Genomic DNA, 55,688 nt, shown 5'->3' on the forward strand with positions numbered 1-55,688 from the left:
GGTCGATCCGAAACAGTCGGGTGTCGGCGGTTCCACCGGCGACATCGGCACCCATGCCTACAATCTCGCGCGCTTCGTTTCCGGGCTGGAACTCGACAGCCTCGCCGCCGATCTCGATTCCTTCGTGCCGGGCCGCCTGCTCGACGACAACGCGCACATCATGCTGCGTTTCAAGGCCAAGGACGGCGAACATCCGGCCAAAGGCATGATCTGGGCGAGCCAGGTCGCGCCCGGCCACGAGAACGGGCTGAAATTGCGCGTCTACGGCACCAAGGGCGGGCTGGAATGGGTCCAGGCCGATCCGAACTATCTCTGGTACTCGCCCTTCGGTCAGCCGAAGCAGCTCATCACCCGCGGCGGCGCCGGCTCCGGTCCAGCGTCGGCGCGCGTCACCCGCGTGCCGCCCGGCCATCCCGAAGGTTATCTCGAAGGTTTCGCCAACATCTATGCCGAGGCGGCCCGCGCCATCCGCGCGGCGCGCAAGGGCGGAGGCAAGCTGCCCAAGGATGTCGTCTTCCCGACGGTGCAGGACGGCGTCGAGGGTGTGGCCTTCGTCGAGGCCTGCGTAAGATCGTCGAAGAAAAACGGCGCCTGGACAAAGCTTTAACCGCTTCCCGACGGCGCGTTTCCAGCTTTCATTGGCGTTGCGCGCAAAAACATTAACGCGTATGCCTGACCTTGGTTCGGTAACGAAGCGTTGCAGAAAAACACGACTCGTTACCATCTGCCCCGGAATCGCCCGAAACGCGCCGCATTCGCCGCCTTATTCGTCTCAATGAGTCGCCCGTTAACGTTTTACGGAGCGATCCCCACCGATGAAATCCAGCTACGGAAGAGCCGCGGCAATACTGTTTGCCGCGGGCGCGATGCTTGTGTCCTCGAATCTCGCGGCGTCGGCCCAATGCGGCAAAGCCTCGTGGTATGCCCTCACCTCTCGCACCGCGTCGGGCGAACGCATGAATCCTTCCGCCATGACGGCGGCCCACCGCAGCCTGCCCTTCGGCACAAAGGTCCGCGTCACCAACAAACGTACCGGCAGAAGCGTGGTGGTGCGCATCAACGACCGCGGCCCGTTCATTCGCGGCCGCATCATCGACCTGTCGCGCGGCGCGGCGCAGAAGATCGGCATGATCAGTTCCGGCCATGCGTCAGTCTGCATGATCCGCACCTGATCCCGCCGGCATTTCCGCCGCTTTGCCTTTTGCCCGAAAGCGATTATGGAGACGGGCATAGGTCTGACGGGAAACAGGTCGGAGCCAACCATTTACGGGCGGCCATGGCCTGGATATCGGCAGACCGATAGCCAGCGGAGCCAGCCATGACCGAAATCCTCCAGACCCCGAAGCTCATCACGGTTTTCGGCGGGTCGGGTTTCGTCGGCCGGCACGTGGTGCGGGCGCTGGCCAAACGTGGCTATCAGGTGCGTGTCGCCTGCCGCCGGCCGGACCTCGCCGGCCATCTCCAGCCGCTCGGCAATGTCGGCCAGATCCAGGCGGTGCAGGCCAATGTCAGGGTGCGCTGGTCGGTCGATCGCGCGGTGCAGGACGCCGACCATGTGGTGAACCTCGTCGGCATCCTCTATGAAGCCGGCCGCCAGAAGTTCGCCGCGGTGCAGGACTTTGGGGCGCGCGCTGTCGCAGAAGCAGCCCGCTCCGTGGGCGCCGGCCTTACCCACGGCTCGGCGATCGGAGCCGATGCGGCTTCCCAATCCGTCTATGCAAAGACCAAGGCCCGCGGCGAGGCCGCCGTGCTGAAAACCGTCCCGGACGCCGTGATCTTCCGCCCGTCCATCGTCTTCGGGCCAGAAGACGGTTTCTTCAACCGTTTCGCCAACATGGCGCGTTTCTCGCCGGTGCTGCCGCTGATCGGCGGCGGCGAGACGAAATTCCAGCCGGTTTTCGTCGGCGACGTGGCCGAGGCCATCGCACGCTCGGTCGACGGCAAGGTCGAGGGCGGAAAGGTCTATGAACTCGGCGGGCCCCAGGTCCTCTCCTTCCGCCAATGCATGGAAGAGATGCTGGAGATCATCGACCGCAAGCGCCTGCTGGTGCCGGTGCCGTGGGGCGTCGCCTACATGCAGGCCTCGATCCTCGGCATGCTGCCCAACCCGCTGCTCACCTCCGACCAGGTGACCTTGCTGAAAAGCCACAACGTCGTCTCCGAGGCGGCGGAAAAAGCCGGCCGCAGCTTTGCCGGGATTGGCATCCAGCCGCAGTCGATCGCCTCCGTGCTGCCCTCTTATCTGTGGCGTTACCGCCCCGCCGGCCAGTTCACGCGCCGGACGGAAGCGTGAGGCATTTTCCCTCCCACTTGAGGGCAGGTAAGCGCCGCGCCGCTCACCCTACGATGTAGAGCGCGATCAGCCCTAGCGAACCGACGATCAGCCGCCACCAGGCGAACAGCGAAAAGCCTCGGCGCGAGACGTAGCCGAGCAGGCCGCGCACGACGATGACGGCCATGACAAACGCCGCCACGAAACCCGCGGCGATGATGCCCCAGTCGCCGGACGACAGCGCGTCGTGGTTCTTCAACAGGTCGTAGGCGAAGGCGCCGGCCATGGTCGGCATGGCGAGGAAGAACGAGAATTCCGCCGCCGAGCGCTTGTCGGTTCCCATCAGCAGCGCGCCGACGATCGTGGCGCCCGAGCGCGAGGTGCCGGGGATCATGGCCAGGCACTGGAAGATACCGATCTTGAGGCAGAGCGACAGGGGAAAATCCATCACGTCGTGGTAGCGCGGCTTGAGGCGCATGCGGTCGACCGCCAGAAGCACGAAGCCGCCGAAGATCAGCATGATGCAGATCAGCTTCGGCGTCTCGAACAGCACGGTCTTGATGAAGCTGTGGGCCAAGGCGCCAATCACCGCCGCCGGCAGGAAGGCGATGAGGATGCCCAGCACGAAGCGGCGCGTGCGCGGGTCGCGCGGCAGGTCGGCCAGGATTTTCATGAGCCGCGCCGAATAGACCGAGAGGATGGCAAGGATCGCGCCCAACTGGATCAGTACCTCGAACGCCTTGCCCGTCGACTGGAACCCTAGGAAATGCCCGGCGAGCAGGATGTGGCCGGTCGAGGAGACCGGAATGAACTCCGTCAGCCCCTCGAGCAGGCCGAGCAGCAGGGCTTCGACGATGGTCTGGTGTTCCATGGGGATCTCGCGAGACTTTGCGTCACGCTGGAACAGCGTGGCACCGAACAATGCGAAAGGATGGCGACTCTTCCGCCACCCCTATCTGAGTCGCGCGCGCCGCTTCAAGCGAATGCCGGCTTGCTTGTCACGGCACGGGAACCCTCCTATAGGTCAAGCGCCTTAGAGCCCGTTGACGGTGGCCGGCCGTGGTTCTAGACGCGCGGCTCTGATTTCGCCGGTGCCCTTCAGTTCGCGCAGGACCATGCTGACGCTTTTCCACCATCCGCTGCTCGCCTCCTGCCGCTTCGTCCGCCTCGCCTTCGGCGAGTATGGCGAAGAACTGGCCCTCATCGAGGAAAAGCCCTGGACGCGCCGTAAGGAATTTTTGTCGCTCAATCCGGCCGGCACGCTGCCGGTGCTGCTGGCGGAGGGCGATGTGCCGATCGTCGGCGCGCAGGTCATCGGCGAATATGTCGACGAGACGCGTGGCGTGCTGAAGCGCGAGCGCCGCCTGTTCGCCGAGGACCCGATGCAGCGCGCCGAGATCCGCCGCCTGGTCGACTGGTTCCTCGTCAAGATGGAGAGCGAGGTCACCCGCCATCTGGTGCGCGAGCGCGTGCTGAAGCCGCTGATGCCGTCGGACATGGGCGGCGGCGCACCCGACTCGTCGGCCATCCGCGCCGCGCGCTCCAACATCCGCCAGCACCTCAAATACATCAACTGGCTGGCCGGCACCCGCCACTGGCTGGCCGGCGTGCGCATCAGCTATGCCGATCTCGCCGCCGCCTCGGCGATCTCCGTGCTCGACTATCTCGGCGAGATCGACTGGCGCGAACAGGCCGCGGCCCGCGAATGGTATGTGCGGGTGAAATCGCGGCCGTCCTTCCGCCCGCTGCTCAACGACCGGGTGCGCGGCCTGTCGCCGGTTTCCCACTATGCGGACCTCGATTTCTGAGAATTTTTCCGCGACCCGCCCGCCGGCAGGCGGCTCCGCGGGCGCGCGTCTGCGCGCCTTCCTGAACCGCGAGGCGAAGGCCGCCGGCTTCGACGCAGTGGCCATCACCTCCCCCGATGCCATCCCGCTCGCCGGCGAAAGGCTGGCCGAATTCGTCGCCGCCGGCTTTCACGGCTCGATGGCCTGGATGCAGGAAACGCTGGCGCGGCGCGGCGACCCGCGCGCGCTGTGGCCGGAGGTGCGCTCCATAATCGTGCTCGCCATGAATTACGGCCCGGACCACGATCCGCGCACGATCCTGGAAAAGCCCGACCGGGCGGCGATCTCCGTCTATGCCCAGAACCGCGACTATCACGACATCGTCAAGGGCAAGCTCAAGGGCGTGGCCGGAAAGCTCGCGGCAAGGACGGGCTGCGACGTAAAGGTTTTCGTCGACACCGCGCCGGTCATGGAAAAGCCGCTGGCCGAGGCCGCCGGCATCGGCTGGCAGGGCAAGCACACCAATCTGGTCAGCCGCGAGCACGGCTCATGGCTGTTCCTCGGCTCGATCTTCACCACCGCCGAACTGGAGCCCGACCGGCCCGAAACCGACCATTGCGGCACCTGCCGCGCCTGCCTCGACGCCTGCCCGACGGACGCCTTCCCGGCGCCTTACCGGCTCGATGCCCGCCGCTGCGTTTCTTATCTCACCATCGAGAACAAGGGGCCGATCCCGCTCGAATTCCGTGAGGCGATAGGCAACCGCATCTATGGGTGCGACGACTGTCTTGCCGCCTGCCCGTGGAACAAGTTCGCCCGGGAAGCCTCCGAGGCGAAGCTCAGAGCCCGCGACGACCTGCGCGAGCCGCCGCTCGCCGATCTGCTGGAACTGGACGACGCGGCCTTCCGCGAAAAATTCTCCGGTTCGCCGATCAAGCGGATCGGCCGCGACCGCTTTCTGCGCAACGTGCTCGTCGCAGCCGGCAACTCCGCCGATCCGTCGCTGGCCGAGTCTTGCATCCGGCTGCTTGACGACCCCGCGCCGCTGGTGCGCGGGACGGCGGTCTGGGCCGTGTCGAAACTGCTGGACCGAAACGAGCTGAAAGGGCTTTTCGAGAAGCGCAACGAGGCTGACGACACGGTTCTGGGCGAGTGGAAGGCCGCTTTTTGAAGCGCAATTCGGTGTTTTTCGGCACGCGCCCGGGCAAGCACTTGATATTGCGGATTCTTCCGGACTTCACGGGTTTCTGGCGCCCTTGATTTTGTTTGGAAAAATGTCCTTCTTTTGAGCGAGACGCGGAACGCGGGTCGGGGATAAAACAGCTGGAGAATCGCCGGTTTGTCCCCGCGCCGAGCCCGCTACCGGAGCTTTTTGACATGCAGGTTTTCATCTTCGGCGCCGGCTATTCCGCAAAGGCCTTTGCCGCCGCCCGGCCCGACAACACCGTCCGCATCGCCGGCACGACCCGCGACGAATCGAGGTTTCCGGCCCTGCAGGCGGCCGGCATTGCTCCGTTGGCCTTTGACGGGAAAAACCTTTCTGACAACATTATCAATACCTTGGCGGACACTACCCATCTCATCGTCTCGGTCGCGCCGGACGACGCCGGCGACCCTGTTCTCGCCTTGGCGCGAAAAACGATCGCCAGTTCGATGCCGAAGCTCGCGTGGATCGGCTATCTCTCGACGATCGGCGTCTACGGCGATCACAAGGGCGCCTGGATCGACGAGACGGCCGAGTGCGGTCCCACTTCCCTGCGCTCCCGACGCCGGGTCGAGGCGGAAAATCAATGGCTTGGCCTCGGCGAGGAGATCGACGTGCCGGTCGCGGTGCTGCGGCTTTCCGGCATATACGGTCCCGGCCGCAACGCCTTCGTGAACCTGCGCGACGGCACCGCCAAGCGCCTGATCAAAAAGGACCAGGTGTTCAACCGCATCCATGTTTCCGACATAGCCGGCGCGCTCTGGCATCTTGCCGGTGCCAATCGCGGCGGCGTCTTCAACGTCACCGACGATCTTCCCGCCCCGCCGCAGGACGTGGTCGCCTACGCGGCAAGCGTGATGGGCGTCGAGCCGCCACCGGAGATACCGTTCGAGACGGCGGAGCTGTCGCCGATGGCGCGCAGTTTCTACGGCGAAAACAAGCGTGTTTCCAATGGTTTGATCCGCAGTGCCGGCTACGCCTTCCGCTATCCGGACTACCACTCCGCCTTCGACGCCATGTGGGCCGACGGCAGTTGGGCCGATGGCGATGCGCGCAGTCCGATCAGGGCTTCGTGATCGGCAGGTCGGCTCGCCACGTGCTAAATTTTGCCACGCCGCTGATTCACCCTTCGTTTACCAGCCGGCGTCAGGCTGGCCGACGGGTGGCTGCCGGGGACAAGCGCATGACTCTTTTTGCACGCGCGGCGCGCATCGCCGCCCTCTTCGCCGCAGCATTTTTTCTTGCCATCCCGACTTCCGTGCCGGCGGAGTCGGCAGAACTTGCCAAAAATCTCTTTGGTTCCAAGAAGTTACCAGCGGCGACTGCGCCGGCCTCCTACGGCTTTTATTCAAAGGGCTGTTTTTCCGGCGGCGTCGCCATCGCCACCGACGGCCCGACCTGGCAGGCGATGCGGCTGTCGCGCAACCGCCGCTGGGGCCACCCGACCATGATCAATCTGGTCGAAAAACTGTCGCGAGACGCCACCGCCGACGGCTGGCCCGGCCTGCTGATCGGCGACATTTCGCAACCGCGCGGCGGGCCGATGCTGACCGGCCATGCGTCGCACCAGATCGGCCTGGACGCCGATATCTGGTTCACACCAATGCCCGACCGCCGGCTTTCGGTCAGCGAACGCGAGAACATGAGCGCCACATCGCTGGTCAACGAGAAGACGCATCTGGTCAAGGACAGGCTTTGGACTTCGGCCCACGCGCGGCTCCTGAAGCGCGCCGCAAGCTATCCCGAGGTCGAGCGCATCCTGGTCAATCCCGGCATCAAGAAGAAGCTTTGCGAAACGGTCAAAGGCGACCGCGCCTGGCTGCAGAAGGTACGGCCGTTCTGGGGCCACGACTATCATTTTCATATCCGCATCGGCTGCCAACCAGGCTCGTCTGGCTGCAAGCGGCAGGCGGCGACCACGGCGGGTGAAGGCTGCGACGAGTCCCTCGCCTGGTGGTTCACGGAAGAGCCGTGGCGCCCCAACAAGAACCCCGATGCGCCGAAGGCCCGCGACCTGATGACCATGGCGAGCCTGCCGAAGGAATGCCGCGCCGTGCTGCAGGCGCCTGCTCCCGTCTCGGAAGCCGCCGTCACGGTCGGCCCCGGCGCCGATGCGATGGCAGTGGCGCACGCCGAGGCACCCAGCGCGGTCGTCTCCGAACCGGCGCAGGACGCCGTCGCAAAACCCGTGATTTCGCCTGGAGCCGCACCGATCAGCGCCTATGCGGCGACGCCGGAAATGGGTGCGCCGCTACCGCGCCCTCGCCCCGGCCAGTAGGCCGGTCCGGCGTTTCCCAGCCGACTTTCCCGCCTACGCCACCGGCACGGCCGGCCAGCGCAATCTGCATGTCTGCACGGGCCTCTCCCAGAAGCCAATGAAAAGCGGCCCGTTCGGCGGCGACCAGCAGCCGGCGCGCTGATTGCGGAGGGAAAGGTCGACGCACTGATTTTCTTCGTTGATCCGCTGACGCCGATGCCGCATGACGTGGATGTGAAGGCATTGACGCGGCCCGCCATCGTCCACGACATCCCGATGGCGCTCAACGTGGCGACCGCCGAAGTGCTTCGGGATCAGAGAACGGATAGAGCGAGAGGAGATGATACCCGGCCATTCTGTTTCTCGTTTGGCGAGGCGATCCGCTAGGAAGGGCGCGAAGGTCGATGTGGTTCATCGGCCGAGCGTCCTGACGAAGCGGGCGCCCGCCAAACGGAAACCCGGAGGGCCGGGCCGGTTTGGGCCAAATCCGTCGGGCTTCGTCTTGTCCGGGCCACCAGCCCGGTCTGCGACGAAGCCCTCGACCTTGGCCCAAACCGTCGCCGGCGGAATGACCGGATATCATCTCTTCTCGCTCTAATGCCGCATTCGGGGACGGATGGAATGACGCCTGAGGAAGAAGGTTTTCGGTTTCCGGTGCTGATCGGCGACGTGGGTGGCACCAATGCCCGTTTCGCGATCGTCGAATCGGCTGAAACGGAGGCGGGCGAACCGAGCATCGTGCGCACTGCCGAATTCGAGACGATCGACGACGCGATCGCCGGCTCCATCCTGCGCAACTCTTCCGTTCGCCCCAATTCGGCGGTGATCGCGGTTGCCGGTCCGGTCGACGGCGACGCCATCGCGCTCACTAATTGCCCCTGGGTGGTGCGCCCCAAAGGTATGTTCGGCAGCCTGGGACTGTCCGACGTGGTCGTGCTCAACGATTTCGAGGCGCAGGCGCTGGCCGTGGTGGCGCTCGGCGAGGAGCATATGGAAAAGATCGGCGGCGGCACACCGGAGGCCGGCGCCGCACGGGTCGTCCTCGGGCCGGGCACCGGCCTCGGCGTCGCCGGGCTGATCCATTCGCGCGGCCGTTGGATTCCGGTGCCGGGCGAAGGTGGACACATGGACATCGGTCCGCGTTCGCCGCGCGATTTCGAGATCTTTCCGCATATCGAGCCTCTGGAAGGCCGGGTCTCCGGCGAGCAGATTCTTTGCGGCCGTGGACTGGTGAACGCCTACCGGGCAGTCGCGGCAGCAGACGGCAAGGCGCCTCGCTTCACTACGCCGGCCCAGATCACCGCCGCCGCGCTGGAACGAACGGACGCGGTGGCCGAGGAGACGCTTTCTTTCTTCGTCACCTGCCTCGGCCGCACCGCCGGCGACCTGGCATTGGTGTTCAAGAGCCAGGGAGGCGTGTTCCTGACCGGCGGCATCGCCCAAAAGATCGTGCCGGCGCTGCGTGCGGAAAATTTCCGGGCTGCCTTCGAGGACAAGGCGCCGCATTCGCAGATGATGGCCGGAATGCCGGTCTACGTCATCACCCATCCGCTAGCGGCGCTGACCGGCCTTTCCGCCTATGCGCGCAAGCCGGACCAGTTCGGCGTCGAGACCAGGGGCCGGCGCTGGCGCGCGTGAGTGGTTCTCCGGCGTTCAGGCAGCGGACTTTTGCGGTGAAGCCGGCTTGCGCTTTCGCCTTGCCTGATGCGGCTTGCCAGCCGGGGCCGCCGACAAGGTAAGGCCGAGTGCGTTCAGCACGGAAAGCACAGTCGCGAATTCGGGATTGCCGGTCTCGCCGAGCGCCTTGTACAGGCTTTTCGGATTGAGGTTCGCAGCCGCCGCTATGTCTGCCATTCCACGCGCGCGAGCAACGATCCCTATCGCATCCCGCACTTCGGCGGGGTCGCCGGTTTCGAGCGCGGCCGTGATGTAGGCAGCTTGGAGTTCCGGAGTTTCGAGATATTCCGCTGCGTCGAAGCGTGTCGTTTCCATATCTCAGTCTTTCCAGTTGTCGGCGATGGCGAAGGCGCGCTTGATGTCGGTTTGCTGCCTGCTCTTGTCCCCACCGCAAAGCAGAATGATGACGGCCCCGCCGCGTTGCACGTAATAGACCCGGTAGCCGGGTCCATAGTCGATACGCATTTCCATGATCGGACCACCCACCGATTTGACATCGCCGGGATTGCCCAGCTCCATCCGGCGGATGCGTTGCAGGATGCGGGCCGCTGCGTTGGCGTCGTGCAGGGCGCGTAGCCATTGCGAAAACTCGGGTGTCTGACGGACCTCGACCATCGGAACGGTAGCCTATAGGCGACTGACGTCACAAGCAATCATTCGCTCATACGCGGCTGCTGAAAAGCATAGAGGGGCGGCGACGATACCACACCCTGCGATCATCGCGCGGCAGGCATAGGCAAGCCGCTCCGTTGACGCTATGAGGTGCCGGTCCGGTCGGCAGCCGGCATCGAGCAACACACGGATCGATCCTGGTTTGAAGATAAAAGCCGAAAAGAAACGCGCCGAACCCGGCGAGGTGATCGCCGTGATCCGGCGAATCCTCGCGGAGAACGGCCGCGAATACATCGGCAGCTATGTCGCCGCCGCGCTCTGCCTGATTGCCGCCGCCGCCACCACCGGCTTCAGCGCCTGGATCATGCGCGACGTCATCGACCAGATCTTCTACCAGCGGCGCGCCGATCTGATCGTGCTGATCAGCCTGCTGGTGTTCGGCGCCTTCGTCGTGCGCGGCCTCGCCGGCTACGGCCAGGCCGTGATCCTCTCGAAGGTCGGCAACAATCTGGTGGCGCGCTATCAGCAGCGGCTGTTCGACCATCTGATGCGGCTGGGCGTCGATTTCCACACCTCCAACCGCTCGGCCCAACTCGCAGCTCAGATCAACCAGAATGTCGGCGGCATACGCGACCTGCTCGGCACCACGCTCAAGGCCGTCGCCGGCGACATGGTCACGCTCGTGGCGCTTGTCGTCGTCATGGTCATCCAGGATCCGGTCCTGTCGATCTTCGCTTTCCTGATCGGCCCGCCGCTGATCTTCGCGGTAAACAAGCTGACGCGCCGCCTGCGCCGCATCAGCCGCGAGACGATCGAGGTCAATTCGCGCCTGATCGGCGCCATGCAGGAAGCGACGCAGGGCATTGCCGTGGTGAAGGCCTTCACCATGGAAGATCAGTTGTCGCGCCGAATCGCGAAGCTGATTTCCGACACCGAATGGCGCAGCAACAAGATCGCCCGCATTTCTGAGCGTCTCACGCCGATCTCCGAGATGCTCGCCGGGCTGGCGGTTGCCGGCGTCATCGCCTATGCCGGCTATCGCGCCGCCTATCATCAGCAACCGCCCGGCGCTGTGTTCTCCTTCATCTCGGCGCTGCTGCTGGCCTACGATCCCGTGCGCCGGCTGGCCCGCGTGCAGATCGGGCTGGAGCGCGCGCTGGTCAATGCCCGGATGATCTACGAAATCCTCGACCTGAAGCCGCGGCAGGGCGACGCTCCGGGTGCGCCACAACTCCGCGTCCCCAAAGGCGAGGTGCGTTTCAACGACGTGCATTTCGGCTACAGCGAAGAGTTGCCGGTGCTGCATGGCGTCAGCTTCGTTGCGGAAGCAGGCAAGACCACGGCGATCGTCGGCGCCTCGGGAGCCGGCAAATCCACCCTGACCGCGCTGCTGGAGCGCTTCTACGACCTCGAAAGCGGGTCGATCGAGGTGGATGGACAGGACATCGCCACCGTTACCAAGAAATCGCTGCGTGAAAAGATCGCCTTCGTGTCGCAGCAGCCCTACCTGTTCGAGGGCACCATCGCCGACAATATCCGCTACGGCCGCGAGGACGCGACCGAAGCGGAGGTGCGCGCGGCAGCAGAACTGGCGGCGGCCGACGAGTTCATCCGCGAGCAGCCGCAGGGCTACGACACCCCGGTCGGCGAAAACGGCGCGACGCTCTCCGGCGGCCAGCGGCAGCGTGTGTCGATCGCCCGCGCCATCTTGCGCCAGGCGCCGATCCTGCTGCTCGACGAGGCCACGTCCGCGCTGGACACCGAGTCCGAGGCGCGCATCCAGGACGCACTGGCCACCGCCATGAAGGGCCGCACCGTCATCGTCATCGCGCACCGCCTGTCGACCGTGGTGCATGCCGACAAGATCGTCGTGCTGGAAAGCGGCCGCGTCGTCGAAGAAGGCACGCATGAGGAACTGCTTTCCGATCCGCACGGCGTCTATGCGCGCTTCCACCGCGTGCAGAGCGCCAAGGGCCTTGGCCTGGTCGACGACACCAGGAAGAAAGTTTCGGTCAGGCGGAGCCAGCGGGCAACCGGAGGAGCGGTGGCATGAGCGACATGGGACTGGTGGTGGTCGGCGCTGCCGGCCGCATGGGCCAGACGCTGATCCGCACGATTCATGAGACACCGGGCGCCCGGCTGGCCGGCGCCGTCGAGCGTGCCGGCTCGGCCATGCTCGGCCGCGACGCCGGCGAGTTGGCGGGCGTCGGCCCGCTGGGCGTCGTCATCGGCGACGACCCGCTGCCGGTGTTCGCCAAGGCCGACGGCGTGCTGGATTTCACCGCGCCGGCCGCCACGGTCGAATTCGCCGGCTACGCCGCGCAGGCGCGCATCGTCCATGTCATCGGCACGACGGGATGCACGGCGGCGGACGATGCAAAAATCGCCGCCGCCGCCCGTCACGCCACCATCGTCAAGAGCGGCAATATGAGCCTCGGCGTGAACCTGCTGGCCGTGCTGGTGGAGCAGGCTGCGAAAGCGCTCGGCCCCGAGGATTTCGATATCGAGATCCTGGAAATGCACCACAAGCACAAGGTCGACGCGCCGTCGGGCACGGCGCTGCTGCTCGGCGAGGCGGCGGCGAAGGGCCGGGATGTTCCGCTCGCAGGCAACGACGTGCGGGTGCGCGACGGCCACACGGGTCCGCGCCGGGCCGGCTCGATCGGCTTCGCCACGCTGCGCGGCGGCTCCGTAGTCGGGGAACACACGGTCTACCTGTCCGGCCTCGGCGAGCGCGTGGCGCTGTCGCACCACGCCGAGGACCGCGGCATCTTCGCGCGCGGCGCGGTCAAGGCCGCGCTCTGGGCGCATGGCCGCAAGCCCGGGCTCTATTCGATGCGCGACGTGCTTGGCCTTTCCTGAACGTCGCGCGCACGGTTCCACAAGGGGAAATTCATGTCGGGAACACTGGTACTGGTCCGCCACGGGCAAAGCGAATGGAACCTTCAAAACCTGTTCACGGGATGGCGCGACGTCGGCCTGACCGAACAGGGACATACCGAGGCAAAGTCGGCCGGCGCCAAGCTGAAGGCCCGCGGCCTGACGTTCGACATCGCCTTCACCTCGGCGCTGAAGCGGGCGCAGAAAACCTGCCAGCACATCCTCGACGCGGTCGGCCAGAGCGATCTCGAAACGATCCGCGACCAGGCGCTCAACGAGCGCGACTACGGCGAGCTTTCCGGCCTCAACAAGGACGACGCCCGCAAGAAATGGGGCGAGGAGCAGGTCCATATCTGGCGCCGCTCCTACGACGTCCAGCCGCCCGGCGGCGAGAGCCTGAAGGACACCGGGGCGCGCGTCTGGCCCTATTACCTCCACGACATGCAGCCGCATGTGTTGCGCGGCGGCACGGTGCTGGTGGCTGCCCACGGCAACTCGCTCAGGGCCCTCATCATGGCGCTCGACGGGCTGAGCAGCGACGAGATCGTCAGGATGGAACTGGGCACAGGCGTGCCGATCGTCTATCGGCTGAACGCCGACTCGACGGTGGCATCGAAAGAGGTGCTTTGACGTTCGCCTTCGGCCGGAGGCTGTCCAAAAGACGTCGCCGCTGCAATCGAACCTCGGAATGCCTCATTTCGGGCTCGAAATCGGACGGTCACGCATCATAGCGGCCTGTCGCCGATCTTTCGGCGGCAAGAAACCCGCGCGCTGTGCCCAATTCGCCACGCCTGCCAAAACGTCCGTAAAAACAGCATGTTGATCATGAAGTTCGAATGCCGCGGCGGGGCTCGGTTAGCGAACCGTTTACGTTGCAGCTTCAATCCTAACGACCTTGGGCAGTTTGGCGTTGACGCACCCGGCGCAGTCCGTCATGAGTCCGGCTGCTGCCCCGGATGGCGCCCGCAAGGGCTGGATTCGGTGCGTCACGGGGACTTTGATTTTGCAGGTAACGCAGTAATGCGGGCATTTGAGGGTCGAGCCGGCAGTGCGTTGTGCGCGCTGCGCAAGGTGGTCGCTGTCGCCGCAATCCCGCTTTTGGTCGCGGGTTGCTTTCCGAGCACCGGTCCGGGAATCAATGCGATTGTCGCCGCCTCGTCGAACAAGGCCAACACCAGCTACCGGCAAAAGCAGAAGGCCGTCTTCGACATCGTCGACATGGACCAGAATGTGGCGTCGATCGTATCGGCCTATCGCAGCCCGTCGTTCAACAAGACGTTCGGGCTGGGCGGAGGCGGCGGCAACCCGACCATCGGCGTCGGCGACATCGTGCAGATCACCATCTTCGAGGCGGGTCCCGACGGCCTGTTCTCGACGCAGGACAACAAGGCGACCAATGTCACCGTCACCGTGCAGCCGGACGGCCGCGCGCCGGTGCCCTATATCGGCTCCGTGCAGTTCGCCGGCAACACGCTGGAATCGGTGCGAGGTTCGATCGTCGAGGCGCTGAAGACGCGCGCCGTCGAGCCGGACGTCATCGTCACGCTGTCGGAAAACGCCTCGCGCACGGTCGCCGTCAACGGCGTGGTCGGCAAGCCCTCCCTGGTCCCGCTCGGGCTTTCGGGCGAACGCCTGACCGAGGTGATCGCCAAGGCCGGCGGCCCCACCAACCCGCCTTACGACACTTTCGTGACGCTGACACGCGGCGGCAGGACCGGCAAGGCGCTGCTGCAGACGCTGATCGAGCGGCCGAAGGAGAACGTCTATGCGCGGCCGGGGGACCAGTTGTTCCTGACCCACGATCCGCAGACCTTCTCGGCTCTCGGTTCGACCGGCAAGTCGGCGCAGATCCCGCTTGGCGCGGCTTCGATCAACGTCATCGAGGCGGCCGCGCTTGCCGGCGGCGCCAATCCGGAACGCGCCAACCCCAAGGGCCTGTTCGTCTTCCGTTACGAATATGGCGAAGTGCTGCGCTCGGTGCTGGGCGAGGAACGTTTCCGGCAGCTTGCCTCGAAGGGCATGCACGCCAACGGTTCCGACATGTATCCGATCGTCTACCGCATCGACCTGTCGCAGCCCGACTCCTATCTGGTCGGACAGAATTTTCCGATCCGCAACAAGGACGTGATCTATCTGGCGCAGCATCCGACGGTCGAGATCATCCGCTTCATGACGGCGATCACGCAGACCGTTGTCGTGGCGCGAGGGATCAGTTCGTTCTGACGCCGGTGCGGCGAGCATAACGGGATAACCGATCAGAGAACGGCCGACCCTCAAAGTCGGCCCTTTTCATTTGCGGGGCGACCGTTGCGGTTGGCGTCGGGTCACAATACCAGGGGTCATTTTCCTTGACCGTCGGCGCTGCCCCTCATCGTCCTGCTGGTTACAAAAGGCTTCGCAAGTGAGGCCGCCGCCGACGTGGATGGCGGCGCGACGAGCGTGATGGCGATCGGGACGATAGTGTGCGGAACCTTCCGCACACTATCGTCCCGACCGGCGCCAGTACGACGACCCGATGAACAATGAGTACGTGGCGCGAGATGGAGCGGCGCAAGAAACCTGCAAACCAGGAGGCGGTCTCACCGGTCTTGAAAAGACACGACAGGGGTGCGTGAAGAAACGTGCCCGGCGTGGAGATTTCTTGTGCCTCTTTTTGCGCCGACGGCGGCGATGGTCGCCATTGGGCCTCTTGCGGCGAGCACGAGCACAAGCGCGTGCCTATTCCTCCAGCATGCCCTTCGAGAATGAATCGGTCAGCGGCTTGACCAGATAGTCGATCATGGTGCGCTCGCCGGTGGAGACAATGATTTCCGCGGGCATTCCCGCCTGCAGCCGACCGCGAAGGCTGACCGGGATCTCCGTCTCGGGAACGGTGATGCGCGCCGTGTAATAGGGCTCGATCTGCGGGTTCTCCGGCTGGATGATGTCGGGCGACACGACGTCGACCGTGCCGAAGATCACTGGCGTGGCGCGGGCGGAAAAGGCGGGAAAGCGCACTTCCGCGGTGCCGCCGAGCATGACGTTGTCGACGTCGACCGGGCGAATGCGGGCGTTGACGATGAACTCGTCGTCGAGCGGCACGATCTCCATCAGCGGCTCGGCCGGACGGATGACGCCGGTCTTGGTGTGGACACGCACATCCTGCACCACGCCGCGCACCGGCGCGCGGATCACCGTGCGGTTGAGAATGTCCTGCGCCTGCTTCACCCGCTCCGACACCTCGGCGATCTGGTCGCGGGTTTCGCGCAGCTCGGTGCCGGCACGTTCGACGAACTCCTGGCCGAGTTGGATGACACGTAGCTTGGTCTCGGCGATCGATTGATTGGCGCCTGCCGTATCGGCGATGACGCGGCCGAGATTGCCCTCGAGCTCCATGCGGCCGCGCATCAGTTGCGCCACCTGGTTGGTGGAGACATAGCCGTTCTTCTGGCCTTGCTCCATGCGCTCGATCTGCTCGACCAGCGAATCGCGCTGCTCCTCCAGCGACTTGCGCTGCGATTCCAGGCCACGCACCTGTTCCTCGAGCTGGCCGGCGCGAGCGGTGAGGATGCTGGTCTGGCCGTCCCGCGTCGCCCTGCGGTCGCGGAACATGGTGCGCTGGAGCTTGACGTAAGGCTCTTCCTGCGCGCCCTGCTTGGCGAGCAGTTGCGGCGGAAAATCGATCGCTTCGGCATTGACGCTTTCGGCCTGCAGCCGCGCCTCGGCGGCCTGCAGCAGCGCCAGCCGCTCGGTGAGCACGGTGTAGTTGCCGACGGCCTGCGTGCGGTCGAGCCGTATCAGTACGTCGTCCGGCTCGACGATATCGCCTTCCTTGACCAGGATCTCGGAGATGATGCCGCCTTCCAGATGCTGGACCACCTTGCGGTTGCCGGACACCACCACCACACCGTGCGCCACCACGCCGCTGGCGAGCGGCGCCGTCGCCGCCCAGGTGCCGAAGACGCCGAAGGCGAGCGCGATGGTGGCATAACCCGCCACCACATAGGGGGCGGGGGAGAAGCTCTTGGGCTTCGTCTCCTGATCCTTCTTCGCCTTCATGGCCCTGTCTAACCTTCTCCACGCCTCAGCCGGGCGATGCAATTGTCGACCGCCAACGGCGGCTAGTTCAGAGACGTCCGGCTATCCCGCCGTTGCTAGTTGACCACCCGCGCCCGCGACTGGTCGTCGACCGTCGGCAACGGCGACACCGCCTTGGGCTGCAGCACATCCTTGGTCGGCCCGAAGGCGCGCATGCGTCCGTCGGCAAGGATCAGCGACTTGTCGCTCAGCGCCAGCAGGCCAATCTTGTGGCTGACGAAGATCACGGTTCGCTTGCGCTCGCGCAGATCCTTCAGCGCCCGCAGCAGCGCTTCCTCGCCTTCCATGTCGAGATTGGAGTTGGGCTCGTCAAGGATGACGATGGCCGGGTCGTTGAACAGGGCGCGCGCCAGTCCGATGCGCTGGCGCTGGCCGCCGGAGAGCTGGCGCCCGCCGACGCCGATCTGCGTCTCGTAGCCGTCGGGAAGGCCCTGGATCATCTCATGCACGCCGGCGCGCCTGGCGGCGAGGATGATCTCCTCGGCGCTCGCTTCCTTGAAGCGCGCGATGTTCTCGGCGATCGTGCCGGCGAACAGTTCCACCGTCTGCGGCAGATAGCCCAGATAATCGCCGAGCTCGTGCCTGTTCCAGTGGCTGAGTTCGGAGCCGTCGAGGCGCACCGCGCCGGCGAGCGGCGTCCACACGCCGACCAGCGCGCGCACCAGGCTCGACTTGCCGGCGCCACTCGGGCCGACCAGCGCCATCGCCTCGCCGGGCTCGATCGAGAAAGTGACGCCGGTGACGATCGGCGTGCGCGAACCGGGAGGCGCAACGACGATCTGCTCCGCCGAAAGCGCGCCCTGAGGCCGCGGCAGTTTTGTGCGCTCCTCCTCATCGGGGAGACGCGAGAACATGTCGCGCAGCCGGCCGTAGGCCTGGCGCGCGCCGATGAACTGCTTCCACTGGCCGACGACCTGGTCAACTGGGGCAAGCGCGCGGCCCATCATGATCGAAGCGGCGATCATCATGCCGGGGGTGATCTCGCTTTCCAGCGCCAGATAAGCGCCGAGGCCGAGGATCGCCGTCTGCAGCACCATGCGCACGAATTTCGAGGTCGACATCAGCACGCCGGCGCGGTCGCTGGCGGTGGCCTGCAGCTCCAGCATCTTGCGGTGCATCGACGCCCAGCGCTCGCGCAGGCTCTGCTCCATGCCGAGCGCTCGGATAACCTCGACGTTCTGCAAGGTGGTGGTGGCGAAATGCTGCGCCGTCTGCGAGCTGGCGCTCGCCTCGTTCAGGGTCTTCTTGGTGGTGAGTTCGTTGAGCAGCGTCAGCACGAAGATCAGCGCCGCGCCACCGGTGGCGAGCCAGCCGATCCAAGGATGGAATATGAAGCAGACCACCAGGAACACCGGCACCCACGGCACGTCGCATAGCGCGATCAGGCCGGTCCCGGTCAGGAACTCGCGCAAGCGGTCGATATCGGTGAGCGCGAACTCGGACTTGGCGTTGGGCTGCACCAGCGTGGTCGTGACCACGCGCGAGAACAGCGGTTTCGCGACGATCTCGTCGAAGCGCAAGCCGGCGCGCACCAGCACCCGCGAGCGCAGCCATTCGAGCACGCCGTACACCGCCAGCATCGCCACCGCTATGCCGGTCAGCGCCAGCAGCGTCATTTCGCTGCGGCTCTGCAGCACACGATCGTAGACCTGCAGCATATACAGCGGACCGACGAACATAAGCATGTTGATCGCCGCGCTGAACACGACCACGGAAAAGAGGATGGCCCGGTAGCTCCGAAGCGCGTCATAAAAAGTATTCGTCGACTTCATCGGGTGCCTGCGGGAGAACGGGAGGATAGCCAAGTAGTATCGCAGACAATACCTTACGATTGCCTGGCGCGATACCCCGAGCCTTGGCGGCCTTATAATGGCAGCAGCGTTTCACGGCAATGTCGCGGAAGGGGTGCTCTCGTAACCATCTGTCGCCATTCCGGCGCTCCGATGCCTGGATCGGTGAAACAAAGCCGCCGGCGCGTCCGCCCGCCCCGGCAGCGATCGTTTCGCGGGATAAGGATCGGACTTCGCGAAAAAGCGCGTTGACACTCCGGCTTTGCCCGCTTACATCACCCGCGCTGCCCAGATGGCGGAATTGGTAGACGCGCACGGTTCAGGTCCGTGTTCCGCAAGGAGTGGAGGTTCGAGTCCTCTTCTGGGCACCATATTCCTGTTTCGGATCGTCCGCCATGGTCCAGAAACTCCGCAAAGAGCCCGGTTTTCCGGGCTTTTTTGTTACCTACCATCCGGTGGGCCATGCCGTCCCCAGACCGCGAGATGTGTGTTCTACCACCTCAGCGACAATATCGTCTGACAAATGGCAATGCCGCCGCGCGAGACAATTGCACGAAAATCGCAGCAGGCGACGCCGCTCCAGCAGTAGCGTGGGCCGTTTCGGCGCCGAGGCGCCGGATTACAACGGCGCGACTTTCAGCACGCGCTGATTGTCAGACCGAAAAGGACCATCGGAACTCGTGTATTGCGCCGGCTTCTCGGCCGGTCTATCGCGATTCCGACCGCTCTATGCAGGTCTGTCTGGGGGGACTATTGAATGACGGAACAAACACAACGCGGATATCTGATCGACATCACTGCGGAAATCGTTTCCGCCTACGTCTCCCACAATGCGGTGCCCATCTCGCACTTGCCCGGTCTGATCAGCGACATCCACAATACGCTCCATCGCCTTTTGCCAGTCGAAGCTCCACCGGCTCCGGAAGTGTTGACACCTGCGGTTCCAATCAAGAAGTCGATCCAGGGCGACTTCCTCATTTGCCTGGAAGACGGCAAGAAGTTCACCTCGCTGAAGCGCCACCTCTTTGCTGCCTTCGGCCTGTCGCCGGAAGACTACCGCAGGAAATGGGGCCTGCCGCCGGACTATCCGATGGTCGCGCCGAATTACGCTGCACGCCGCTCCGAACTCGCAAAGTCGATGGGTCTCGGCCGCAAGGCCACGGAAGCTCCGGCCCCGGCCCAGAAACGCGGTCGCCGCAAGGCCGCCCAGCCGGCCTAGTGTCCCGATTCCGAAATTCGCCGCATTTGATATCACGCTCAGAGCGAATTTCGGAATCTGAGGGACACTAGCAACTTATTGATTCTAGTGCCGTTTTGATTTCGAAGTTCGCCTAAGTGGCCGATATCAACAATGAAGCGAACTTCGAAATCACGACACTAGCCCGCACTTCTCACGCTCCATGCGGCCTGCCGTTTACACCGAGCGGGTGATGCCGCCGTCGACGCGGATGTTCTGGCCGGTGATGTAACTCGACTTGTCCCCGGCCAGGAACGCGATCAACTCGGATACTTCCTCCATGCGCCCGTAGCGTCCCATCGGGATGCGCTCGCGCCGTTCGCCGGTCTCCGGCAGGCTGTCGATGAAGCCCGGCAGCACGTTGTTCATGCGGACATTGTCCGGTGCATATTTGTCGGCGAACAGCTTCGTGAAAGCGGCCAGACCCGAGCGGAACACGCCCGAGGTCGGAAACAGCGCCTCCGGCTCGAAGGCGGCATAGGTCGAGATGTTGACGATCGACCCGGACTTCTGCGCCTGCATGATTGGCGTGACCAGCCGCGCCACGCGCACCGCATTGAGGAAATAGATCTCCATGCCCGTGTGCCAGTCCTCGTCGGTGAGCTCCAGCACCGGCGCGCGGGGCCCATGCGCGGCGCTGTTTACCGCCGCGTCGATCCGGCCCCATTTGTGCATCGCCATATCGACCAGCCGCTTCAGATCGTCGTTCGAGCGGTTGGACCCGGTGACGCCGATGCCTCCCAGCTTCTTGGCCAGCGCCTCGCCTTTTCCGGACGAGGACAGGACCGCCACGCTGAAGCCTTCCCCTGCGAGCTTTCGCGCCGCGTCGGCGCCCATGCCGCTGCCGCCCGCCGTGATGATCGCGACCTTTTTCTCCGCCATGCCGGCCTCCTTCTGGTTTTCTTTGCTGTAGCGCCGAAACGCCGCCAAGCCTAGCATACCGCTCGGCTGGCGCAGGCGCGGGACGGCGGCTGGCCTACGCGGCTATCTTGACGCTCAGACAGGCTTGCCCGAGAGAACGGAGCGGAGCTGCGGCGTCGCGCCGACTCAAAAAGGAGGACCGGCGTGACCTTATCGGGATTTTTGCAGCTCGCAGCCTCGACTATCGTTTTCCTACTGGCGGCCATGGTTGCCAAATCCTGGGCGCTGGCGCCAGGCCTTGGAAAACTGCTGCTGACGCTCGCCCTCTATTCCGGCGGCAATCTGATCATGCTGAGGCTGGTGCGCGAGTTCGGCATGGCATCGGCCTTCAGCCTGTCGGCGGTGATCCAGTTGGTTGCCGTCAACGTCATTGCGCTCGCCTGGTTCGGCGAGCATCTTTCCCTGCTCCAGCATGTCGGCATCGTGCTGGCGATCGTCGCTGTCGGGCTTATCACGCTGGGCCCGGCGCTGGGCAGGTAACGGTAGAAAAAGGGGCGCCGGATCGTCCGGCGCCCAGGGGCCAAAAAAATCAGACAGCGATCTTGCCGCCGCCCTGCCTGGTGATCACCACCACGGAGGGGCGCACCGGCATGTCCGGCTTGAAGTCCGGCCAGTGGGTCGAAAGGTCCTCGTAGTAGGAGAGGCGGCCGAAACCTTCCCAGTCGTCGCCGCCGTCGGCCGGATGCTGTACGGCGACGAAGGCGGTCTGGTCGTCCGGCGTGAACAGCGGGCCGCACATTTCGGCCCCCACCGGCACGCGGAAGAATAGTTTCGAGGTGGCGCGCGCCTCGCCTTCGGTGTCGACCGCCCACAGGCCGTCGGTGCGGCCGGTGGCCTTCGGACCCTGGCCGTCGGTCGACACCCACAGCCGGCCGGCCGAATCGACGGCGCAGTTGTCGGGCATGCCGAACCAGCCATTGGCCGTGGTCGAGGTCGAGAAGGTGGCTCCGACCTCGGCCACCGAGGGGTCGCCGCATTTCAGCAGCACTTCCCACTTGCCCTTGGTGGCGGTGAAATCGCCGCCGTCCTCGGCGATCTCGATGATGTGGCCGAAGGCGTTTTCCGCGCGCGGGTTGGCCGCGTCGACCTGATCCGACTTGCGCTTGGTGTTGTTGGTCAGCATCACATAGACCTTGCCGTTGACGCCGTTGGGCTGGACGTCCTCCGGGCGATCCATCTTGGTGGCTTCAAGCAGGTCGGCGGCGCGGCGGGTCTCGATCAGCACGTCGGCCTGGTTCGAAAAGCCGTTTTCGGCGGTCAGCGGCCCCTGGCCGAACACCAGCGGCAGCCATTCGACCGAGCCATCCTCGGAAAACTTCGCCACGTAGAGCGTGCCCTCGTCGAGCAGGTTCAGATTGGCGGTGCGGTCGTTGGCGTTGTAGGCGCCGGCCGTCACAAATTTGTAGACGTAGTCGAAACGCTCGTCGTCGCCGAGATAGAAGACGACGCGGCCGTCCTTGCTGACGATCGACTCGGCGCCTTCGTGCTTGAAGCGGCCGAGTGCGGTGCGTTTCTTCGGCGCAGAGGTCGGGTCCTGCACGTCGACTTCGACGATCCAGCCGAAGCGGTTGGCCTCGTTCGGCTCCTTGGAAAGGTCGAAGCGATCGTAGAACGCCGCCCATTCATAGGCGCCTTCCGGAATGCCCATGCGTTCGTAATTGGCGGCTTCCTTGTGATCGGCCGGCAGCTCGCCCGAAAAGTAGCCGTGGATGTTTTCCTCGGCCATCACATAGGTGCCCCAGGGCGTGACGCCGCCGGCGCAGTTGTTCACTGTGCCGAACACTTTCGTGCCGGTGGCGTCGGCGCTGGTCTTGAGGCGGTCGTTTCCGGCCACCGGGCCGGTCACTTCCATCTCGGTGGTGGCGGTGATGCGGCGGTTGAGTTTGCCGTCCCTGACCACCTGCCACTTGCCGCCGTCCCTGCGGATCTCAACGATGGTGCCGCCATGGGCGGCCATCTCGACATCGACCTGCTCCCTGCTGAGCGGCGCGACGTCGAGCTTCTTCTTGCCGTCCTTTTCGACCACAGTGACGATGCCCGGGAACATCAGATGCGGGTTGGTGTATTCGTGGTTGACGACGAGCAGGCCGTGCTCGGACGAGCCGTCGATCGGGATGAAGCCGACATAGTCGTTGTTGTAGCCGAACTGTTTTGCCTGCGCGGCGGCGCTCTGCGCGGCCGGATCGAATTCCGGCGAATCGGCGAACAGCGCGTCGCCCCAGCGCAGCAGGATGTCGGCGTCGTAGCCGGCCGCGACGTGATGGGTCTCGTCGACGCCGGCCTCGACCTCCTCGAAGCTGAAGGCCGATCCGCCCGCCGCGCGGGCATTGTCGGCGGTGATCAGCGCGATCGGGCTGACGGTGGCGGCGATCGCCGAGACCGCGAGCGAACCGCGCAGGAAGCCGCGCCGCGAAAAGCGCGCCGCGATGATGTCGCCCATGGTGCGGTTGCCGGTCGGATTGCGGCCCGGCCCGTCGTTTTCCTCAAGCAGGCTGGTGCGGAACGGGTTTTCGGAAAGATCATTTTTCATGGCGGCGACCTCTGGCTGCAAGATTGGCTCGAAATGGCGAGACCGCAGCTAGGCGCGATGGCTGACAGTTTGATGACAGAAACGGATGCCGCTTGCGATCCCTCCGCTTCGGCCATAGTTGAGCCTCGACCGTTCGGGCTGAAGAAGAGAGGATTCTGGGGCATGCCGCCCATCAAGAACATCGCCAGCAAGGTCGAGTTTTCCGTACTCGCCGCCTTGATCACGATTGCGGGAGGACTCTACGGCTTCGTGGAGATGGCGGAGGTTGCCCGCGACACCGAGCCGCACGGCTTCGACCGCGCTATCCTGCTTGCCTTCCGCGCGCCGGCCAATCCGGCCGACCCCATCGGTCCGCTCTGGGCCGAGGAGGCGGTGCGCGATCTGACGGCCCTCGGCAGCGCCAGCGTGCTGATCTTCCTCACGGCGGCAACGATCTTCTACCTGCTGCTCACCGGCCGCCGCGCCGCCGCGCTGTTCGTGCTGGTCGCCGTGGCAGGCGGCCAGTTGCTCAGCAGCCTGCTGAAGCTCGGCGTCGACCGCCCGCGTCCCGATCTCGTGCCGCATCTGGCGGAGGTCTACACGCTGAGCTTTCCCAGCGGCCACGCCATGCTGTCGGCCGTCACCTATCTGACGCTGGGCGCGCTCGCCGCTCGCGTGGCGCCAAATCGTGCGACCGGCATATACCTCCTGTCCCTGGCGATTCTTGCAACTTTCCTGGTTGGCGCCAGCCGCGTCTATCTCGGCGTGCATTGGCCGTCCGACGTGCTGGCCGGCTGGTGCGCTGGTGCTGCCTGGGCGATGCTGTGCTGGCTGGTGGCGCAATGGGTACTGAGCCGCCGCCGCGCCCTGATGGATTTGTCCGAGGAGCAGAAGCTTGGCGACTGAGCAGCAGAATTCATGCTTGAAACATCACTTTGATTGTACTAGACATCACTCCTGCAGACTCAGACGGGAGGTCTGTCCGTGATGACCGCAGCGCAGATGCGGGCGGCGCGGGCGCTGGCCGGCATCGACCAGAAGACGCTCGCCGAACGCGCCGGCATATCGTTGCCGACCATTCAGCGGATGGAGGCGAGCGAGGGCGTCGTGCGTGGCGTCGTCGATTCGCTGGTCAAGGTCATCCAGGCCCTGGAATCCTTCGGGGTCGAGCTGATCGGCGAGGATCAGCCGAGTGAGCGTGGCGGCCGGGGTGTGCGCCTGCGCAGCCCGACGGGACAGGGCGGTCCGCCCGGCTGAGGTCTGCAAGAAGGGTCGAGCCGTCGCGCCGAGCGACGGTCCGTCCCGCAGTCGCGACGGCGACCGCCGACCTGGCTTGGTTCCTGAGCCGACGATCCCGCCGCCTTCGGAGTGAAGGCATGAAGGCAGATACGGTTCCGGTTGGAGAGGCGGCGCGACCGTCATTCGCCGCGCTCTACACGCCCAAGCTGATAACAGTACTGCGCGAGGGTTACGGACCGTCGCAATTCAGGGCCGACGCCGTTGCCGGGCTGACGGTGGCGATCGTAGCCCTGCCGCTCTCCATGGCGATCGCCATCGCCTCGGGCGTCTCGCCCGATCGCGGCCTGTTCACGGCAATCGTCGGCGGCTTCCTCATCTCGGCGCTTGGCGGCAGCCGCTTCCAGATCGGCGGCCCCGCCGGCGCCTTCATCGTGCTGGTCGCCGCCTGCGTCGATCGCAACGGCGTCGACGGCCTGCTGCTGGCGACGCTCATGGCCGGTATCTTCCTGCTGGCGATCGGCTATCTCAGGATCGGCACCTACATAAAACTCATCCCTTACCCCGTCACGGTGGGCTTTACCGCCGGCATCGCCGTCATCATCTTCGCCAGCCAGCTGAGCGAACTCTTCGGCATGACGCTTCCCGGCAAGGAGCCGGGCGAACTTTTGCCGAAATTGGTCGCTTTGGCGAATGCGGCGGACACAATCAATCCGGCCGCCGCCGGCGTGGCATTGCTTACCGTTGCCGTGATCGTCGTGCTGAAGCGCCTGCGCCCGGGCTGGCCGGGCATGCTGATCGCAGTAGCAGCGGCCGCAGCGGCCACCACGCTGCTGTCGCTGCCGGTGGAGACCATCGGCACGCGCTATGGCGGCATTCCGCGCACCCTGCCGCTGCCTTCGCTGCCGCCGCTCAGCCTCGACAAGGTGCAGGCCGTGCTGCCCGACGCCATCGCCTTCGCGCTACTGGGTGCCATCGAATCGCTGCTCTCGGCGGTCGTTGCCGATGGCATGACCGGGCGCCGCCACCGCTCCAACTGCGAACTGGTCGCACAAGGTTTCGCCAATATCGGGTCGGCGCTGTTCGGCGGCATCTGCGCCACCGGCACCATCGCCCGCACCGCCACCAATGTGCGGGCCGGCGCGCACGGACCTGTTTCCGGCATGCTGCACGCCGGGTTCCTGCTGCTGTTCATGCTGGTCGCCGCGCCGCTCGCGAGCGCCATCCCGCTTTCCGCGCTGGCCGGCGTGCTCGCGGTTGTCGCGTGGAACATGGTCGAGAAGGATGCGTTCCGCGCCCTGATCCGCTCCTCCTGGGGCGATGCGGTCGTGTTGCTGGTCACCTTCGGCCTCGTCATCTTCCACGACCTGACGGAAGGCATTGTCGTCGGATTCCTTCTCGGCTCCGTGCTGTTCATCGACCGGATGGCAAAAACAGTCGCTGTCGACGCGCATGCGCCGCTGGTGCGCGAGGATGTGCCCGACGACGTCAATGGCGATCGCGTGGCCTACGATGCCGACCAGGCGAGCAATCCGGACACCGTGATCTATCGCATTTCCGGCGCCTTCTTCTTCGGCGCGGCCTCCACAGTCGGCGCGGTGCTCGACCGCATCGCCGACCAGCGCAAAACCTTTGTCCTGGACTGCTCGGCGGTGCCCTTCCTCGATTCCACCGCCGCCAACGTCATCGAGGGTGCAGTGCGCAAGGCCAGGCGCGGCGGCGTGCGGGTCTTCATCGCCGGGGCGGCGCCCCAAGTGCGACGCATGCTGTTCGCTCACGGTGTGCGCCCGCCGCATGTCCGCTACAAGACGACGATCGCCGGCGTGCAGACACAACTGCGGACCGAGGCAGCAAGACTGGAACGCCTTCCGCAGGTCCCCACGGCCTGACGCACACAAAGCCCTTCGATGCTAATGTTGGCGCGACCGCTTCACGCCGCCATGTCGCGATGCCGGAAAGCCTTCTCGGCGCGGCGGAAATAGCGGTTGCCGATCTTGCGGGCGACCGGGGCGGGGCGCTGCTCCAGCAGCTTGCCGGCGTCGCGCAGACAGCGGCGCCGGAGTTTCCGTGCACCCGCCGCGATCAGGTCGCGCAGCAGGGCGGTTTTTTCCTCTCCGACCAGTTCGGCGCCTTCGGCCGCAAGCAGGTCGTCCATCACATTGAGATCGTTTAGTTCGCCAAGCCGCTCGCCGAAGGCTTCCATCGCCTTGCGGTCGCGCTTGCCCATGGCGGGCCATACCGATTTGAGCAGCCGGGTCTGCATGTCGAGCGCCTTGACCGCCTTGCGCAGATCATGGAAGGCCTCGGCCTTGCCGGTCTCCCGGGTTGCCTTCAGCGCAAGATCGGCGCGGCGCATGGCCTTTCGCGCGCCGGTCCGAAGAATTTCGGCGGCGTCCTCGAACGCCTCCGGCAGGCGCAGGGCGGTGAAGTCGAGTCGGGAAAGGGCCGCGGTCGCGTCGGCGACCGTCCGGCCGCCGAGTGCGGTTTCGAGGCTGGCGCTGCGCCGTGCTTCCAGCCTGGCCTGCAGCACTGCCACCGCCCGGGCCTCTTCCTTGTTCCTTGCGGCTTTTGCCAGCCGTTCTGCTGTCTCGACCAGGGCACTCGCCTCGCGCGGGCCGGCGAGCAGGCGCGCGGTGTCTCGCAGGCGTGCATCCTGCACCCGGCAATAAGGCTCGTCGCCGCTGCGGATCAGCCGCCACACCGCCCTCAATCGCTTGATGGCCTTGCGACACTCGTGAAATCCTTTTCTGGGGTCCGTGCGCGCCGTCTCGAGTGCCGCAACCGCCTTGCTGGTCTCGTCGGAGACGATCCGCCGGATTTCGACCGGAAATGGCTCGCGCGGGTCGATCGGCGAGGTCATGTCGCGTCCGGTCTTCCGTTAAGGGCGAGCATGGCATTGGAGTATCGGCTGTCGCCGGTGATCTCGGCCCCCAGCCAACGGGGCAGGCGGTCGTCGGGTACCGTGTCGGGCGTCTCCAGTTCGGCCAGCACCAGCCCTTGCAGGGCGCCGGAGAACACGTCGACCTCGTAGTGGTAGCCGCCATGGCTGACGATGTGGCGCTGCTTGAGGATCACCGCGCCCACCGCGAAATTTTCCATCTCGCAGGCATCGGCCAGCGGGATCGGATATTCGAACTCGTCGCGCACCGGCGTCCTGCCGAACTTGGCGGTCAGCCAGGCCGCGCTGTCGCCTACGATACGCACGCGGATGCTGCGCTCCGGCCCGACCGCCAGGTAGAATTGCCGGAACGCTTTTGGCGGCTCCGCCTCCGCCTGCCAGGACTCGTCCCGGATCCGGAATTTTCGCTCGATCTCCTTGGCCATGAAACTATCCATGCCGCTGTTCGAGGGCGGCGCCAGGCCGGCCATCAAGGCGCATGCTGTTTTCTGTCGTCGCCGGAATGTCGGAGCGGGCGGGCCGCTCTCCCGCGCAAAACGTTCGTGGTCGCCAAAGCGTCCATTCGTTCCTTCCGCCGCACCCACTCGGCGCAGTCTGTATGTCAGCTTGCCCCCCATCGCAAGTACTGCTTGACTTTAATCGATCGATTGATTAAACATGATGTATGAACGAGAAAGCGATCTCCACTTCCACCGCCGACCAGACCCGCGAGGCGCTGGTGCTGTCCGCCTTGCGGCTGTTCGGCCAGAAAGGTTTCGACGGCACCTCGACACGCGAGGTGGCGGCCGCCGCCAACGCCAACATCGGCTCCATCGCCTATCATTTCGGCGGTAAGGAGGGGCTGCGCATCGCCGCCGCCGATTACATCGTCGCGACGATCCAGGGGATCGCCGGATCGGTGCTCGGCAACATCGACCAGTCGCTCGACACAGGCATGGACCGCGAAATCGCGCTCCGCCAGCTTGCGGCGGCGGTGGAGCGCATGGTTGGCTTCCTGGTAGCGCGGCCGGAGGCAGGCGAGATCGTTCAGTTCATGCTGCGCGAGCTCGCCCATCCGACCGAGGCGCTCGACCGCATCTATGCCGGCGTCTTCGAGCCGACGCACAAGCGCCTCTGCCGCATCTGGGAGGTGGCGACCGGCGAGCCCGCCGAGAGCCCCCGCACCCGGATCACCATCTTCACCCTGATCGGCCAGGTCGTCTACTTCCGCATCGCCCGCGAGCCGGTGATGCGCCGCATGGGCTGGAGCGACATCGGCCCGCAAGAGTCGGCGCAGATCGTCGACGTGGTCAAAAGCAATCTCGACGCAATCCTCACGGCCCGGAAAGGCGGCCAGTCATGAGTTTCCTCTGTTCCATCCCGTTCGCCGCCTCGCTGTTCGCCTCCTGTAGCGGCCCGCCGCCGCTGGCGGTCGGCTACGTCGAGGGCGAGTTCGTTCTGCTGGCGCCGATCGAGGTGGCCGAGGTCGAGACCGTGCTGGTCCGCCGCGGCGACCGCGTCGAACCCGGCAAGCCGCTGGCCACGCTGGAGAGCGGCGACGCAAAGATCGCCGTCGCCCAAGCAGAAGCGGCACTCGCCCAGGCCGAGGCGCAGCTTGCCAACCTTCAACTCGGCAAGCGGCCGGAAGAGATAGCCGTTCTGGAGGCGGCGGTCACATCGGCGGAAGCGCAGGCGGCCGAGGCCAAGCGTGTGCTTGGCCGCGCCAGCGACCTGATGGAAAAGGCAATCGCCACCAAGGCCGAATACGACAAGGCGGCGACGGCCGTGCAGACCGCCGACGCCGAGGTAGGCCAGGCCAAGGCCAATCTCGCAGTGGGCGGTCTGCCCGCTCGCCCTGAAGAAATCAGGGCCGCCGAACACCGGGTGAAGCAGGCACGGGCGGAGCTCGACCAGGCCAACTGGCGGCTCGGCAAACGGGATGTCCGCGCGCCAGCGGCGGGCCGAGTCGACGACATCATCCGCAATCCGGGCGACGTCGCCGGCCCGACCGCGCCGGTCATCTCCATGCTGCCTGACGGCGCGGTAAAACTGAAGGTCTACGTCCCCGAGGCGTCGTTCTCGTCAATCAGGATCGGCTCGGAACTGGCAGTGCGATGCGACGGCTGCCCGGAAGGGCTCACCGCTCGCGTCAGCTACGTCTCGCCCGACCCGGAGTTCACGCCGCCGGTGATCTATTCGCTCGAGACCCGCCAGAAGCTCGTCTACCTCGTCGAAGCCCGGCCAGACGGCGACGCGACGATGCTGCAGCCGGGGCAGATCGTCGATGTGGATTTAGCGAATAGCGAATAGCGAATAGCGAGGATCAGTCTCGTCTCGGCCAAGTCAATGGAATCCTTCCCTATTCGTTACTCCCTATTCGCTATTCGCTCGTTTCCGAAGGAAACACTATGTCCACCCCCCTCGCCATTTCCGTCCGCAACCTGGTCAGGCGCTTCGGCACGAAAACCGTCGTCGACCACGTGTCGATGGACGTCGCGGAGGGCGAGATCGTCGGCTTCCTCGGGCCCAACGGTTCCGGCAAAACCACCACCATCCGCATCATGTGCGGCCTGCTGACCCCCGACGAGGGCGAGGGGGAGGTGCTGGGTTACAACCTCCGCACCGAGGCGCTGCAGATCAAGCGCGAGGTCGGCTACATGACCCAGAAATTCTCGTTCTACGAGGATCTTACGATTGCCGAAAATCTCGAATTCGTGGCGCGGCTCTATCGGCTGAAGCCGGTCGAGGACCATGTCGGCCGCACTTTGGAAGAGCTCGGACTGACCTCGCGGCGCGATCAGTTAGCCGGCACACTGTCCGGCGGCTGGAAGCAGCGGCTGGCGCTTGCAGCCTGCATCATGCACAAGCCGAAGCTGCTCTTGCTCGACGAGCCGACCGCCGGTGTCGACCCCAAGGCTCGGCGCGAGTTCTGGGACGAAATCCACCGGCTGGCCCGCGGCGGCCTCACCGTGCTGGTTTCCACCCATTACATGGACGAGGCCGAGCGCTGCCACCGCATCAGCTACATCGCCTATGGCAAGATGCTCGCCTCCGGCACGGTCGCCGAGGTCGTCGACAACGCAGCGCTGACCACCTTCGTGATCGAGGGCGAGCGCCTCAACGAGGTCGCGGCCGAGCTGGAGGGAAAACCCGGCGTCGAGCAGATCGCCCCCTTCGGCACGACGCTGCATGTCGTCGGCTCCGACGCGAAATTGCTGAAACAGGCGCTGGCACCGCTCTCCCAGCGCGAAAACATCACCGTCAGCCTCGGCGAGACCAGTCTGGAGGACGTGTTCATAAAATTCATGTCCGGCTCGCAGGACAACATGCAATGAACGCCATCTTCTCCTTCGCCCGGCTCGGCGCGCTGCTCACCAAAGAATTCATCCAGATGCGGCGCGACCGCATCACCTTCGCCATGATGCTCGGCGTGCCGCTCATCCAGCTCGTGCTGTTCGGCTATGCCATCAACAGCGACCCGAAGACGCTGCCGGCTGCCCTCGTCGCCACCAGCCAGGACCAGTACACGCGCGCGATGGTGTCGGCGCTGGAGACCACCGGCTACTACCGCTTCGTCACTGTCGCCGCCAGCGCCGCCGAGGCGGAAGAGCTGATGGCAAAAGGCGACGTCTCCTTCGTCGTCACCATCCCCTCCGACTTCCGCCGCCGCGTCGACCGGGGCGACCGTCCGCAGATCCTCATCGAGGCCGACGCCACCGACCCGTCCGCCGCCGGCAACGCCATCTCGACGCTGGGCACCGTCGCCAGCCAGGCGCTGCTGCGCGAGCAAGGCATGGAGGCGGTCGCCGCCGAGACTGCGGCCGATCAACTCGAGGTGGTCGTCCACCGCCGCTACAACCCGGAGGGCATCTCGCAATACAACATCGTGCCCGGCCTGCTCGGCGTCATATTGCAGATGACGCTGGTGATGATGACGTCGATCGCGCTTACCCGCGAGACCGAGCGCGGCACCATGGAAAACCTGCTTGCCATGCCCGCCTCGCCGGTCGAGATCATGCTGGGGAAAGTGCTGCCCTATCTGGTCGTCGGCGCAGTGCAGGTGGTCGTGGTTCTTGCCGCGGCGAAACTGCTGTTCTCGGTGCCGTTCATCGGCTCGATCTGGCTGCTGACAGGCGCCATCTTCGTCTTCGTCATGGCACTGGTGCTGCTCGGCTACACCATCTCCACCGTGGCGCGCACGCAGATGCAGGCGCTGCAGCTCACCTTCTTCTTCTTCCTGCCGTCGATCCTGCTGTCGGGTTTCATGTTCCCCTATCGCGGCATGCCGCAATGGGCGCAGGCGCTCGGCGAGATCCTGCCGCTCACGCATTTTTTGCGCGTCACCCGCGCGGTGATGCTGAAGGGCGCCGACTGGCCGGCCATCGGCGCGGAGGTCGCGGCGCTATCGGTGTTCGTCGTCGTCTTCGCCGCCATGGCGCTGCTACGCTTCAGACGAACGCTAGATTGAGTCGACAAAGGTTTTGGATGCGGACCTGTTCGTCAGGAGCGACGACGACTTTTCCTTCGGCGCGGCATAGGGCAAAACCTGTCCCCCAGAGAGATCGACAAGGAACCGCCAATGCCGTCAGTCGTTGCCTCGGGTGAGGGTCGAAAAATCGTCGCAGAGGGCCTGCACTTTCCCGAGGGGCCGGTCGCCCTCGTCGACGGCTCGGTCTATCTCGTCGAGATCGAGAGGAAGACGGTGAGCCACTGCCTGCCCGGTGGCGGTGTCGAGATTGTCGCCGACCTCGGCGGCGGGCCGAACGGGCTGGCCACCGGTCCCGACGGCGCGCTCTATGTCTGCAACAATGGCGGCTTCCTGTTCGTCCGCCAGGACGGCATCAACCGCGTAAGACCCGGCACGCCGGAAGGTTATACCGGCGGTTGGATCGAAAAACTCGATCCCGCGACCGGCAAAAGCCAGATTCTCTATGACCGCTACGGCGACCATCGTCTCGTCGGTCCCAACGACCTCGTCTTCGACCGCTTCGGCGGCTTCTATTTCACCGACTTCGGAAAATTCCACCCTCGCTACCGGATGAATGGCGGGCTCTATTACGCAAAAGCCGACGGCTCCTCGATCGTCGAGGTCGCCTACCCGCTGATCACGCCCAACGGCGTCGGACTGTCGCCGGACGGCGAAACCGTCTACGTCGCCGAGACCGAGACCGGCCGCCTCTGGGCCTTCGAACTGGAGGAGCCCGGCCGGGCAAAACGCTTCCCCTACCCGTCGCCGCATGGCGGGCGCATCGTCATCGGGCTCGAAGGCTACCAGCGTCTCGACAGTCTTGCCGTCGACGTTTTCGGTAACATCTGCGTCGCCACGCTGGCCAGCGCATGCATCAGCGTGGTCAGCCCGTCCGGCCAATTGCTGCGGCAGGTGGCGACCGGCGATCCGCTGACCACAAACATCTGCTTCGGCGGTCCCGAGATGAAGACCGCTTACGTCACGCTGTCCGGCTGGGGCCAGTTGATCGCGATGGACTGGCCAGATCCGGGCCTGCGCTTAGCCTATGGAGACGGTCGGTGATTTCGTTGCGGCCCGGCGATGACGGTGATGCGTCCCCGCTATGACCTTCCGTTGAGCGATTGCCTAAGCGCATGTTGAACTGGCGTTTGCTGTCAGTTACCCATTGCGCCATGGTCACTTTCGGTTACAAAAAGCCGGAAGTCTCCCGGAGTCTCTCATGACAGATCTGTTCTCACCCATCACGCTTGACGGGCTTGATATCCCCAACCGCATCGCGATCGCCCCGATGTGCCAATATTCCGCCGACGACGGTTCGGCCAGCGACTGGCACCTGCAGCAATGGATGAGCTACGCGCTGTCGGGCGCCGGTATGATCACCGTCGAGATGACCGACGTGGAACGGCGCGGCCGCATCAGCCATGGCTGCATGGGCCTCTATTCGGAAGCCAACGAGGCGGCTGCCAAGCGAGCGCTGGACGCGGCCAAGAGGGTGGCTGCGCCGGGCGCGAAGTTTGGCGTGCAGTTGGCGCATGCCGGCCGGAAAGCCTCGTGCCAGCGGCCTTGGGAAGGCGGCGGCCCGCTGAAATCCGACGAAGATCCGTGGCAGACCGTTTCGGCATCGGCCATTCCCTTCGACACGGGCTGGCACACGCCTCGCGCGTTGACCCAGGCGGAGATCGAGGCGCTGGTCGAGCACTTCGCCACGGCAGCCGAGCGCGCCGCACGCGCGGGCTTCGATTTCATCGAGCTGCATTCGGCCCACGGCTACCTGCTGCACCAGTTCATCTCGCCGCTCTCCAACCACCGCGACGACGCCTACGGCGGCTCGCTGGAGAATCGGCTGCGCTTTCCGCTCGCAGTCGCCAAGGCAGTCAAGGCGGCGGCGCCCGGCGTCATGCTCGGCGCGCGCATCTCGGTCACCGACTGGGTCGACGGCGGCCTGATGGTCGAGGAAGGCATCGAGGTGGCGAAGGCCTACAAGGCCGCGGGCCTCGCCTATATCTGCTGCTCCAGCGGCGGCAACTCGCCGCTGCAAAAGATCCCAACGGGCCCAGGCTACCAGGTGCATCTCGCCGAAGCGGTGCGCAAGGGCGCCGACATGCCGGTGCGCGCCGTCGGCATGATCGACGAACCGAACCAGGCGAACCATATCGTAACCGCCGGCCGGGCGGACATGGTGGCGCTGGCCCGCGCGATCCTTGCCGATCCGCGCTGGCCGTGGCGGGCCGCTGCCGTGCTCGGCCACGAGCTGCGCGTCGCGCCGCAGCTTGCCCGCGCCGCGCACCTGCCGAAGAAGTGGGAGCTGGCGGCCTAATGGGCCGAAAGGGAACCCGGCTGACCGGCAAAACCGCTCAGCCGTTTTCGATCCGCCAATAGGTGCCGGTGCGCGGGTCGCGGCCGGACAGGGCGGTCATGCCATGCCTGCTTTCCTGCTCAGGCGATGAGCGCCAAGGACGGCGCGCCTCCTGCCGCTCAGACGTATTTGCGCCAGTCGTGCTCTTGCCTGAAGCCGAGCACTTCGCGGATCTTGCGGTTTGACAAAGGCGCCTCGAAACGCTCCAGCGGGCGCCTGATCGGCGTGTTGGGGGCCCAGCGTTTCAAGAACTGCTCGGTCGGCTCGTTGGCGGTGATCGTGTCGTTGGTCGCATTGAATACCTGGAAACCGAGCCCGTCCTTCTCGAGGCAGAGGTGCACGATCTGGCCGAGGTCGCGTGCATCGATGTAGCTCCAGGCATTGCGCTTTCGCATCGGCGGATTTTCCGCGTATGTCTTGAACGGCCCGTATTCATGCGGCTCGATGACGTTGCCTATGCGCAGCGCATAAATGTCGGCGCCGGTGCGTGCCGCAAAGGCGCGCGCCGTCTGCTCGTTCACCTGCTTCGACAGGCCGTAGCTGTCCATCGGGTCGATGGGATAGTCCTCCTCCAACGGAAAATGGTGGAAGTCCTTTTCTCCCTCGGTGAAGCAGACGCCATAGGTGGTCTCGCTGGAGGCGATGACGATCTTGCGTATGCCGAACTTAACCGCCGCCTCGATGACGTTGTAGGTGCTGATGACGTTGTCGGCGAAGGTCTTGTTGTCGGGGTTTATCAGCACACGCGGGATGGCGGCGAAATGCACGACCGCGTCTACCTTCTTCGGCCCGCCGGGCTGCTCGTAGCCGTCGAAGCCGAAATGCATGGACAACGCGTTGAACACCTGGCCGCTATCGGTGACGTCGGTGATCAGCGTGTTGACGCCCGGACAGTCGAGCGGCTTCAGGTCGACGTTGAGGATTTCGTAGTCGCCGCGCTCCTTCAGCCACGGCACGACATGTTTTCCGGCCTTTCCGGACCCGCCGGTGAACACGATACGCTTCGTCATCAGATTCCCCCGATTTGGATGGCCGACCTTCGGCCCGGCGCTCGGCAGCGCCGGGGCGCGACTATGCTACGGCATCGGTTTCCAGTCCACGCTCGCGAACCACCTCCCCCGCTTTTCGACGCGACGCCACCGGATGTCGAACGGTCCTCAAAAAACCCGCCCGGCCGCGTCGGCATGTCGATCGCGCGGCGGCGGCGACACCGCCACGCGGCGTGGATACACCGTGTGGACGGCTGAGCGGCAGACGGCGCTTGCCGTTTCAGGCCGCAACCTTCTCGCCGCCGAGCGTCGCGCCGTGCCGGATTTCGGTGCCGAGCACCTTCAGGCATTCGCGCATGAAGGCGGCAAGGCCGGTCCAGCCCTTGGCCGACACCATGGTGCCGTCGACATAGGCTTCGGTCGGCTTGACGTCGATGTAGGTGCCGCCGGCAAGCGTCACTTCCGGCTCGCATGCGCCGAGCGCGGCCACCTTCTTGCCGCGCACCACGCCGTCGACGGCCACAAGGATCTGCACGCCGTGGCAGATGGTGAAGATCGGCTTCCGCGTGTCGTGAAAATGCCTGACGATCGCCTGGATGCGCTTGTCGGTACGGATGTATTCCGGACCGCGACCGCCAGCGCAATAGACTGCGTCGTAGTCGGCCGGATCGACCTCCGAGAACGTCTTGTTGATGTCGGCCAGATGGCCGTATCGCTCTACATAGGTCTGGTGACCTTCAAAATCGTGCAGCGATGTCTGGATCTTTTCGCCGGCCTTCTTGTCCGGGCAGACGACATGGACGGTGTGGCCGACAGCCTCCATGCCCTGCTGGAAGACGAAAATCTCGTATTCCTCCGTGAACTCTCCCGTCAGCATCAGAATCTTCTTGCCAGGCATCTCGTAGTCCTCCTTCGATTGCCGTTGACTTCATGCCGCTGCTCCCCGAGGCGGCAAGTCCTACCGAGCCTGGTCTCGCCGGGCCTCCTCGAACGCGGGCAGCAGCCGGTCGCGGGACCGCACGATATGCTCGCGCATCGCCTTTTCCGCGGCCTTGCCGCTGCCGTCGGTGAATGCGTCCATGACCGCCTCGTGCTCGTCCAGGGCCTCCTCGGTGACCCGTGCGTGGAACATCAGGCGGAAGATGTGGAAATGCGCGTGCTGATGGGCCAGCGTCCCGCGGATCAGCGCGTTGCCGGCGAATTCCATGATCTTGTCGTGGAAGACGGCATCCTCGCGCGCGAAGGCCGAATAGCGCATGCGTTCATCGCCGCCCTGCGGGACAGACATTACGTCGGCGATTTGCCGCAGCACCAGCAGTCGATCCTGGTTCATGGCTTCGGCGGCGCGGCGTGCGCCGTCGGGCTCGAGAAGCAGCCGCAGTTCGTACAGTTCCTCGAACCCGCGGCGGGTGATCTGCGGCGCGGCGCTGTAGCCGATCAGGTGGGTTTTCACGACCAGCCCTTCGCCTTCGAGGCGTCCGAGCGCTTCGCGGATCGGCGTGTGCGAGACGCTCAGGTCGCGCACCAGATTGTCCACGTTGATACGTGCGCCGGGCGCGATCCTGAGCGCCATCAACTGATTGAAGATCGCTTCGTACACATCGTCCACGAGGCCGTGGCGGTTTATTGCCCTGGGGCGGCCGAGATCGGCCGGTTCCCCTGAGGACACCGAACTACGCATGGTTGCCTCTGACATGTGCCACGTCTAGCACGATGCCCCAGGCCGGACAATCCGATATCGTATAGGATTTCGTATCAGAACTTGGCTGGCTGATCGCACCGATCGTCCGGGATCGTCGCATCGCGGCGCTGTAAGCACGACCTTCCTGAGCGTGCCCCGGAAAAATATCCTTGGGCCGGCAGGGGCCGGCAGCCGTGTTCGTTTCGCATGTTCGCAGCGCGTCCCAATATTCGCTGGGCGCATAGCCTTGCAGCCTGGTCGATTTGAGGAGATCATTGCTCGCCCCGCGCGCTTCGCTGGTGGGAGCAACAGCGGCGAAGCACCACCCTCGGACGGGCCATCTGGGCTCATTTCGAGCATCGTGCGGAAGGGCGAGGTTGAGTCGCAGCGTGCCGACCGTACCCGGTTGAGTGCGACACCGGGGAGGGCGGGTTGAATTGAGGTCGGCTATGGCATTCGTACGCGCGAACGGCATCGTTCTTCATACCCGGATTCAAGGCCGGACGGACGGGCCGGTGCTGGTATTTGGCAACTCCCTGGGCAGCGACTTTCGCATCTGGGAAGACGTCGTGCGTTTGCTGGACGATCGTTACCGCATCCTGCTCTACGACAAGCGCGGGCACGGGCTCTCGGATACACCCCCGCCGCCCTGCGCGATCGACGACCACGTCAACGATCTGTTGGCGTTGCTCGACCATTTCGCGATCGAAAGCGCCGCCATCGTCGGCCTGTCCGTCGGCGGCATGATCGCGCAGCGACTGGCGGCGCGCGCGCCCGAGCGGGTGAAGGCACTGGTTCTCTGCTGCACTGGCGCCAAGATCGGCACGCCGGAAAGCTGGGCCGACCGTATCGCCGCGATCGACGCCGGCGGTATCGATGCCATCGCCGAAACCGTGCTCGAGCGCTGGTTCACGCCAAGCTTCCATCGGAACCGCGCCACGGAACTGGCGGGCTGGCGCAACATGCTCCTGCGCACGCCGCGCGCCGGCTACGTCGCAACCTGCGCCGCCATTCGCGACGCCGACCTGCGCCCCGGCGCGGCGAGCATCACAGCGCCGACGCTCTGTGTCGCCGGCGACCACGACGGCGCGACGCCGCCCGAACTCGTGCGCGCTACCGCCGATCTCATTCCGGGCGCCCGCTTCGCGCTGATCGAGGGGGCCGGCCACATTCCGTGCGTGGAGAAGCCGGACGTGCTTGCGGAGCTTGTCGGGGAGCATTTGGCGCGCCATGTCTGATCAAAGCGAGCGCTACAAGGCCGGCATGGCCGTTCGCCGAAAGGTGCTGGGCGACGCGCATGTCGACCGCGCAAGCGCACAGGTCGACGATCTCGACCGCGACTTCCAGACGTTCATAACCGAGGGCGCCTGGGGTTCGGTCTGGGCGCGCCCGCATTTCTCCGCGCGCCAGCGGTCGATCGTCACCATCGCCCTGCTCGCCACGCTCGGCCATGACGAGGAACTGGCCATGCACATCCGCGCCACGCCGAATACCGGAGCGACGATGGAGGACGTGCGCGAGGCGCTCATGCATGTCGCGGTCTATGCGGGCGTGCCGGCCGCCAACCATGCTCTGAAGATCGCCAAGAGGGCCTTCGCCGAAATCGCAGCCCGGCCTGCGGAATAGCGGAAAGCAAGTGCGCCAGTGCCGGCGGACGAGGGAAAAGACGATATGCCTGACGAGGGTTCTTTCTTTCAGCGCGACAGAAGCTGGCATCCGCCCGCGTTCACGCCGCAATACAAGACTTCGGTCCTGCGCTCGCCGCGGTATCCGTTGCTGTCGCTCGACAACACCATTTCGGAGATCACCGGCCCACGTTTCGGCCACAGCCGGATAGGCCCGCTCGACAACGATCTGATCCGCAACTACGCCAAGGCCGGCGATCCGATCGGTCAGCGCATCGTTGTTCACGGCCGGGTGCTGGACGAAAACGCACGGCCGGTGGCGGGCACGCTGCTGGAGTTCTGGCAGGCAAATGCCGGCGGGCGCTACCGGCACAAGAAGGAAGCCTATGTCGCGGCCCTCGATCCCAACTTCGGCGGCTGCGGGCGCACCGTCACCGACGAGGAAGGCCGTTACTGGTTCCGCACCGTCAAGCCCGGCGCCTACCCTTGGCCGAACGGCGTCAATGACTGGCGGCCGGCCCATATCCATTTCTCGGTGTTCGGCCACGCTTTTGCGCAACGGCTGATCACGCAGATGTATTTCGAAGGCGATCCGATGATCTGGCAGTGTCCGATCGTCTCCACCATTACCGACCGCAGCGCGATCGAACAGCTCGTCGCCGCGCTCGACCGCAACGCCACGCTGCCGATGGACGCGCTCGCCTACAAGTTCGACATCGTGCTGCGCGGCCGCCGCTCGACGCCGTTCGAAAGCCGTCCGGAGGGCAACTGATGGTGCAGAAGCTCGACGCACTGAAGGAAAGCGCCTCGCAGACGGCTGGACCGTATGTCCATATCGGCCTTACCCCCAATTGGGCGGATATCGGCGGCGTCTATTCCGAGGATCTCGGCCGCACGATGGTTGATCCCCGGGCAACGGGCGAGCGCATCGTCGTGAAAGGCAGCATCTTCGACGGCAGCGGCACGCCGCTGAAGGACGCGCTGATCGAGATATGGCAGGCCGATGCCTCCGGTCTCCACAACAGTCCGCTGGAAAAGCGCGGCGAGGCCGATCCGCATTTCACCGGCTGGGGCCGCCAGCCGACCGACGGCGTGAGCGGCGAATATCGTTTCGAGACGATCAAGCCCGGGCGCGTCCCTCACAAGGGCGGCCGGTTGATGGCGCCGCACATCACCTTCTGGATCGTGGCGCGCGGTATCAATATCGGCCTCCACACCCGCATGTATTTTGCCGACGAGGAAGCCGCCAATGCCGAGTGCCCGGTCCTGGCGCGCATCGAACACAAGACACGTATCCCGACCCTGATGGCCCGGCGCGCGGAGGAGAATGGCAGTGCCGTCTACACTTTCGACATTCGCCTACAGGGCGAAGGCGAAACGATCTTCTTCGACGTCTGAACTCAGGCCCCATTAAAAATGACCGACGTGCCTTCGCGACCGCTTCTCTCAGCCCTTGTCGGCAACGCAGGGGCCGAGGCGCTGTTTTCGAACGAGGTGGAACTCGGCGCCTTGCTCGAAGCGGAGGCCGCGCTGGCCAACGCGGAAGCCCGGGCCGGGCTGATCGAGCCGGATGCGGCGTCCCGGATCGACGAAGCCTGCCGTGGCTTCAAAGCCGACTGGCAAAAACTTGCGGAAGGCCTGGTAAGAGACGGCGTCGTCGTGCCGGAACTGGTGCGCCAGTTGCGGGCAGCCGTTGGCGAGCCGTATGCGGACGCCGTCCACAAGGGTGCAACCAGCCAGGACATTGTCGATACCGCGTTGATGCTGCGCCTGAAGCGCGCATCGTCGATACTCGCAGCCGAGCTAGATGCGCTGACGGAGGTGTTGCGACAAGTCTCGGCCCGGGACGGCGCCATGCCGCTGATGGCGCATACGCGAATGCAGCAGGCACTGGCTTTCACGGTCTCGGAAAAGGTACGGACGTGGCGGCAGCCGCTGGAGCGCCAGGCGACTGCCCTGCGTGACTTGGAACCGCGCGTCTTTGCCGTGCAGCTTGGCGGGCCGGTGGGCACGCGGGCGGAGTTCGGCGGCAAGGGCGATGCGGTGGCGGGCGAAATGGCCAGGCTGCTCGGACTCTCTGATGCCCCCTGCTGGCACTCGCAAAGGGATCGCATCGCCGAATTCGGGGCCTGGCTTTCGCTGACCTCGGGTGTCATCGGCAAGATCGGCCAGGACATCGCGCTGATGGCCCAGAACGAAGTCGGCCAGGTGCGGCTGACCAATGCTGGCGGTTCCTCCGCGATGCAGCATAAATCCAATCCGGTGGCGGCGGAGGTGCTGGTGGCATTGGCCCGGCTGAACGCCGGACTGCTCGGCACGCTGCACCAGGCGCTGCTGCATGAGAACGAGCGCTCAGGAGCGGCGTGGACGCTCGAATGGCTCGTGCTGCCGCAGATGGTGGTGGCGACTGCTGGAGGGCTCGAAAAGGCACGCACATTGATTGACGGACTGCGCTTCCGGCCCGCGGCCGATTCGGGTTAGAGCGCGATGAGAACGCAGATCGTCATCATCGGCGCCGGGCCGGCCGGCCTGTTGCTTGGCCGGCTCCTGGACAATCACGGCATCGAGACCGTCATCCTGGAACGCCGTTCCCGCGATCACGTATTGGGACGCATTCGCGCCGGCGTGCTGGAACAGGGCACCATCGAACTGCTCGAACGCGCGGGCGTCGCACAGCGCCTGCGCCGCGAAGGGCTTGTGCACGACGGTGTCGAAATCGGTTTCGACGGCGAAAGGCACCGCTTCGATTTCAAGGCGCTGATCGGACGCACCGTTACCGTCTACGGCCAGACGGAGGTGACGCATGACCTGATGGACGCGCGCGATGCATCGGCCGCCAGGACGGTCTACGAAGCCGAAGACGTGTCCCTGCAAGGATTCGACGGTACGTCGCCGGTCGTGCGCTATGTGAAGGATGGCGTCGGCCACGCGATCGGCTGCGACTTCATTGCCGGTTGCGACGGCTTCCACGGCGTCTCGCGCGCCAGCGTTCCACCGCAAGCGATGAAGACATTCGAGCGTGTCTATCCGTTCGGCTGGCTGGGCGTGCTGGTCGAGCGGCCACCCGTTTCCGACGAGTTGATCTATTCAAATCACGAGAGCGGTTTCGCGCTGTGTTCGATGCGTTCTCCGACACGCAGCCGCTACTATGTGCAAGTGCCGGCCGGCGAGAAGGTGGAGGATTGGCCGGACGACCGCTTCTGGGAGGAATTGCGGCGACGCCTCGACAGAGAGGCCTCGCAATTGCTGCAAACCGGGCCGTCGATCGAAAAGTCGATTGCGCCGCTGCGTTCCTTCGTTGCCGAGCCGTTGCGTTTCGGCCGGCTGTTCCTCGCCGGCGATGCCGCCCACATCGTGCCGCCGACCGGTGCCAAAGGGCTCAATCTGGCGGCGAGCGATGTCGGGATGCTGGCCGACGCGCTGATCGAATTCTATGAGGAAGGCTCGCATGCGGGCATGGACCGCTATTCTTCACGCGCACTCGCAAGGGTCTGGGACGCCGAGCGGTTTTCCTGGTGGATGACGTCGATCCTCCATCGTCTTCCCGAGACCGACGCCTTCGGACGCCGCATCCAGAGAGCCGAGTTCGACCGTTTGAGACGCTCCGTCTCGGCTGCGTCTGCTTTTGCCGAAAGCTACACGGGCATATTCTCGGGCTGACTGCCCTTCCTGCACGTGACATCACAAGGTGCCTCGCGCATGCGGAAAGCCAATGCGTCGGCTCCGCCTCAGTCTCGGCCGAGAAGTTTTCCGCTGGCCAGCCAGAACGGCGCCAGGCAGAGCGGGATGGCGGAAAGCAGAAGCATGTCGTCCTTCACCGCGATGCCGATCTGTTCGGCGACGAAGCGCCGGCGGGCCTCGAAGCGCCTGGCCAGCGCCGGGTGGCGTTGCGCGATCGTCGTGCGCAGCCCCTGGTCGGCAAACGTCACCGGATCCTCGCAGTTCAAGGCCCACCCGTCCGGCATCGGCACGGGAATGATGTCCACCTGGAAAGGCATCCCGGAAACGATCCGGTCGGTGGAACCGGGACGGATCGGCGAATGCATCCATTCATCGAGACCGACGAGATGACCCGGATTGAGCGCCGGCCGCAGCTTACCGCGGGCCAAAGTCGAAATGACCGCATCGTGGATCGCCCCGCCCTCGATTCCGATACCGGCGGTTTCATACCAGGCGATAAGGCCCCGGAAATAGGCCTTGGCGAGTTCCAAAAACCCGTCCTCGTGCTCGGCGATCAGGCCGGCGCGGGCGGTCAGCCCGCCCCAGTAGCCGACGGCGGCGGTCACGCCGTCGCCACGCTTCGGTATGCGCGCGGTAGGACTGCGCAGCCCGATCACCGGGCCCGACGTGTCGTTCGTGGCGAACATGGGATGGCAGCTCATCGGCTCGCCGGCATAACCCATGCGGGAGGCGGCCACGAGCTCGTTGTCGCCGAGCCTGAAGCCGCTGACGATGCGCCAGACAGCCATCGCCGCCCGCGCCGCCGCCCATTCGGCCTCGGCGATCTGGTCGACATCGACCACGGCACGCAAGCCGTCGGTCGGGTGCATGAGCACGCGCGTCGCGTCCGTGAGCGCGGCGGGCGTGACGATCTTTCCGATGGCGTCGACGACAAAGGCCGGCACGAAGAAGGTGGGCCGTTCGGATACCCACTCTTCGCTCTCCAGATACTTCCACCCCACCAGACCGACGCTGTCGCCGGCCGCCAGCCCTGCCTCGCGCAGCACAGCGACAAGGTCGGGCTTCTCACTTCGGTCCTGCGCCATGAGGCTGAGCGATTGGGCAAGCATCGTGACGATGCCCGGCAATCCGGCGATCGGCGTGTAGCCGAGGTTTTCGTTGCCGGTGACGACGATGCGCCGGTCGCCCGAACCCAGAAGCAGCAGCGCCTCCTCGAAGCGCGGCTCGAAACCGGTCAGGAAGGCAATGTTGGCGGCATGCTCGCGGTCGGCATAGACCACCAGCCAGTCGGCTTCGGCGCGCTGCAGCGCGGTGGCGCAGCGCGCCTCGTAGGTGGCGGCGGGGATGGCCGGCCGCTCGACCGGCAGGCCGAAATCCGGAATGTCGACGGTGCGGAGGACGACAGTCATTTCTTCTCGATCCCTCTTCTGGATGCACAAGGCCGATGGCGCTACCGCGCCGCTGGCCCGGTTCGTCTTTCGGTGATACCAGAGCGCCCGGTCGGCCGGGAGTCGGCTATGCCCCGTATCCGTTGCGGTGCTTAAGCTTTCGGCCCCGGCAGCACTTTGACATTGTCGATCAGCCTGGTCTCGCCGAGCCAGGCCGCGGCAAGCAGGCGGGCGGGCCGGTCAAAAGACTGCATCGGCGCCAGATCCTCCTCGGCCCGCAGTTCCAGATATTCCACGCTGGCATAGCCTGCCGCAACGATCGCTGCACGCGCGTCCGCAAGCGTCTCATCGACAGGCGCCCCGCCGGCGATCCGCGCCGCCGTCTCGAACAGGACCGCGGCAAGCTTCGGCGCGGCCTGCCGTTCGGCTGGCGAAAGCCGGACGTTGCGGGACGACAGGGCCAGCCCGTCAGCCTCACGGACGGTGGGACGGCCGAGGACAGCGACAGGAATGTCAAGGTCGCGCGCCATGCGCCGCACGACATGCAACTGCTGAAAGTCCTTCTCGCCGAAGAAGGCGAAGTCGGCGCCGGTCTGCAGGAACAGCTTGGCCACCACCGTCGCCACGCCGTCGAAATGGCCGGGCCGGAAGGCCCCGCACAGTCCCTCGCTGACGCCACATACCGACACGGCGGTGGCAAACCCTTCTGGGTATATCTCGGCGGCGTCCGGCGCATAAAGCAGATGCGCGCCGAGCGGTGCGAGCTTCGCCGCATCCGACTCCTCGGTACGCGGATAGGCGGCAAGATCGGCGGCGCTGTTGAACTGTTTCGGGTTGACGAACAGCGTGACGATGACCCGCTCCGCACGCTCCAGCGCCGCGCGGACGAGGCTGAGATGCCCTTCATGCAGCGCGCCCATCGTCGGCACCACCGCGACCCGCGCGCCCTCCCGGCGCCATCCGGCGACGGTCGCGCGCAGTTCCGCGACGGTCCTGGCTATCGCTACGTTCATGCTGCTTCTCCGCCTTTGTTCCCGCGTCCGCCGGCGACCTTGGGTGCATCGCCGAAAACATGCTCGGCGGCGGGAAAGCGTCGCTCGCGCACCTCGCCGGCATAGGCCGCGATCGCCGCTTCGGCCTGCTCGCCGATCTCCGCGTAGCGCTTGACGAATTTCGGGCGGAAGGAGGTGAACAGTCCGAGCATGTCGTCGATCACCAGGATCTGGCCGTCACAGGCCGGCGAGGCGCCGATGCCGATGGTCGGAATGGCGATCTCGGCGGTGATCCGCCGCGCCAGCGGCTCCGGCACCTTTTCAAGCACCACCGAGAAGGCGCCGGCCTCCGCGACCGCGGCCGCATCGCGCCTGATCCTGTCGGCATCGCCTCCCCGCCCCTGGACGCGATAGCCGCCGAACGTGTTCACCGCCTGCGGCGTGAGACCGACATGCGCCATGACCGGGATGCCTCGGGCGACGAGGAAACCGATGGTGGCGGCCATGGCCTCGCCGCCCTCCAGCTTCACGGCCGCGCAGCCGGTCTCGGCCATCAGCCGCGCGGCGTTGCGGAAGGCCTGCTCCGGCCCTTCCTCGTAGGAGCCGAACGGCATGTCGACGACCATGAGCGCCCGCACCAGGCCGCGCCGCACCGCCTGCCCGTGCAGGATCATCATGTCGAGGGTGACGCCGAGCGTCGAAGGCAGGCCATGAAGCACCATGCCGACACTGTCGCCGACCAGAACGATGTCGCAATGCCGGTCGACGAGTTTTGCCATCGGCGTGGTGTAGGCCGTCAGGCAAACCAGCGGCGTGCCGCCCTTGCGGGCGGCGATATCGGGCAGGGCTATCGCCTTCGACTCACCAGCCACGCTCATGGCGCTATCCTCCCGAGTTTCGTCGGCAGGCCGGCCTTGGCATAATTTTGTGCAGATGCGAAGTGCAGAATATGCGACCTGGCCAGGACCTTGACCGCCGCCAGCCGGAATTCACGTCGAGAACCTGCGCGACAACGCCAGGAATGCGATCAACGACCGCCTGCGGACATGTCCTGCGGGTGGCCATTGGATGGACGGGATCTGGCCCGCGGGTCGACGGCGACGCCGATGTCCTGCCGCATCCCCGCAGCGACAGTTACGCGAAGGACCCGGAGAGCATCGAACGACGTCAGGCTATCGGGAGGCTGCGCGGCCGATGATCTCGTCGGTGTTCGCCAGCAGCCGCCGCACTGCCTTGCGCGCCGCCTCCGGGCGCTGCAGGCGAATGCATTTCTCGATGTCCTCGTGCAGTTCCTGGGCATATTTGAGGTCGTTCACCTCGCGGGTGATGAAGCCGAAGAGGTTGTCGAGAGTGGATTCGATCAACACGCCCAGCGGCACCAGCAATTCGTTGCCGGAAGCACGCAGGATGGCGACGTGGAAGCGCGTGTCCGCCTCCGTCCGCTCGGACAGGAAACGGGCCGTGCCCATCTCGGTGCAGGCCTGGGTGATTTCCGCCATCTGCTCTTCCGAGCGTCTGGTCGCCGCCAGCGCGGTGGCCTCCGGTTCGATGATATAGCGGAATTCTTGCACGGTCCGAAGGAATTTCAGCCGGTCGGGGGCGGAGGCGTACCAGCCGAGCACGTCGCGGTCGAGCAGGTTCCAGCGGTCGCGCGGTTCCACCCGGCTCCCCACCTTGGGCCGCGACACGAGCAGGTTTTTCGCCATCAGCATCTTGATGGCCTCGCGCACGGCGGAGCGGCTGACATCGAAGGTCTGCGACCATTTCTGCTCGTTGGGCAGCGTCGTGCCGGGCGGATAGTCGCCGCGCACGATGCGCTGGCCGATCTCGTTGGCGAGAGCGGCATGTACGCTGGCGCCTGAAATGCGGAAGCCGCGCAGGCGCGCTTCGTCCGCGCGGACATCCGCGACCGGCGCTTCCGCTGCCGCTTCCGTGCCGGCCGCGCGGCCTCGCCGGTCTTCCGCCATCTCGCCCGCCCTCAGTTCTCCGAGTCGCGACTGGCCCGAATCCGATCGAACGCCACCGCAAGCACGATGAAGCTACCAACGAACATGCCCTGCCAAAAGGTGCTGATGCCGAGAAGCGTCAAACTGTTGCGGATAACCTCGATCAGCGCGGCGCCGACGACCGATCCGAAAACCGTGCCGGCGCCGCCCATCAGGTTGGCGCCGCCGATGACGGTCGCGGCGATCACGCTGAGTTCCATCGACTGGCCGAGATTGGTGGTCACTCCGCCGAGCCAGCCGGCCTCGAGCACGCCGGCGATCCCCGCCATCAGCGAGGAAAACATGAAGACGCTGACCTTCAGCCGGCGCACGCCGATGCCGGTCAGCACCGCCGCCTTCTCGTTGCTGCCGATGGCAAAGACATGGCAGCCCCAGCGGGTCCATTTGAGCATCAGTCCGGTGACGATGGCGAGCACCACCAGGATGATCACCGGATGCGCGATGCCGAAGGTCGAGCCGCCGCCCAGCCAGAACAGCAGTTTTTCGTCTGGCCCGAACTGGAAGATCATCTTGTTCTGGGAGAGCACCATCGCGGCGCTGCGGGCGACCGACAGCATGCCGAGCGTGACTACGAAGGACGGGATCCTGACATAGGCGATCAGCACGCCATTGATGAAGCCGACGACAAGCGAGGCGGCGATCGCCGCGGCGCAGCCGAGCCAGAGCGGGTAACCCGCATGCATGGTGATCGCCAGCACCATCGCCGAGAGGCAGAGCACCGAGCCGACCGACAGGTCGATGCCGCCGGAAATGATCACCACCGTCATGCCGAGCGCCATGATGCCGACGAAGGCGAAATTGCGCGTCACGTTGAAGAGGTTCTGTGGCGTCGCGAAGGTGTCGGTGAGCAGGCTGAGCGCCAGGCACGCAAGCATCGCCGCCACGAACACCCAGAATGCCTGCTGCCCGACGATCCTGCCCAGCCTTGTGTGGGTCTGCCGTTCGATCGCGTCGTCGATGCTGGTTGCCATTGGCAGGCTCTCGAATCTCACTTGTTCAGGCATGTTCGATGGCGCCGGTGATGAGGCCGGTGATTTCCTGCGGCGAGGTTGTGGAGACCTGCTTGTCGGCGACCTTGGTGCCACGCCTGAGCACGATGATGCGGTCGGCGACCGCAAAGACGTCCGGCATGCGGTGGCTGATGAGGATCACCGCGATGCCGTGTTTCTTCAACTCGCGGATGAGATTGAGCACTTCCGCCACCTGCCGCACGGAGATCGCGGCGGTCGGCTCGTCCATCAGCACGATGTCGGCGGCGCTCAACCGGGTACGCGCGATGGCGACGGCCTGCCGCTGGCCGCCCGACATCGAGCGGACGAAATCCTTCGGCCGTGTCTCCGAACGCAATTCCTTGAAAAGGCGGGCGGCGGCGGCATTCATCGCCGAATAATCCAGGATCTTCAGCGGGCCGATGCTGCGGGTCAGCTCACGGCCGAGAAAGACGTTCACCGCCGCGCTCAGATTGTCGCACAGTGCGAGGTCCTGGTAGACGATCTCGATGCCGTGCTGCCGGGCCTCCACCGGCTTGTGGAAAGTCGTCTCGCGCTCCTTGATGAAGATCTTTCCATGCGTCGGGTGGTAGTTGCCGGCGATGATCTTCACCAGCGTCGACTTGCCGGCACCATTGTCGCCCATCAGGCCGACGACTTCGCCCGGCGCCAGCGCCATCGACACGTCATTGAGCGCGTGAATCGCTCCGAAATGCTTCGAGACGCCTTCAAGCCTCAGCGCCGACATGCCGTCCTCCCGACTTCCGGCCGCATTAGGCGGCGAAATCCGTCAATCGTCAATAGAATGATAAAACTGATTATCAGATTTGTCTGACAATATCTTGACGGCTCGTCTGACCTGCGCTTAAGCTTGGCTCCGGAGGATGAGATGCGCGCGCCTGCGGGGGGAGTAACAGGCAATATGGACCGGGCGCCGGTCGCGCCCGCCAAAGCCGCGTCTGGCCGATACCTGTCCTGCAATCCGGGACGGCTTGTCGATTCCGCCCGGGCCTGCCATCGCCCGCCGAGCGAACCAGGGAGGGTCTGGCATCCGGGCTGAAGTGCCGGCGAAGGAGGTCGCCGGCAACCGCGTCAAACAAGGGAGGAGTACCGATGAAAAGACTGAACACGATTCTTCTTGCCGGCGCCGCTTTTGCCGCGCTCGCCGGTTCCGCCTTCGCCGAGGACAAGACGCTCGCCATCGTGGTCAAAGGCCTCGACAATCCGTTCTTCGAGCAGATCAATCTGGGCTGCCAGAAATGGAACGGCGAGAACGCAGCCAGCGGCTACAAGTGCCTTTACACCGGTCCCGCCTCCAGTGCGGACGAGGCCGGCGAGGTGCAGATCGTCGAGGACCTGCTCAACCGTCCGGACGTCAAGGCGATCGCGATCTCGCCGTCCAACGCGCCGCTGATGGCCAAGCTGCTGCGCGAGAAGGCGCCGAAGATCCCGGTGATGACCATCGACGCCGACCTCAGCAAGGACGACGCGTCGCTACGCAAGACCTATCTCGGCACCGACAACTACCTGATGGGGGTCAAGTTCGCCGAGCACCTCAAGAAGCTGAAGCCCGAGGGCGGCACCGTCTGCCTGCAACTCGGCAACGTCGCAGCCGACAACATCAACCAGCGCGCCGCCGGCACGCGCGACACTCTGTCGGGCGAGAAGGGCATCGAGCGGCTGACCGGGCAAGGCGGCTGGAAGGAGATGGACGGTTGCCCGGTCTTCACCAACGACCAGTCGGACCTCGCCAACCAGCAGATGGCCGATACCTTCACGGCCAACCCCGACCTCACCGCGTTCATGCTGATCGGCGGCTGGGCGCAGTTCGCACCGCAGGCCTATGTGCAGGTCACCGACCAGGTGATGGACAAGTTGAAGTCCAAGACGCTGGCGATCGTCGCGGGCGACACGCTGCCGCCACAGATGGAAGCGCTGAAGGCCGGACGCAGCCATGTCCAGGTTGGCCAGCGGCCCTTCGAGATGGGCTACCGCGCGCCGACGGTGATGATCGACCTGATCGACGGCAAGCCGGTCGAGCCGATCATCTACACCGGCCTCGACGAATGCACGCAGGAGACGGCAGAAACCTGCATCGCCAAGTGAGGCTCCGGCCCGGCTTCGGACATGGGAGAAACCGGAGCCGTGTCGTTTGCCAAGAGCAGTCCGTGCCTGGGCAGGCCCCGAGGCCCGGACACATCGAAGCCAGACCCTGAACAAATGGGAGGAGACAGGACATGAAGCTACGCATCGCAACCCTAGCACTGCTCGTCGGCACCGCGTTGGCGGTCTCGGGCGCCGCGGCGCAGGACAAGAAGGCGCTTGCCTTCGTCGTCAACGGCGCATCCGACTTTTGGAAGCTGGCCGAGGCCGGCGTGAAGAAGGCGCAGGAGGAACTGCCCAACTACGACCTGCAGTTCAAATATCCCGAGCAGGCCGCCGCCGCCGTGCAGCAGCGGCTGATGGACGACCTGGTCGCCGCCGGCGTGTCGGCCATCATGGTCAGCGCCGTCGATCCAAAGTCCTCGACCGATGCGCTGAACAAGGTCGGTGCCCAGGTGCCGCTTTTCACCACCGACTCGGATGCCCCCGACACCAACCGCATCGCCTATATCGGCTCGTCCAACACCGACGCCGGCAAGCAGGCGGGCGAGATCGCGCTGAAGGCGCTGCCCGATGGCGGCAAGTGCATCGGCTTCGTTGGCCTGCCCGGCGCCGACAACGCGCGCGAGCGCATCGAGGGCATGAAGAGCGTCATCGCCGGCTCGAAGGTCGAACTGATCGACGTGCGCGGCGACGACATCGACCAGACCCGCGCCAAGCGCAATGTCGAGGACGCGCTCGCCGCCAATCCCGACATCAACTGCATGGTCGGCTTCTATTCCTACAATCCGCCGCGCATTTACGAGGTGCTGAAGGAATCCGGCAAGCTCGGCCAGGTCATCATCGTCGCCTTCGACGAGGATCCGATCACGCTGGGCGGCGTTCGTGAGGGCACCATCGCCGGCACCGTCGTGCAGGATCCCTATGAGTGGGGCCTCCAGGGCATGAAACTGATGGCCAAGTATCTCGAGGGCGACAAGTCGGTCGTGCCGGAGAACAAGCTGATCATCGTGCCCACCAAGATGATCGACAAGTCCAATGTCGACACTTTCGAGGCCGAGCTGAAGGCGCGCATCGGCGGCTGATGCCTCGGAACGGGCAGGCCGGCGACTTTCTCCCTGCCGGCCTGCCTCGCAGTCCTTGTCCTCGACCCTCGATCGCAGCATGATCCGCCTATGGCCGTGCCTTTCCTGACCATGACGGGCATCAGCAAGCAGTATCCCGGCGTCCGGGCCCTGGACGGCGTCAGTCTCGCCGTCGCGCCGGGCGAGGTGATCGGGCTGGTCGGCGAGAATGGCGCCGGCAAGTCCACGCTGATGAAAATCCTCGGCGGCGTGGTCGAGCCGAGCGGTGGGGCGATCGACATCGACGGCGAGAGGGCCGACCGGCTGTCGGTCAACCGCTCGATGCGCGCCGGCATCGCCTTCGTGCATCAGGAACTCAACCTCTTCGATAATCTTTCGGTCGCCGCCAACATTTTTATCGGCCGCGAGCCGCTGCGCGGCGGGCCGCTCAGGCTGATCGACCAGGCTGCGCTGAACCGGCAGGCCGCGCCACTGCTCAAGCAGCTCGGCGCCGACTTCGGGCCGGAGGCAAGTGTCGCCAGCCTGTCGCTGGCGCAAATGCAACTGGTCGAGATCGCCAAGGCGCTGTCGCTGCAAGCGAGGCTGGTCATCATGGACGAGCCGACCTCCAGCCTCACCGCCTCCGAGACCGAACGCCTGCTGTCGGTGGTGCGGCGGCTCAAGGCGGACGGCGTCAGCACCATCTTCATTTCGCACCGGCTGGCCGAGGTCGAGCATATCGCCGACCGGGTGGTCGTGCTGCGCGACGGCAGGACGGTGGCCGAACTGGAAGGCGCGGCGATCACGCCCGCCACGATGATCCGGCACATGATCGGGCGCGAGCTGAAGACGCTCTACCGTCCGCCCGCCGCGCCGCCCGGCGAGCCGATCGTCGAACTCCGCGACGTGCGGACGAGCCACCGTCCCGAGCAGACGATCACGCTTTCCATCCGGCGCGGCGAAATTCTCGGCCTCGCCGGCCTCGTCGGCTCCGGCCGCACCGAGCTGGCGCGGGCGGTGTTCGGCCTCGACGCGCTGGTCGGCGGCGAAATCCGCATCGGCGGCGTGCCGGCGGCGCTCGCCTCGCCGCGCCAGGCGATCGACAGCGGCGTCTACCTCGTGCCCGAGGATCGCAAGCGCTCCGGCCTGATCCTCGATTTTCCGGTGCGCGACAACGTCACACTGGCCAATCTCGCCGCCTGCGCGCGGCTCGGCATGATCGATGCAGCCGCGGAGGAAGCCGCCGCCACGGACCAGCGCGGCAAGCTGGACATACGCTGCGCCAGCACCGCGGTGAAGGCGGGGTCGCTGTCGGGCGGCAACCAGCAGAAGGTCGTGCTTGCCAAATGGCTGTCGATGGCGCCGCGCGTTCTGATCTTCGACGAGCCGACACGCGGCATCGACGTCGGCGCCAAGGGCGAGATCTACCGGCTGATGCGCGATCTTTCTGACAACGGCGCCGGCATATTGATGATCTCCAGCGACATGGAAGAGGTGATCGGCGTCAGCGATCGCGTCGCCGTCATGCATGAGGGCCGGATCTCCGGCTTCCTGGAACGCAGCCAACTGAGCGAGCAGAACATCCTGTCGCTCGCCGTGGGGAGGACGAACTGATGCACGGGACCGAAGGGTGGGCGGCGCTATGATCAACCGCAAGGATCTGTGGCTGCTCGTGCTCATCTTGGTGGTGGGCGCGGTCGTCGCCATCATCAACCCGCGCTTCCTGTCGCCGATCAACCTGTCCAACACCGCCAATCTGATCGGGCTGTTCGGCATCTTCGCGGTGGCGCAGGCCTTCGTCATCATCTCCGGCGGCATCGAGCTCTCGGTAGGCTCGATCATCGCGCTGCTCGGCGTCATCTTCATCGACCTGATCGCCAACGGTACCGTCAATTCCGGCGTCGGCATCGTCATCGTCGTGCTGATCGGCTGCCTGATCGGCTTCGTCCACGGCTTCCTGATCGCCAAGGTCGGGCTGCAGCCGTTCGTCGTCACGCTGTGCGGCCTGCTGATCTATCGCGGCGTGGCGCGCTACTACACCGACGAGGCGACCGCCGGTTTTCCGTTCGGCGCGAGCTTTCCGACGTTGGAATGGCTGACCGCCGGCCGGTTCTACGGCGTGCCGCACAGCCTGATCGCCTTCGCCATCATTACCATCGTGATGGCGGTCGTGCTGCATCGCTCGGTTTTCGGGCGCTATCTCTACGCGGTGGGCAAGAACGAAGAGGCGGCGCGTTACAGCGGCATCCACACCAGCCGCATCATTATCGCCGCCTACGTCATCTGCTGCGGTCTCACCGCGGTGGCCGCGATCTTCATCGCCATGTACACGCGCTCGATCTCGCCGGCCTCGCACGGCAATTTCTACGAGCTCTACGCGATCGCCGCGGCCGTGCTCGGCGGCTGTTCGCTGCGCGGCGGCGAGGGGTCGATCCTCGGCGTGGTGCTGGGCACCGTCCTGCTGCAGGTGCTGCAAAATCTCGTCAACCTGCTCGGCATCCCGAGTTCGCTGAACTTCGCGGTGATGGGATCGGTGATCCTCATCGGCGTGCTCGCCGACCAGGAGTTTTCACGGCGTCGGATCGCGGGCGCCACCAGGCGGGCAAGTCGCGGCGCGGAAGCCGCGGTGCAGGCGGCGGGCGCGAATCGCGGATAGCAGGCCGGCTGCTGCGAGGTCCGGTCCATTCCGTCGGAGCAAGCGCCGCCGGAATTTTTGCCAGGACGCGTGGATCCGTCGCCGTCAGGCCATGTGTCGCAAACTCATCCCGCTCGCCTTGTCGAACAGCGCGACCTTTTTCGGATTCCAGCCAAATTTGACCGTCTGCTCCATGGCAAGATCGGCACGCGCCGGCGCGGTGGCGTGCAAAAAAGTGTCGCCGACGCGCAGGGTCACGATCTTCTCGACGCCGTGGTTCTCGACGTCATGCACTGTGGCGGAAACCGGCGCGCCGCTTTCGAGCACGATGTCTTCCGGCCGGACGCCGAAGGTGAGTGGCCGGCCGTCGGCGGAGGCAGCCGGGGCAAGGCCGTCGTAAGGCAGCTCGAAACTCTGCGGCGAAACCACCGCGCGGCCGGAGACAAGCCGGCCGTCGACCAAGTTCATCGGCGGCGAGCCGACGGCGCGCGCGACGAAGGTGTTTTTTGGGTTGTTGTAGATCTCGTTGGGCGTGCCTGTCTGCACCAGATGGCCATGGTTGAGCACACCGATCTTGTCGCCCATCGACATCGCCTCGATCTGGTCGTGGGTGACGAACAGGAAGGTTGCGCCGAGATTCATCTGCAAATTCTTCAGTTCGGTGCGCAGCGCCTCGCGCAGTTTTGCATCGAGCGCCGACAGCGGCTCGTCCATGAGGAAGACGCGAGGCTTTCTGACGATCGCCCTGCCGATCGAGACGCGCTGCATCTCGCCGCCGGAGAGCCGGTCTGTCTTGCGCTCCAAAAGATGCTCGATGCGCAGCGTCTTCGCCACGCGTTCGACGCGTTCCTTGATTTCGGCCGGCTCGACGCGGCGGATTTTCGACTTCAGCGGAAATTCCAGGTTTTCGCGCACCGTGTAGCGCGGGTAGAGCGAATATTGCTGCAGCACCAGCGCGACGTCGCGCTCTGCCGCGCCCCAGTCCCCGACATCGGCGCCGTCGATGAAGATTTTTCCCTCGGTCGGCTTTTCCAGCCCAGCGATGAGACGCAGCGTTGTCGTCTTGCCGGCGCCTGTCTCGCCCAACAGAACGAAGAATTCGCCGTCCTGGATTTCCAGGTCAAGTCCGGCAAGCGCGGTATGGCTGCCGAATTTTTTGGTGATCTTTTTGAGTTGGATGTGGGCCATTAGAGCGCTCCTTACCCTCCCCCTTGTGGGGAGGGTCGGCGAGATTGTTGAGCACCGCGAAACAATTGCGACGGGGTGGGGGTAAGGACGAGACCGGTACTGTAAAGACCCCCACCCCGATCCGCTGCGCGGATCGACCCTCCCCACAAGGGGGAGGGTAAGAGGCACCATACCCTCACAGCCGCACCCCCAGAGACTGGCCGCCGGCATCGAAGAAATGCGCGTGACTGGGGTCGATCCGGGCAAAGACGCGGGCACCCGCCCTGGCAACGTAGCCTGCGCGGGTGCGGGCGCGCAGCATCTGGTCGCCTACCTTCAGGTCGACGATGTCGTAGGAGCCCAGCGGCTCGATAATGTGCGCCTCGACCGGCAGGAAGCCGTCGGCCGCCTCGTGCTGCACGAGCACGCCTTCCGGCCTTATGCCGAGTGACAGTGCACTGGACGCCGCCTTGCCATTGAGCTTGGACAGCAGTTCGCGTGGGAACGCAAAACCTTGCGGCGCGCCCTGCACCGTAACCGAGGCGCCGGCCTTGTCCTCAGCGACCGCGGCATTGGCGACGTTCATCACCGGGCTCCCGACGAACTGCGCGACGAAAAGGTTCGACGGATACCGGTAGACCTCATCCGGGCTGCCGACCTGCTGCAGCACGCCCTCGTGCATGATGACGATGCGGTCGGCGAGCGCCATAGCCTCGATCTGGTCGTGGGTGACATAGATGGTCGTCGAGCCCTGCTTGACATGCAGCCGCTTGATCTCGGCGCGCATCTCCTCGCGCAGTTTCGCGTCGAGCGCGCCGATTGGCTCGTCCATCAGCATGGCCTTGGGCCGTCGCACCAGCGCCCGCCCGATCGCCACGCGCTGCATGTCGCCGCCCGACAGCGCCGAGGGTTTTTTGGCGAGCAGGTCGGTGATGCGCAGGATCTTTGCGATCCCGCGCACTTCCTGGTCGACTTGCGCCTTGCTCATGCGCGTCGCCCGGAGCGGGAAGGCGATGTTCTCGTAGACCGTCATGTGCGGGTAGAGCGAGAAGGACTGGAACACCATGGCGATGTCGCGGTCCGAGCATTTGAGATGCTGCACCGGCTGGCCGTCGATGAGGATGTCGCCCTCGTCGATGGTCTCCAAGCCGGCGATGGCGCGCAGCGTCGTGGTCTTGCCGCAGCCGGACTGGCCGAGCAGCACGAT

At 65.3% G+C, this 55,688-nt stretch carries 53 protein-coding genes, 1 tRNA gene and 1 pseudogene (2 of these 55 running past the window's edge); 35 read left to right on the forward strand and 20 right to left on the reverse strand.

Features of this window, described 5'->3' with window-relative positions:
- The 3 genes from RB623_RS19300 to RB623_RS19310 form a co-directional block, all read left to right on the forward strand.
- A protein-coding gene (locus RB623_RS19300) for a Gfo/Idh/MocA family oxidoreductase (RefSeq protein WP_308058561.1) crosses the window boundary here: on the forward strand, window positions 1-607 show its 3' portion. The gene continues 581 nt to the left of window position 1, outside the view; the window shows 607 of its 1,188 coding nt (coding positions 582-1,188); the start codon falls outside the window, past its left edge; its stop codon occupies window positions 605-607.
- Between the two features lie 208 nt (window positions 608-815).
- Window positions 816-1,172: a septal ring lytic transglycosylase RlpA family protein gene (locus tag RB623_RS19305; protein ID WP_308058563.1), complete on the forward strand. Its 357-nt coding sequence runs from the start codon at window positions 816-818 to the stop codon at window positions 1,170-1,172.
- 146 nt (window positions 1,173-1,318) lie between these two features.
- Window positions 1,319-2,293, forward strand: a complete 975-nt coding sequence (locus RB623_RS19310) for a complex I NDUFA9 subunit family protein (RefSeq protein ID WP_308058564.1) — start codon at window positions 1,319-1,321, stop codon at window positions 2,291-2,293.
- 43 nt (window positions 2,294-2,336) lie between these two features.
- Here RB623_RS19310 and RB623_RS19315 read toward each other — a convergent pair whose 3' ends face one another.
- Window positions 2,337-3,143, reverse strand: coding sequence for an undecaprenyl-diphosphate phosphatase (locus RB623_RS19315; protein WP_308058566.1), 807 nt, complete (start codon window positions 3,141-3,143; stop codon window positions 2,337-2,339).
- A 244-nt stretch (window positions 3,144-3,387) separates the two neighbouring features.
- Between RB623_RS19315 and RB623_RS19320 the strand changes: the two genes are divergently transcribed.
- From RB623_RS19320 to RB623_RS19345, 6 genes and pseudogenes are all read left to right on the forward strand, one after another.
- Window positions 3,388-4,080 (forward strand): glutathione S-transferase family protein, encoded by a 693-nt coding sequence (locus RB623_RS19320; RefSeq protein WP_308058567.1) that lies wholly within the window; start codon window positions 3,388-3,390, stop codon window positions 4,078-4,080.
- Window positions 4,061-5,230, forward strand: coding sequence for a tRNA epoxyqueuosine(34) reductase QueG (gene queG, locus RB623_RS19325; RefSeq protein ID WP_308058568.1), 1,170 nt, complete (start codon window positions 4,061-4,063; stop codon window positions 5,228-5,230). Before RB623_RS19320 ends, queG begins: the two co-directional genes overlap by 20 nt.
- A gap of 206 nt (window positions 5,231-5,436) precedes the next feature.
- A complete protein-coding gene (locus tag RB623_RS19330) occupies window positions 5,437-6,339 on the forward strand; it encodes an SDR family oxidoreductase (protein WP_308058569.1) in 903 nt (300 codons plus the stop codon).
- A 107-nt stretch (window positions 6,340-6,446) separates the two neighbouring features.
- Window positions 6,447-7,541 (forward strand): penicillin-insensitive murein endopeptidase, encoded by a 1,095-nt coding sequence (gene mepA, locus RB623_RS19335; RefSeq protein WP_308058570.1) that lies wholly within the window; start codon window positions 6,447-6,449, stop codon window positions 7,539-7,541.
- A pseudogene (locus RB623_RS19340) lies at window positions 7,486-7,907 on the forward strand (methylglyoxal synthase). Before mepA ends, RB623_RS19340 begins: the two are co-directional and overlap by 56 nt.
- Window positions 7,908-8,141: 234 nt before the next feature.
- Window positions 8,142-9,158, forward strand: a complete 1,017-nt coding sequence (locus RB623_RS19345; RefSeq protein WP_308058571.1) for a glucokinase — start codon at window positions 8,142-8,144, stop codon at window positions 9,156-9,158.
- 15 nt (window positions 9,159-9,173) lie between these two features.
- On the opposite strand, the gene RB623_RS19350 is transcribed toward RB623_RS19345, so the two are convergent.
- Window positions 9,174-9,512 carry an addiction module antidote protein gene (locus RB623_RS19350; protein ID WP_308058573.1) on the reverse strand — a complete coding sequence of 113 codons (339 nt, stop codon included), beginning with the start codon at window positions 9,510-9,512 and terminating at the stop codon, window positions 9,174-9,176.
- Window positions 9,513-9,515: 3 nt separating this feature from the next.
- Window positions 9,516-9,812: a type II toxin-antitoxin system RelE/ParE family toxin gene (locus RB623_RS19355; protein WP_308058574.1), complete on the reverse strand. Its 297-nt coding sequence runs from the start codon at window positions 9,810-9,812 to the stop codon at window positions 9,516-9,518.
- 142 nt (window positions 9,813-9,954) lie between these two features.
- Here RB623_RS19355 and RB623_RS19360 point away from each other — a divergent pair, with 142 nt between their 5' ends.
- The 4 genes from RB623_RS19360 to RB623_RS19375 all read left to right on the forward strand — a co-directional run bounded on the left by RB623_RS19360 (window position 9,955) and on the right by RB623_RS19375 (window position 14,912).
- The gene (locus RB623_RS19360) at window positions 9,955-11,862 is read left to right on the forward strand and encodes an ABC transporter ATP-binding protein (RefSeq protein ID WP_308058576.1); all 1,908 of its coding nucleotides are present in this window, start codon (window positions 9,955-9,957) and stop codon (window positions 11,860-11,862) included.
- On the forward strand, window positions 11,859-12,671 hold the full coding sequence (dapB, locus tag RB623_RS19365) for a 4-hydroxy-tetrahydrodipicolinate reductase (RefSeq protein WP_308058577.1): 813 nt from the start codon (window positions 11,859-11,861) through the stop codon (window positions 12,669-12,671). Before RB623_RS19360 ends, dapB begins: the two co-directional genes overlap by 4 nt.
- 33 nt (window positions 12,672-12,704) lie before the next feature.
- Window positions 12,705-13,319, forward strand: coding sequence for a 2,3-bisphosphoglycerate-dependent phosphoglycerate mutase (locus RB623_RS19370; RefSeq protein WP_308058578.1), 615 nt, complete (start codon window positions 12,705-12,707; stop codon window positions 13,317-13,319).
- Between the two features lie 390 nt (window positions 13,320-13,709).
- Window positions 13,710-14,912: a polysaccharide biosynthesis/export family protein gene (locus RB623_RS19375; protein ID WP_308058579.1), complete on the forward strand. Its 1,203-nt coding sequence runs from the start codon at window positions 13,710-13,712 to the stop codon at window positions 14,910-14,912.
- Window positions 14,913-15,407: 495 nt separating this feature from the next.
- Here the strand turns inward: RB623_RS19375 and RB623_RS19380 are convergent, their stop codons facing one another.
- On the reverse strand, window positions 15,408-16,727 hold the full coding sequence (locus RB623_RS19380) for an HlyD family type I secretion periplasmic adaptor subunit (protein ID WP_308058581.1): 1,320 nt from the start codon (window positions 16,725-16,727) through the stop codon (window positions 15,408-15,410).
- A gap of 95 nt (window positions 16,728-16,822) precedes the next feature.
- The gene (locus tag RB623_RS19385; RefSeq protein WP_308058582.1) at window positions 16,823-18,538 is read right to left on the reverse strand and encodes a type I secretion system permease/ATPase; all 1,716 of its coding nucleotides are present in this window, start codon (window positions 18,536-18,538) and stop codon (window positions 16,823-16,825) included.
- A gap of 304 nt (window positions 18,539-18,842) precedes the next feature.
- Between RB623_RS19385 and RB623_RS19390 the strand changes: the two genes are divergently transcribed.
- Both RB623_RS19390 and RB623_RS19395 read left to right on the forward strand, forming a co-directional pair.
- Window positions 18,843-18,927, forward strand: a tRNA-Leu gene (locus RB623_RS19390).
- 386 nt (window positions 18,928-19,313) lie between these two features.
- The gene (locus RB623_RS19395; RefSeq protein WP_308058583.1) at window positions 19,314-19,775 is read left to right on the forward strand and encodes a MucR family transcriptional regulator; all 462 of its coding nucleotides are present in this window, start codon (window positions 19,314-19,316) and stop codon (window positions 19,773-19,775) included.
- Window positions 19,776-19,970: 195 nt separating this feature from the next.
- Here RB623_RS19395 and RB623_RS19400 read toward each other — a convergent pair whose 3' ends face one another.
- Complete coding sequence (locus RB623_RS19400) at window positions 19,971-20,675, reverse strand: SDR family oxidoreductase (protein WP_308058584.1); 705 nt, start codon at window positions 20,673-20,675, stop codon at window positions 19,971-19,973.
- A gap of 183 nt (window positions 20,676-20,858) precedes the next feature.
- Here RB623_RS19400 and RB623_RS19405 point away from each other — a divergent pair, with 183 nt between their 5' ends.
- Window positions 20,859-21,194 (forward strand): hypothetical protein, encoded by a 336-nt coding sequence (locus tag RB623_RS19405; protein WP_308058585.1) that lies wholly within the window; start codon window positions 20,859-20,861, stop codon window positions 21,192-21,194.
- Window positions 21,195-21,243: 49 nt separating this feature from the next.
- Here RB623_RS19405 and RB623_RS19410 read toward each other — a convergent pair whose 3' ends face one another.
- Complete coding sequence (locus tag RB623_RS19410) at window positions 21,244-23,244, reverse strand: PhoX family phosphatase (RefSeq protein WP_308058586.1); 2,001 nt, start codon at window positions 23,242-23,244, stop codon at window positions 21,244-21,246.
- A 162-nt stretch (window positions 23,245-23,406) separates the two neighbouring features.
- Between RB623_RS19410 and RB623_RS19415 the strand changes: the two genes are divergently transcribed.
- The 3 genes from RB623_RS19415 (at window position 23,407) to RB623_RS19425 (ending at window position 26,348) form a co-directional block, all read left to right on the forward strand.
- Window positions 23,407-24,129, forward strand: coding sequence for a phosphatase PAP2 family protein (locus RB623_RS19415; RefSeq protein WP_308058587.1), 723 nt, complete (start codon window positions 23,407-23,409; stop codon window positions 24,127-24,129).
- 78 nt (window positions 24,130-24,207) lie between these two features.
- A complete protein-coding gene (locus RB623_RS19420) occupies window positions 24,208-24,480 on the forward strand; it encodes a helix-turn-helix transcriptional regulator (protein WP_308058588.1) in 273 nt (90 codons plus the stop codon).
- Between the two features lie 119 nt (window positions 24,481-24,599).
- Window positions 24,600-26,348, forward strand: a complete 1,749-nt coding sequence (locus tag RB623_RS19425) for a SulP family inorganic anion transporter (protein WP_308058589.1) — start codon at window positions 24,600-24,602, stop codon at window positions 26,346-26,348.
- Window positions 26,349-26,389: 41 nt separating this feature from the next.
- Here RB623_RS19425 and RB623_RS19430 read toward each other — a convergent pair whose 3' ends face one another.
- Window positions 26,390-27,319, reverse strand: coding sequence for a CHAD domain-containing protein (locus RB623_RS19430; RefSeq protein WP_308058590.1), 930 nt, complete (start codon window positions 27,317-27,319; stop codon window positions 26,390-26,392).
- Window positions 27,316-27,783, reverse strand: coding sequence for a CYTH domain-containing protein (locus RB623_RS19435; RefSeq protein WP_308058591.1), 468 nt, complete (start codon window positions 27,781-27,783; stop codon window positions 27,316-27,318). Before RB623_RS19435 ends, RB623_RS19430 begins: the two co-directional genes overlap by 4 nt.
- Before the next feature lie 239 nt (window positions 27,784-28,022).
- Here RB623_RS19435 and RB623_RS19440 point away from each other — a divergent pair, with 239 nt between their 5' ends.
- The 6 genes from RB623_RS19440 (at window position 28,023) to RB623_RS19465 (ending at window position 34,122) form a co-directional block, all read left to right on the forward strand.
- A complete protein-coding gene (locus tag RB623_RS19440) occupies window positions 28,023-28,700 on the forward strand; it encodes a CerR family C-terminal domain-containing protein (protein WP_308058592.1) in 678 nt (225 codons plus the stop codon).
- Window positions 28,697-29,647, forward strand: a complete 951-nt coding sequence (locus tag RB623_RS19445) for an HlyD family efflux transporter periplasmic adaptor subunit (RefSeq protein WP_308058593.1) — start codon at window positions 28,697-28,699, stop codon at window positions 29,645-29,647. Before RB623_RS19440 ends, RB623_RS19445 begins: the two co-directional genes overlap by 4 nt.
- Before the next feature lie 98 nt (window positions 29,648-29,745).
- On the forward strand, window positions 29,746-30,672 hold the full coding sequence (locus tag RB623_RS19450) for an ABC transporter ATP-binding protein (RefSeq protein WP_308058594.1): 927 nt from the start codon (window positions 29,746-29,748) through the stop codon (window positions 30,670-30,672).
- The gene (locus tag RB623_RS19455) at window positions 30,669-31,805 is read left to right on the forward strand and encodes an ABC transporter permease (protein ID WP_308058595.1); all 1,137 of its coding nucleotides are present in this window, start codon (window positions 30,669-30,671) and stop codon (window positions 31,803-31,805) included. Before RB623_RS19450 ends, RB623_RS19455 begins: the two co-directional genes overlap by 4 nt.
- Window positions 31,806-31,916: 111 nt before the next feature.
- Window positions 31,917-32,867: an SMP-30/gluconolactonase/LRE family protein gene (locus tag RB623_RS19460; protein ID WP_308058596.1), complete on the forward strand. Its 951-nt coding sequence runs from the start codon at window positions 31,917-31,919 to the stop codon at window positions 32,865-32,867.
- A gap of 157 nt (window positions 32,868-33,024) precedes the next feature.
- Entirely contained in the window at window positions 33,025-34,122 is a 1,098-nt protein-coding gene (locus RB623_RS19465) for an NADH:flavin oxidoreductase/NADH oxidase (RefSeq protein WP_308058597.1), read from the forward strand.
- Window positions 34,123-34,280: 158 nt separating this feature from the next.
- Here RB623_RS19465 and RB623_RS19470 read toward each other — a convergent pair whose 3' ends face one another.
- From RB623_RS19470 to RB623_RS19480, 3 genes are all read right to left on the reverse strand, one after another.
- Complete coding sequence (locus tag RB623_RS19470) at window positions 34,281-35,171, reverse strand: NAD(P)-dependent oxidoreductase (protein WP_308058598.1); 891 nt, start codon at window positions 35,169-35,171, stop codon at window positions 34,281-34,283.
- A 259-nt stretch (window positions 35,172-35,430) separates the two neighbouring features.
- Window positions 35,431-36,048, reverse strand: coding sequence for a DJ-1/PfpI family protein (locus tag RB623_RS19475; protein WP_308058599.1), 618 nt, complete (start codon window positions 36,046-36,048; stop codon window positions 35,431-35,433).
- Between the two features lie 60 nt (window positions 36,049-36,108).
- Window positions 36,109-36,831 carry a GntR family transcriptional regulator gene (locus RB623_RS19480; protein WP_308058600.1) on the reverse strand — a complete coding sequence of 241 codons (723 nt, stop codon included), beginning with the start codon at window positions 36,829-36,831 and terminating at the stop codon, window positions 36,109-36,111.
- 449 nt (window positions 36,832-37,280) lie between these two features.
- Between RB623_RS19480 and pcaD the strand changes: the two genes are divergently transcribed.
- The 6 genes from pcaD to pobA are packed head-to-tail and all read left to right on the forward strand — an operon-like array spanning window position 37,281 to window position 42,116.
- Window positions 37,281-38,069, forward strand: coding sequence for a 3-oxoadipate enol-lactonase (pcaD, locus tag RB623_RS19485; RefSeq protein ID WP_308058601.1), 789 nt, complete (start codon window positions 37,281-37,283; stop codon window positions 38,067-38,069).
- The gene (gene pcaC / locus RB623_RS19490) at window positions 38,062-38,457 is read left to right on the forward strand and encodes a 4-carboxymuconolactone decarboxylase (RefSeq protein ID WP_308058602.1); all 396 of its coding nucleotides are present in this window, start codon (window positions 38,062-38,064) and stop codon (window positions 38,455-38,457) included. Before pcaD ends, pcaC begins: the two co-directional genes overlap by 8 nt.
- Window positions 38,458-38,502: 45 nt before the next feature.
- On the forward strand, window positions 38,503-39,228 hold the full coding sequence (gene pcaH, locus RB623_RS19495) for a protocatechuate 3,4-dioxygenase subunit beta (RefSeq protein ID WP_308058603.1): 726 nt from the start codon (window positions 38,503-38,505) through the stop codon (window positions 39,226-39,228).
- Window positions 39,228-39,854, forward strand: coding sequence for a protocatechuate 3,4-dioxygenase subunit alpha (gene pcaG / locus RB623_RS19500; RefSeq protein ID WP_308058604.1), 627 nt, complete (start codon window positions 39,228-39,230; stop codon window positions 39,852-39,854). The genes pcaH and pcaG overlap by 1 nt, the downstream gene beginning before the upstream one ends.
- Window positions 39,855-39,872: 18 nt before the next feature.
- Complete coding sequence (locus tag RB623_RS19505; protein ID WP_308058606.1) at window positions 39,873-40,937, forward strand: 3-carboxy-cis,cis-muconate cycloisomerase; 1,065 nt, start codon at window positions 39,873-39,875, stop codon at window positions 40,935-40,937.
- A 6-nt stretch (window positions 40,938-40,943) separates the two neighbouring features.
- The gene (gene pobA, locus RB623_RS19510; protein ID WP_308058608.1) at window positions 40,944-42,116 is read left to right on the forward strand and encodes a 4-hydroxybenzoate 3-monooxygenase; all 1,173 of its coding nucleotides are present in this window, start codon (window positions 40,944-40,946) and stop codon (window positions 42,114-42,116) included.
- A 68-nt stretch (window positions 42,117-42,184) separates the two neighbouring features.
- Here the strand turns inward: pobA and RB623_RS19515 are convergent, their stop codons facing one another.
- The 6 genes from RB623_RS19515 to RB623_RS19540 all read right to left on the reverse strand — a co-directional run bounded on the left by RB623_RS19515 (window position 42,185) and on the right by RB623_RS19540 (window position 48,260).
- Window positions 42,185-43,546, reverse strand: coding sequence for a Xaa-Pro aminopeptidase (locus RB623_RS19515; protein ID WP_308058609.1), 1,362 nt, complete (start codon window positions 43,544-43,546; stop codon window positions 42,185-42,187).
- Between the two features lie 131 nt (window positions 43,547-43,677).
- A complete protein-coding gene (gene panC / locus RB623_RS19520; RefSeq protein ID WP_308058610.1) occupies window positions 43,678-44,538 on the reverse strand; it encodes a pantoate--beta-alanine ligase in 861 nt (286 codons plus the stop codon).
- The gene (panB, locus tag RB623_RS19525; RefSeq protein ID WP_308058611.1) at window positions 44,535-45,395 is read right to left on the reverse strand and encodes a 3-methyl-2-oxobutanoate hydroxymethyltransferase; all 861 of its coding nucleotides are present in this window, start codon (window positions 45,393-45,395) and stop codon (window positions 44,535-44,537) included. Before panB ends, panC begins: the two co-directional genes overlap by 4 nt.
- Before the next feature lie 294 nt (window positions 45,396-45,689).
- Window positions 45,690-46,484: a FadR/GntR family transcriptional regulator gene (locus RB623_RS19530; protein ID WP_308058612.1), complete on the reverse strand. Its 795-nt coding sequence runs from the start codon at window positions 46,482-46,484 to the stop codon at window positions 45,690-45,692.
- A gap of 11 nt (window positions 46,485-46,495) precedes the next feature.
- Window positions 46,496-47,494 carry an ABC transporter permease gene (locus tag RB623_RS19535; RefSeq protein ID WP_308058613.1) on the reverse strand — a complete coding sequence of 333 codons (999 nt, stop codon included), beginning with the start codon at window positions 47,492-47,494 and terminating at the stop codon, window positions 46,496-46,498.
- Window positions 47,495-47,519: 25 nt separating this feature from the next.
- The gene (locus tag RB623_RS19540) at window positions 47,520-48,260 is read right to left on the reverse strand and encodes an ATP-binding cassette domain-containing protein (protein ID WP_308058614.1); all 741 of its coding nucleotides are present in this window, start codon (window positions 48,258-48,260) and stop codon (window positions 47,520-47,522) included.
- A gap of 365 nt (window positions 48,261-48,625) precedes the next feature.
- On the opposite strand from RB623_RS19540, the gene RB623_RS19545 reads away from it, so the two are divergent.
- From RB623_RS19545 to RB623_RS19560, 4 genes are all read left to right on the forward strand, one after another.
- On the forward strand, window positions 48,626-49,618 hold the full coding sequence (locus tag RB623_RS19545) for a substrate-binding domain-containing protein (RefSeq protein WP_308058615.1): 993 nt from the start codon (window positions 48,626-48,628) through the stop codon (window positions 49,616-49,618).
- Window positions 49,619-49,749: 131 nt separating this feature from the next.
- Entirely contained in the window at window positions 49,750-50,700 is a 951-nt protein-coding gene (locus RB623_RS19550) for a sugar-binding protein (RefSeq protein ID WP_308058616.1), read from the forward strand.
- Window positions 50,701-50,790: 90 nt separating this feature from the next.
- A complete protein-coding gene (locus RB623_RS19555; protein WP_308058617.1) occupies window positions 50,791-52,293 on the forward strand; it encodes a sugar ABC transporter ATP-binding protein in 1,503 nt (500 codons plus the stop codon).
- 31 nt (window positions 52,294-52,324) lie between these two features.
- Entirely contained in the window at window positions 52,325-53,335 is a 1,011-nt protein-coding gene (locus tag RB623_RS19560; RefSeq protein WP_308058642.1) for an ABC transporter permease, read from the forward strand.
- Window positions 53,336-53,419: 84 nt separating this feature from the next.
- Here RB623_RS19560 and RB623_RS19565 read toward each other — a convergent pair whose 3' ends face one another.
- Both RB623_RS19565 and RB623_RS19570 read right to left on the reverse strand, forming a co-directional pair.
- Window positions 53,420-54,502, reverse strand: a complete 1,083-nt coding sequence (locus RB623_RS19565; protein WP_308058618.1) for an ABC transporter ATP-binding protein — start codon at window positions 54,500-54,502, stop codon at window positions 53,420-53,422.
- A 175-nt stretch (window positions 54,503-54,677) separates the two neighbouring features.
- Window positions 54,678-55,688: the 3' portion of an ABC transporter ATP-binding protein gene (locus RB623_RS19570; RefSeq protein WP_308058619.1), read on the reverse strand. Its footprint extends 93 nt past the window's final position; the window shows 1,011 of its 1,104 coding nt (coding positions 94-1,104); its start codon lies beyond the right edge, outside the window — the gene reads right to left on this strand; it ends in the stop codon at window positions 54,678-54,680.

It is taken from the genome of Mesorhizobium sp. LHD-90 (assembly GCF_030929505.1).
Taxonomy (GTDB): Bacteria; Pseudomonadota; Alphaproteobacteria; order Rhizobiales; family Rhizobiaceae; genus Kumtagia.

Coding starts and splice junctions, on each gene's coding strand:
- RB623_RS19545 (WP_308058615.1), top strand. CDS start 48,626: ATGAAAAGACTGAACACGATTCTTCTTGCCGGCGCCGCTTTTGCCGCG.
- RB623_RS19355 (WP_308058574.1), bottom strand. CDS start 9,812: ATGGTCGAGGTCCGTCAGACACCCGAGTTTTCGCAATGGCTACGCGCC.
- RB623_RS19540 (WP_308058614.1), bottom strand. CDS start 48,260: ATGTCGGCGCTGAGGCTTGAAGGCGTCTCGAAGCATTTCGGAGCGATT.
- RB623_RS19380 (WP_308058581.1), bottom strand. CDS start 16,727: ATGAAGGCGAAGAAGGATCAGGAGACGAAGCCCAAGAGCTTCTCCCCC.
- dapB (WP_308058577.1), top strand. CDS start 11,859: ATGAGCGACATGGGACTGGTGGTGGTCGGCGCTGCCGGCCGCATGGGC.
- RB623_RS19555 (WP_308058617.1), top strand. CDS start 50,791: ATGGCCGTGCCTTTCCTGACCATGACGGGCATCAGCAAGCAGTATCCC.
- RB623_RS19455 (WP_308058595.1), top strand. CDS start 30,669: ATGAACGCCATCTTCTCCTTCGCCCGGCTCGGCGCGCTGCTCACCAAA.
- RB623_RS19360 (WP_308058576.1), top strand. CDS start 9,955: ATGAGGTGCCGGTCCGGTCGGCAGCCGGCATCGAGCAACACACGGATC.
- RB623_RS19345 (WP_308058571.1), top strand. CDS start 8,142: ATGACGCCTGAGGAAGAAGGTTTTCGGTTTCCGGTGCTGATCGGCGAC.
- pobA (WP_308058608.1), top strand. CDS start 40,944: ATGAGAACGCAGATCGTCATCATCGGCGCCGGGCCGGCCGGCCTGTTG.
- panB (WP_308058611.1), bottom strand. CDS start 45,395: ATGAGCGTGGCTGGTGAGTCGAAGGCGATAGCCCTGCCCGATATCGCC.
- RB623_RS19470 (WP_308058598.1), bottom strand. CDS start 35,171: ATGACGAAGCGTATCGTGTTCACCGGCGGGTCCGGAAAGGCCGGAAAA.
- RB623_RS19505 (WP_308058606.1), top strand. CDS start 39,873: ATGACCGACGTGCCTTCGCGACCGCTTCTCTCAGCCCTTGTCGGCAAC.
- RB623_RS19550 (WP_308058616.1), top strand. CDS start 49,750: ATGAAGCTACGCATCGCAACCCTAGCACTGCTCGTCGGCACCGCGTTG.
- RB623_RS19450 (WP_308058594.1), top strand. CDS start 29,746: ATGTCCACCCCCCTCGCCATTTCCGTCCGCAACCTGGTCAGGCGCTTC.
- mepA (WP_308058570.1), top strand. CDS start 6,447: ATGACTCTTTTTGCACGCGCGGCGCGCATCGCCGCCCTCTTCGCCGCA.
- pcaG (WP_308058604.1), top strand. CDS start 39,228: ATGGTGCAGAAGCTCGACGCACTGAAGGAAAGCGCCTCGCAGACGGCT.
- RB623_RS19480 (WP_308058600.1), bottom strand. CDS start 36,831: ATGCGTAGTTCGGTGTCCTCAGGGGAACCGGCCGATCTCGGCCGCCCC.
- pcaD (WP_308058601.1), top strand. CDS start 37,281: ATGGCATTCGTACGCGCGAACGGCATCGTTCTTCATACCCGGATTCAA.
- RB623_RS19465 (WP_308058597.1), top strand. CDS start 33,025: ATGACAGATCTGTTCTCACCCATCACGCTTGACGGGCTTGATATCCCC.
- RB623_RS19330 (WP_308058569.1), top strand. CDS start 5,437: ATGCAGGTTTTCATCTTCGGCGCCGGCTATTCCGCAAAGGCCTTTGCC.
- RB623_RS19375 (WP_308058579.1), top strand. CDS start 13,710: ATGCGGGCATTTGAGGGTCGAGCCGGCAGTGCGTTGTGCGCGCTGCGC.
- RB623_RS19320 (WP_308058567.1), top strand. CDS start 3,388: ATGCTGACGCTTTTCCACCATCCGCTGCTCGCCTCCTGCCGCTTCGTC.
- RB623_RS19350 (WP_308058573.1), bottom strand. CDS start 9,512: ATGGAAACGACACGCTTCGACGCAGCGGAATATCTCGAAACTCCGGAA.
- RB623_RS19515 (WP_308058609.1), bottom strand. CDS start 43,546: ATGACTGTCGTCCTCCGCACCGTCGACATTCCGGATTTCGGCCTGCCG.
- panC (WP_308058610.1), bottom strand. CDS start 44,538: ATGAACGTAGCGATAGCCAGGACCGTCGCGGAACTGCGCGCGACCGTC.
- RB623_RS19305 (WP_308058563.1), top strand. CDS start 816: ATGAAATCCAGCTACGGAAGAGCCGCGGCAATACTGTTTGCCGCGGGC.
- RB623_RS19475 (WP_308058599.1), bottom strand. CDS start 36,048: ATGCCTGGCAAGAAGATTCTGATGCTGACGGGAGAGTTCACGGAGGAA.
- RB623_RS19410 (WP_308058586.1), bottom strand. CDS start 23,244: ATGAAAAATGATCTTTCCGAAAACCCGTTCCGCACCAGCCTGCTTGAG.
- queG (WP_308058568.1), top strand. CDS start 4,061: ATGCGGACCTCGATTTCTGAGAATTTTTCCGCGACCCGCCCGCCGGCA.
- RB623_RS19415 (WP_308058587.1), top strand. CDS start 23,407: ATGCCGCCCATCAAGAACATCGCCAGCAAGGTCGAGTTTTCCGTACTC.
- RB623_RS19435 (WP_308058591.1), bottom strand. CDS start 27,783: ATGGCCAAGGAGATCGAGCGAAAATTCCGGATCCGGGACGAGTCCTGG.
- RB623_RS19400 (WP_308058584.1), bottom strand. CDS start 20,675: ATGGCGGAGAAAAAGGTCGCGATCATCACGGCGGGCGGCAGCGGCATG.
- RB623_RS19425 (WP_308058589.1), top strand. CDS start 24,600: ATGAAGGCAGATACGGTTCCGGTTGGAGAGGCGGCGCGACCGTCATTC.
- RB623_RS19535 (WP_308058613.1), bottom strand. CDS start 47,494: ATGGCAACCAGCATCGACGACGCGATCGAACGGCAGACCCACACAAGG.
- RB623_RS19445 (WP_308058593.1), top strand. CDS start 28,697: ATGAGTTTCCTCTGTTCCATCCCGTTCGCCGCCTCGCTGTTCGCCTCC.
- RB623_RS19315 (WP_308058566.1), bottom strand. CDS start 3,143: ATGGAACACCAGACCATCGTCGAAGCCCTGCTGCTCGGCCTGCTCGAG.
- RB623_RS19460 (WP_308058596.1), top strand. CDS start 31,917: ATGCCGTCAGTCGTTGCCTCGGGTGAGGGTCGAAAAATCGTCGCAGAG.
- pcaH (WP_308058603.1), top strand. CDS start 38,503: ATGCCTGACGAGGGTTCTTTCTTTCAGCGCGACAGAAGCTGGCATCCG.
- RB623_RS19530 (WP_308058612.1), bottom strand. CDS start 46,484: ATGGCGGAAGACCGGCGAGGCCGCGCGGCCGGCACGGAAGCGGCAGCG.
- RB623_RS19440 (WP_308058592.1), top strand. CDS start 28,023: ATGAACGAGAAAGCGATCTCCACTTCCACCGCCGACCAGACCCGCGAG.
- RB623_RS19310 (WP_308058564.1), top strand. CDS start 1,319: ATGACCGAAATCCTCCAGACCCCGAAGCTCATCACGGTTTTCGGCGGG.
- RB623_RS19395 (WP_308058583.1), top strand. CDS start 19,314: ATGACGGAACAAACACAACGCGGATATCTGATCGACATCACTGCGGAA.
- pcaC (WP_308058602.1), top strand. CDS start 38,062: ATGTCTGATCAAAGCGAGCGCTACAAGGCCGGCATGGCCGTTCGCCGA.
- RB623_RS19385 (WP_308058582.1), bottom strand. CDS start 18,538: ATGAAGTCGACGAATACTTTTTATGACGCGCTTCGGAGCTACCGGGCC.
- RB623_RS19430 (WP_308058590.1), bottom strand. CDS start 27,319: ATGACCTCGCCGATCGACCCGCGCGAGCCATTTCCGGTCGAAATCCGG.
- RB623_RS19565 (WP_308058618.1), bottom strand. CDS start 54,502: ATGGCCCACATCCAACTCAAAAAGATCACCAAAAAATTCGGCAGCCAT.
- RB623_RS19370 (WP_308058578.1), top strand. CDS start 12,705: ATGTCGGGAACACTGGTACTGGTCCGCCACGGGCAAAGCGAATGGAAC.